The following is a 57,671-nucleotide window of genomic DNA, read 5'->3' as shown; positions in this document are numbered from 1 at the left end:
TGCCAGATCTGCTAACAAATTTGAATTCAAAACTACTTTCTGCTCAGGATATTCTGATATTTTTATTTTATAAATTGTAAGATCATTTTTTCCATTCTCCCGACTAGATGCAAAACAAGCATATTCACCATTCAGATCTGTCGCATAAAACAAATCGTTTGAGGTAGAATTAATAGGGAATCCCAAATTTTGTGGCTCTGTCCATGTATCTGTAATTTCATTATATACAGACTTAAATATGTCGAAGCCACCCATACTACTGTGACCCTGAGAACAAAAATATAATGTTCTGCCATCGCTGGACATATAAGGGTAGATCTCATCAAAGGTAGAATTCAATGCACTAAGAGGCTCCCATTCCCCCCAACCACCATTTCTTAGTCTTTTTGCACGATAAAGATCTCTGCCGTTCTTTTTATTTTTGCCATAGCTGGAGAAATAAATGTACTGACCTTTATTTGCCAGACAAGCAACATCTTTATCTCCGGTACCATCGTAGCGCGATTTTATTGATTTGGTTTTCTTGGACAATCTATCGTCAAATCCTTCTAAATCGTAATAACGAAAAAACTCATTTCTATCCACCACCTTTTTTTTCTTCAAATCTAGCACATAGTAAGAATTCACTATAGGAAGTCCATTTTGGCACATCTCAATCAAACGATCTATTCCAACAGATTTCTTCTTATAGAATTCCCGAAACTTCCTGTAATAACGAATCGCAGAATTAAATTGATAATTCATATGAAATGCTCGTCCTAAATAATAGGGAACCGAAGCATTTACATTTTTTGTAGAAGCAATTTTAAGGTGTTGAATCGCTTCCTTTACATTCTGGTTCAATTCTACTTCGCAAACACCCAGATAATAGTTGTATTCCGGATCCTGAGGATAAACATTAATTAGTTCCTGATATAAAGGCAATGCCTTCTGATAGCTTTCGGCATCAAAAAAAGCGAATGCTTCCTCTTCAATTTGCTGCTCTGTTTTTCCACCACTAAAAGTTTGGGCAATGGAAAACTGAGAAATTAATAAAATAATAAAAAGTGCAGCGTAACGTAATTTCATTGTATTATTCATAGAATCGATTTCTTGCATATGGAAATTGGAATTCCTCCTTCCTAATCAAAAACAAAAAATATAAGCCCTCGCACCATTCCCTATCAATCATTGATGAAACAGGATATGGAATGCGAATAATATAAAAAAGTTAATATAGTAAATATTTATAACAAAGATAATATATAAAGTGTAAGAACGAAATTACAAAACAGATGAATAAGATTAACAAAATATCTTCTTTAAATTTGAAAAAATAATTCTTGCTTTGATGTTTTAGATACATTTTTTTTTAACTTCATCTGTTCCTATTTTTAAGCAATAAAATTCGCACCTCTCTTCGGAGAAAGGTATATTTGCAAATCAAATTTCAGTAATGATGACACAATTACAAACTGGGGATAAAGCCCCTGAATTCAAGGGGATAAATCAAAGTGAAGAAAGCATCAGTCTTTCTGATTTTAGAGGAAAGAAAGTAATTCTTTACTTTTACCCCAAAGACAATACCCCAGGCTGTACGGCGGAATCCTGTAATTTGAATGAGAATTACGATCAGCTTACAAAGCTAGGCTTTGAAGTGATTGGTGTAAGTCCGGATGGTATAGCTTCACACAATAAATTTATTGCCAAATACAACCTGGCTTTTAACCTGATATCAGATCCTGACAAAGAAATACTGGAAAAATACGGTGCTTGGGGAGAGAAAAAACTATATGGGAAAATCTATATGGGAGTTCTGCGAACCACCTTTGTAATTTCCGAACAAGGAATCATTGAGAAAGTGTTCTCCAAAGTAAAAACAAAAGACCATACCAATCAGATTTTATCTGAAATGGGATTAAACTTGTAAATAAATAATTCAAATCATACTATGAGCGCAAAAGAAGTTGCTGAAATCAACAAAGAAAAGCTGAAAGCCCTTCAGCTAACCATGGATAAAATAGACAAAACCTATGGCAAAGGTGCAATAATGAGAATGGGAGATGAAGCCATTGAAGATATTGCCGCCATCTCCTCTGGTTCTCTATCCTTAAATCTGGCATTAGGTGTTGGAGGATACCCAAGAGGAAGAATTGTGGAAATTTATGGTCCTGAATCATCAGGAAAAACAACTTTGGCCATTCATGCTATCGCCGAAGCTCAAAAGGCAGGTGGTATCTGTGCTTTTATTGATGCGGAGCATGCTTTCGATAGATTTTACGCTGAAAAACTGGGCGTTGACATTGAAAATTTATTAGTATCGCAACCAGATAATGGGGAACAGGCATTGGAAATTGCTGATCAATTAATACGTTCATCTGCCATCGATATGGTTGTAATTGACTCTGTAGCTGCCTTAACACCAAAAGCAGAGATTGAAGGCGAAATGGGTGATTCCAGAATGGGATTGCAGGCTCGTCTGATGTCTCAGGCATTGCGTAAATTAACCGCCAACATCAACAAAACAAACACAACTTGTGTCTTTATCAACCAGTTGCGCGAAAAGATTGGTGTGATGTTCGGAAACCCGGAAACCACTACTGGTGGTAATGCCTTGAAATTTTACGCTTCGGTACGTTTGGATATCCGAAGAATTGGACAGATTAAAGATGGCGATGAAGTAAACGGAAACCATACTCGTGTAAAAGTGGTAAAAAATAAAGTTGCACCTCCATTCCGCAAAGCTGAATTTGATATCATGTACGGAGAAGGTATTTCTAAAACCGGTGAAATCATCGACTTGGGAGTAGAATACAATATCATCAAAAAAAGCGGTTCCTGGTTTTCATACGGAGACACAAAATTAGGACAAGGTCGCGAAGCTGTTAAAAGACTAATAGCTGACAATCTAGAGCTTGCCGAAGAATTAGAAACTAAAATTGTGGATGCGATTAACACTCCTGTTGAATAATTAAAGTCTACATATAATCTAAAAAGGTTCTCCTATGGGGAACCTTTTTTTAATGTCCTGCTTCAAACTCAGATTACTTCTGACAAACTAGCGTAATCTAAAAATTGTAATGCGTTCTGATTATTGCGAATCGCTTTAAATCATTACTTTTACCAGACTGAATTTTATTATTCCAACAAACCTATACTTATATGAAAAACAAACAAATTCTGTTAGGATTGGCGATCGTAACTGGCTTGTGTTCCTGCGAAAAAGCGGACAACAATTCTATGAGCGACAAATCTTATCAGACCCCAAAAACAAAACTGGAATCGGATGTTATGACCCCTGAAGTTCTGTGGTCATTCGGACGATTGGGCGGAGAAAACCTTTCTCCCGACCAAAAAACAATTCTTTACGGAGTAACCTATTTCAATAAAGAAGAAAACAGATCTTATCGTGATTTATACACCCTTTCGGTAGATGGAGGAACACCTGTTCAACTTACCAATACCAGCAAAAATAAGTACAATGAAATTTGGCGTCCGGATGGAAAAAAAATTGCGTATTTAAGTGCTGCCAGCGGTAGTATGCAAATGTGGGAAATGAATCCAGATGGCAGCAATCCTGTTCAAGTGTCAGATATCGATGGTGGAATTGGTGGCTTCAATTACGCTCCTGATGGAAGCAAAATTGCTTATATCAAAGAGGTGCATGAAGAGAAAACCGTTCCTGATTTATATCCCGATCTACCAAAAGCGAATGCAAGAGTGATCAATGATATGAACTATCGTCATTGGGACAATTGGGTGGATACTTACACCCATATATTTGTTGCCGATTACAGCAATAAAATCACCACTGGTAAAGATATTATGCCGGGTGAGAAGTGGTCTTCCCCTGTAAAACCTTTTGGAGGAATGGAACAGGTAGTCTGGACTCCCGATTCCAAGGTATTAGCCTATGTTTCTCGCAAACTACAAGGAGTAGAATACGCAAAATCTACCAATTCTGACATCTATTTTTATGATATTGCTACTGGCAAGACCATGAATAGAACAGAAGGTATGATGGGATATGATATGAACCCGGTATTTTCTCCTGACGGAAGCAAGATGGCATGGGAAAGCATGGAACGCGATGGTTACGAATCGGACAAGAACCGCCTGTTCGTAATGGATTTAGCAACTGGTGAAAAAACTTATTACACCAAGGATTTTGATCAGAATATCGCACATCTTACCTGGAGTAATAATGGAAAAGCCATCTTCTTTATCTCGGATTGGCATGCAACCGATGAGATTTATAAATTGAATCTTTCCGATGGTAAAATTACCAAGCTTACCGATGGCATTCACAACTACAGAAGCGTACATGTTGCAGGCGATGCACTTGTTGCCACCATGGTATCGATGTCAAAGCCATCAGAAATCTATAAAGTAAACCCAACTACAGGCGAAGCTCAGGAAATTTCTTTGATCAACAAAGATATATTAAGCCAGCTGGAAATGGGTAAAGTGGAAAAACGATGGGTAAAAACTACCGACAACAAACAAATGTTGGTATGGGTGATTTATCCACCACATTTCGATGCCAACAAAAAATACCCAACCTTGCTTTACTGCCAGGGCGGACCACAAGGAACTGTTTCTCAGTTTTGGAGTTATCGTTGGAATTTCCAGATGATGGCTGCAGATGGTTACATAGTAGTGGCACCAAACCGCAGGGGTTTACCTGGATTTGGACAAGCCTGGAATGAACAAATATCTGGCGACTACGGCGGACAAAACATGAAAGATTACTTGAGCGCTATTGATGCAGTAAAACAAGAAAAATATGTAGATGAAGATCATTTGGGTTGCGTGGGTGCTTCCTATGGTGGATTCTCCGTTTACTGGCTTGCCGGTCATCACAACAAGCGATTTAAAGCATTTATTGCTCACGACGGAATGTTCAATTTAGAAGCACAATATCTGGAAACAGAAGAGATGTGGTTCGTGAATTGGGATTTAGGCGGTCCTTTCTGGGATAAATCGAATAAGATTGCACAGCGTTCTTATGCCAATTCTCCACATAAATTTGTTCAGAACTGGGATACTCCAATCTTGATAATTCACGGTGGTAAAGATTATCGTATCGTGGAAACACAGGGAATGCAAGCATTTAATGCTGCCCGTTTACGCGGAATTCCTGCTCAGTTACTTAGCTTACCCGAAGAAAATCACTGGGTATTGGGTGTTCAGAACGGAATACTTTGGCAACGTACTTTCGCCAGTTGGTTAGACAAGTGGTTGAAAGAAGATAAAAAATAATATCAAAGTAATTGATAATTCAATCCCCGTCAGATGCAGATTTGGCGGGGATTTTTTATGCTTCCTTTTCTCCTGTATCACACTCCTTTGCCCTTGCCTGTTCTTCCTCCTCATGGTTTTTTCCTTCTGCATCAAAAGGATAAGCATCAACTTCAAGAAACAAGCCTTCAACTTCACAAATTTGACTTTCAACTTCAAAAGGTGAGCCTTCAACTTCATTGATTTGGCCTTCAACTTCAAGAGGTGAGCCTTCAACTTCACAGATTTGACCTTCAACTTCATAGTGAAGAGTTTCCGGCTGACACGGAGCAAGAGACCTGTGACGCAGAAAAACAAAAGTTTGATGTGGAAATACAACTCGTTGATGCAGAACAAAAAAAATCTGTCGCGGATAAGCTTTTGCCTGTCGCGGAAGCATCTTTTCGTGAGGAGAAACAGTTGATAGGTGAAGTTAGCGCACTCCTCTCCCCCTTAAATGAGAGAATACTTTGAATCTGCCAGTAAGCAATTTGAAATATTGATTACTTTTCAAAAAACGAAACAATTAAAAATCAGCCTCTATATCCCTACAATAAAATGCCTAAGTTTGCAGAAACTATTTTCCAAATAATGAAGAAATTTTTTCTGTCAACCACCGTATTGGCAATTATTGCCTGTTTGCTATGGGCCACACCATTTACAGCAATCAAAATCGGATTAAAATATACCACCCCGCTTCAATTTGCAGGTCTTCGCTTTTTCCTTTCGGGATTAATTATACTTCCTTTTATAAAAGACTTTCGTGTGAAGGTAAAGGAAGCCAGCAAGCGATGGAGATTCGTACTTTGGGTTGCCCTTTTGCAAACCACTTTTCTTTACGGATTATTTTACACCGGAATTAGCTATGTGCCCGGAGCATTAGGAGCAATGCTAATTGGTGCACAACCATTATTTGCGGCAATAATGGCTCACATCATGCTTCGCAACGATAAAATGAGCTGGCAAAAGGTATTCGCTATTCTACTTGGTTTAAGCGGAGTTTGCATTATTAGTTTGGGCAGAGCAGATTTTGTTTTCACCACTACCATTCCCATTGGGGTTGGTATTTTACTGCTCAATAATATCGTAGGAAGCACGGGCAATGTAATTGTGTCGCGTGATGCAAAAAATATGCCTCCACGGGTGCTTGCTTCCTTCTCTATGATTATTGGAGGAGCCATGCTATTACTCTTTTCTATTCCCATCGAGCATCCCAACTGGACTGCCGTACATCCCGGCGAATACTATATTTCTTTAGGCTGGCTGGCAATGGTATCTGCTTTAGCTATTACCATTTGGTTTGGTTTATTGGGTCGCGAGGGTGTTAAGGTATCCAATTTAAATACCTGGAAATTTATTATACCGATATTTGGAGCTTGCTTAAGCTGGTTGGTATTGCCCAACGAGAATCCGGATACTATTTCCCTTATCGGGATGTTTGTAATTGCCTGCAGTTTGCTTTTAGTAAATTTTTTAAATCGAAGAGCACAAAAAGCACAGGTACGCCTCAGCTCTATGGCATCACATTAAGTATTCACCATCTAACTGTATTCATTCGGGGCATCCTGTGTTATCATTATTTCCGTTTCTTTTCACGACGCACTAACTTCACACTTTCGAAATAATTCATCATTTTTCGAAGGACATCCGCCCAAAGGGTAAAGAACAAAAATAGACTTCCCAACCAAATTACGGCAAGATTAAACCAATAGGTGTCGATATAAAAGTTTCCCAATCGTTTTACGGGAGCGTAGAAATGAGCTCTACCTATTTTGGAATCCGGATTCATAAATATGGGATCCTTCTTTTGAATCAGATGGTTGTTTACCTCTATCATTTTATTCACTTCGGTACGATTTAATACCAAATCTGCCAATCCCTGATTATGGTAGGCTTGTTTAAAATCATAAACCCCGTCTTTTCCAAGCGAATCCACCAGGCGAGAATATTCAAAGTCCTTTTTGTAACCAGACTCGCTGGTAATACCCAGATAATAGAGTTTTACCTGATCTAAAAAATTACGTGTTTGTTCAACTACATTTAAGTCAAAGTGCTGCCAATTCAGATTTTTTAATTCAGGATAGATCTCCTCCCCCGACTCCTGAGCCAGCTTTCTGATTTCTTTCTGAAGCATGGTGAAATGAGCATTGGTTTCCTTCTGTTCCTTATCAAAATCGATATTTCTCTCACAGTTCAACAGGATCGATTCTATTTTAGGAATTAAAAATGAACTTTTAAAGGAAGCATCGCTAGCAGCTTGTTCGTAATCATAAAAATGCTTTTCAAAATCATTATTCTTAAACTGTGTAACCGCTAATGCTTCATAAGCCCAACGGGTTGCCATTAAATCACCAACGATAGGAACGTACACCTTATTGGTAATTCCATAATGCAAATCATCAAAATGAATCATCGCACCACCCAATAATAATTGCGGAACCAATATTAAAGGTATCAGGATATAAATGGTAATCACGGAATTTAATCCTGATGAAATATTTAATCCGACCAAATTAGAAAAGCAGGAAATGGAAAACAAAACAAGCCAATAGGCCAAAGTCATGCCATGAACATCTAGAATGAAATTGCCCAGTAACACAAATAAGATAGTTTGAATGGCGGATAGAATAAACAGAAAAGAGATTTTTGAAGTGAGATAACTTATTCTACACAAATTCAGAAACTTCTCTCTTTGCAGGATTTTTTTATCCCGAATAATTTCTTCAGCACTCACCGTCAAGCCTAAAAACATCGATACCACTACAGCCATAAAAAGGTAGACCGGAAAATTTTTGTTCTCGCCAAAAATATAGGTGCCATTGATAGTGTACTTTGTAAAATATCCCAGAATAACAGCAAGTAAAGGAGCTTCGAAAAGGTTGATAATTAAATATTGCCGATTGGTTAATTTAGACAATACATTCCGAATCCAGAATATAGAAAACTGTCTGACTCTGCCAGGAATTTTAAAGTCGCTTTGCGGTAATTTTTTATCAGGACGCAATATTGTATGCTTAGATTCTATGTTCTCCTGATATTTTCGATACCACGCTTCGGGCTTCACCCTTCTTTCGCGCGTAGGTTTCCCTTGCTCATCAATCAATTTTGTTTCAACAATCTGAAGGATTTGATCGGGGTTTACATTACCACAAGTAATGCACTCACTTTCGAGTGCATTCACCTGCGAGTTTTGGGTCTTAAAATACACAATGGCATCTATTGGATTACCATTATAGATGGGATAACCGCCACGATCGAGAATCCAAAGCTTATCAAACATCTTAAAAATATCCGACGAAGGTTGGTGAATATTAGCAATCACGAGCTTTCCTTTTAGCGTCTGCTTCTTAAGGAGTTTCATTACCATCTCCGAATCTGTTGAGGACAAACCCGAAGTAGGTTCATCTACCAATAGAATTGCCGGCTCGCGCATTAGCTCCAGACCAATATTTAGTCTTTTTCTCTGCCCCCCACTTATAAATTTATTTAAAGGATTACCCACTCTCAGGTCTCGGGCTTCATACAGATCCAAATCCTGAAGCATTTTCAGAACTGTCTTTAATATTTGCAACTCGCTAAAATCGCGAAAGCATAATTTTGCATTATAGTACAGGTTTCGAAAAACGGTAAGTTCCTCTATCAATAAATCATCCTGAGGTACAAAACCAATCAGTCCTTTCTCAGAAAGTTTATTTCTATGAATATCGTAATCGTTGATTCGTATTTCGCCATCCAGCAAATGCAGGTTCCCATTCAAAACATTAAGCAAGGTAGATTTACCTACCCCACTACCTCCCATTATACCGATTAATTGTCCACTTTCTTCGGATATAGTGAACTTGTGAATCCCATTGGTAGAGTTGCGAAATTTAAACTCAATATCTTTAGCCGTGAAAACAATTTTTTCCTGCGCCTCATCCTTTAAGAATTTTCCGGCGATATCAGAATAATAAATGGATTTAATATTGGGGCCTTTAATGATAGACCCATTATTCATCTGATAGGTTTTTTCGGCTATAATTTTATTTCCTTCCAGATATAAGTTCAGCTCCCCCTCGTATTTAAAGAACAGAACATTAACACTGGCTGCGTACATCACATAGATTCGTCCATAAAGATTCTCGCAGTACAAATGCTTATAATCGTTCTCCTTCTTTCTGGTTTCCTTTTTCATAAACCAGGAAAGGTTTTCCGACCACTCTCTTACCTTATTATCGATGATCAAAAATTTACTCTTATCGAAATTATCCAGTGTATCTCCCCAAATAAACGCCAGACAGTTAATGAATTCGGGACGTGAAATCTTGAAGCTTTCCGCCACAATATTGATAAATTCAAATTCGTTCTCACTAACTAATTTATCCTCATAAACGAATTCGAGTAAGCGCAACAATACAATTAATCTTTCCTCCTGCACCAATTCTGTTTTGATCTTAGAACAAACTTTCGAAGCTTCGGCAAGAGATAAAATAGTAATTTGCTTTGAATGCACCATCGATTGGTATTCCACCTCACGACGATAAAATTCGAAATAGTTCTCAAAGAGTCTTAAATACTCCTCCTGAAGTTCAGAATGAACATATCGATTAAGAAAACTTTGTACAATAACTCTTCCTTTTCTCGAAACCTCCTCCTCTTTAGCATTGGCTACCAAAGCAAAAAGATGCATGAGTGCATTTAAAATGGATTCCCCCATGAATTCTGATTTAAGAGACTAATTACCTGTATTGAAACTAAAAATACAACTATTTTCCCAACATGTCAGGAGTAACACAAGATGTAGTACAAAAAAATGCCTCCCAAAATGAGAGGCATATATTTTTTGAGGTGAAAGAAATTATTGTACCAAGCGATCTCTTAAAGTTCCAACACTAGTGATAATTTCGTTTAACTGATCTTCTGTCATGCTACCATCTACTATTTTATCATAGCTAGCTTTTAAGCCACTCAACTGCGTAATCATCTCAGCAATATTAGGATCTTTATTTTCAGGTTGTAGAACCACTAATAATTTTTCCAATGAAGTTTTCTGATCAAAAATTACTTTTACAATCTCAGGGTTTGCATAAGTATTTTGAGAGATATGAGTAGCAATATACAATCCTTCAACAAAGCTACCACTTACCACAAGTAAAGATAGGTTTGCTTTACCATTCTTATTCAAAAATTCATAAGTGTCGTAAAACGAATTTGTAACCACTTTTACCAATTGGTCTTTATTATCCAGGTTTTTTTCAACCTCATCAACCAGTGTTTCATTATAAGTACTGGTAATTTCTAAATTATCGATTAAGGTTTTTGATGCTTTTAGGAACAACATTGTTTCCTGCTTACGGTTATAAGTACTTGCATAACTTAAATCGGCACTGTACACACCAAGATTTAAAGCTCTGGCTTTTTCTGTAAAATACTTATCTGCATTCTCCGTAGAATTAGACAGACCTAAGATATAATCCGCTCCTATTCTATTCAACATGGAAGTTAGTTCAAAAGTTGTAGGCAATGGATACACAACATCCTTCACTTGTTTTTCAATAGATTTTTTCAATAATGGTTTCACTGTTTGCTTCGCACCTTTTTTGTTATCTACAGGCTTACAAGCTACCACGGCTAAAGCTAACGCAAACAGAATGAACGTATAACGGGAAATAGCATGTCTCTTCATAGGTTTATTATTTTAGTTAAGATTTAAAATCAAGTTTTCAAGCCTAAATTTAACAAATAAGCAGTTAATTTCAAGCATGATTCCTTCAATATATTCCACATCTCTTCCGTAATTCCATTCCTTGCCAAATCTCTTCAATCCACAGTTTGGAAATTATGCTTAATTTATCTCTCTTTTTGCATACCCAAAGGCAATGGAGACATGACATCCCTCTTCTTTTTATCGGCAAATAATTAATAACTTCGACAAAATTCATTCTTTCACATATCCACTCTTGAGGTGGAATTATGGAATTAGTGCACTAAATTCTTAAACACTTATAAAAATGAAACACTTAATCTTAGTAAGCTTTCTGGTACTAGGAAGCATGATTAGCTCTACTCAGGCATATTCGACGGTGCCAGAGCAAGTAATCGGAAAAAAGAACTTACAACTTACTTCCGATAAAATGACCCCGGAAGTATTGTGGTCGTTTGGTAGATTAGGAGATGTACAAGTATCCCCTGACGGCAAAACACTTCTGTATGGAGTTAGCTATTTTTCTAAAGAGGAAGACAAAGGCAACCGAGATCTTTACACCATTTCAATGGATGGAAGCTCTAAAAAACAATTAACTAAAACTCCGGAATCGGAATATGGAGCTATTTGGCAAACAGATGGTAAAAAGATCTTGTATTTGTCCTCCAAAAGTGGAAAATCACAAATTTGGAGCAGCAATCCAGATGGATCAGAAGCCAAGCAAATATCCTATGAAGATGGAAACATCACCAACATTTCTTTCTCTCCTAAAGGAGATAAGTTATTTTTCACCATGGATGTGAAGGTTACTAAAAACGTACACGACCTCTATTCAGATCTTCCTAAAGCAAATGCATTACTTCTTGATGACTTATTGTATCGCCATTGGGATAATTGGGAAGACACTTATTTCAGTCATATTTTTGTTGCCAATTATGCAGAAGGAATAGTATCTGACTCGAAAGATATCATGCCAAATGAACCTTACGACACTCCTCTAATGCCATTTGGTGGAATAGAAGAAATCACCTGGAGTCCATCGGGAAATCAAATTGCCTATACTTGTAAAAAACAATTCGGTAAAGAATATGCCCTTAGCACCAATTCTGATATTTATATCTACGATTTGGAAACAGGCGCAACCCGGAATTTAACCAAAGGTATGATGGGTTACGATCGTTCTCCTCTATACTCTCCTGATGGAAAGAAACTAGCATGGCTTAGTATGGAACGGGCTGGTTTTGAAGCAGACAAAGATCGTTTATTCATTTACGATTTCGAGACCAAAAGCATGGAGGATTACTCTAAAGAATTCGACTACTCTCCTAGTAGCATGAATTGGACTCCGAACGGAAAAGAAATCATTTTTGTATGTGGTATAAATGCAACCTTTCAGGTTTATAGATTGACTTTAAAAAATAAGAAATTTGAAGCTATCACAAAAGGCGACCACGACTATCATAGTGTTGCACTAGCTGGAGATTATCTAGTTGGAACCAAAGTTTCCATGTCAAAACCTGCTGAGATTTACAAAATAGATCCTAAAACGGGTAAGGAAACAGAAATCTCCTTTGAGAATAAAGAAATATTGAGCCAGTTGGAAATGGGAAAAGTTGAAAAAAGATGGATTACCACTACCGACAATAAAAAAATGCTGACATGGATAATCTACCCTCCACATTTTGATGCCAGTAAAAAATATCCAACCATCTTATATTGCGAAGGCGGACCACAATCTCCACTATCTCAATTTTGGAGCTACCGATGGAATTTCCAAATGATGGCTGCCAATGACTATATTATCGTTGCTCCCAACCGAAGAGGTGTTTTGACATTTGGACAAGATTGGACGGATGCTGTTAGTAAAGATAATGGTGGTCAGTGTATGGACGATTATTTATCAGCAATTGATGAGTTAAAGAAGGAACCGTACATTGATGGTGATCGCCTTGGTGCAGTTGGTGCTTCCTTTGGTGGATTTTCTGTGTATTGGTTGGCAGGACATCACCAACATAGATTTAAAGCATTCATTGCGCATTGCGGTGTTTTTAATTCAGAAATGGAATATGCTACTACTGATGAAATGTTTTTCGATAATTGGGAAAAAGGAGGTGCTTTTTGGGATTTAGACAATAAAGTAGCTCAAAAATCCTTCGCTAGTTCCCCACATAAATTTGTTCAAAATTGGGATACTCCAATATTAGTAATTCACGGTGGAAAAGATTTTAGAATTCCCTACACTCAAGGAATGGCTGCATTTAATAGTGCACAGCTCCAAGGTATTCCTAGTAGATTTCTTTATTTCCCAGAGGAGAGTCATTGGGTACTACATCCTCAAAATGGAATTTTATGGCAAAGGGTATTTTTCGGCTGGCTGGATAAATATTTAAAATAGAAAACAAAAGAACCGATGCTTGATGCATCGGTTCTTTTGTAAATTATAGAATTACTCTATACGGGATAAATTCTCTGAAAGAATCCCTGTTTATAGTTATTTCCAATTGGTATTGTTTCGTTTTCCATATGAACCATATTCCCTTCAATAGACTTAATCTTAGATAAGGAAACGATATAAGATTTATGAATCCGGTAAAACTTTTGAACAGGCAATAAACGCTCAATCCCTTTTAGCGATTGGTAGGTGACAATATGTTTCTGTCCAATAAAAATTTTCACATAATCACCTAAAGCTTCAATGTAATGAATGGATTCTAAATTTATATTGACGGTTCTTTTGTTGGCTTTCACAAATATAAAATCTCTTTCTTCTGTATCTTTATCCATAGGGTCGTCAGAAACTTTAAGCCTTTCTTCAGCTTTTTGTACAGCCAGAAGAAATCGTTCAAATGAAAATGGTTTCTTCAGATAATCCAATACATTCAACTCATAACTCTCGAGTGCATACTCTGTATAAGCTGTTGTAATAATTACCAATGGTGGATTTTTATATGTCTTTAAAAAATTGATTCCACTCAAGCGAGGCATGTTAATATCCAGAAAAATCAAATCAACATCTTTCTCTTGCAACACTTCCATTGCTTCAATTGCATCGCTACATTTACCTTTCAACTCCAAACCCGGAAGTTCATCAATATATTTTTCTAAAACACGCTGAGCTAAAGGCTCATCATCAATAATCAAACATTTTAATTTCATACAAATTTCCTTTATTCAATTAGATGCAAATGAACATTTCACGACATATCTATCTTTAAATTTACTCGAAACAAATCACCTTCTTTATTTATTTCAATATCGTGTTTATTTGGATAGATGAGTTCCAATCTCCTCATCACATTTTTAATTCCAATCCCATTATCCGAATCCTTAGATTGCCAATCGTCATGGAATCTATTTTCAATGAACAAGGACAATTGGTCCTTCTGCTCAAAATTAAAGAGAATATTTACAAACCCATGATTGTTCTTACCATATGCTCCATGCTTAAATGCATTTTCGATTAATGGTTCAAATAGCAAAGGAGCAACCTTATGCTCTCCTGTATTACCCCTCACTTCCAAGTTAACAGGGATTGTTTCATCGAGCCTTATTTTTTGCAGATCCAGATAGTTCTTCACAAAACCGAGTTCCTTTTCCAAAAGTACAAAACGTTCATTACACTCATATAATATATATCTCATCATATCTGATAATTGCAACACCATACCTGGAGCTTTATCCGATTTATCTAAAGTTAAAGAATATAGATTATTTAATGTATTAAATAAAAAATGCGGATTAATCTGAGACTTTAAAGCTTTTAATTCAGCCTCTAATTTTTCTCTCTCGATATCTTTAAATTGATCAGAAACCTTTTGAAAAACAAACCATTCCCTCATCAGTGATAAAAAGCTGGTAATTCCCACATAAATCATGGTGAAAAAGGCAAAATTGAACCATACAACAAAGGTAATCTCCTCAAAAAATCTCTCTCCTTTCACAAAATTATTTAATGGATAAACCAAAAGAAAATTAATAATAAAAGCAGAAATGGAAACTACAGAAAGAAGAGAAATCACATAGCTAAAGAATCGCTGTCGTTTGAACAAATACGGTAATAGTACATATAAATTAGAATAAACAGCAAATGCAAAACATAGGTTGAACACAATTGTCATCAAGATGGGTTCTAACCTTAGAACATTTTTAAAATTGCTTGCCACAAACATGGTGAACAACCAAAAAACAAAGGCAAAAATCCAGAAAATAATATGATAGACGATCCTACTCCGGGATATTGTTTTTATGTTTGTCATGAACAGAAAATTCAATATTTACAGCAATCAAAGTAGAAAACATTTTTTGAGGAACGAAAATTATTCGTTCTCGCATGCAATTTCCCTGATAAAATAGGTAATTCATCCGATTAATAGTTGCCCGATTCCAGATTTGATTTTGAATTGTTTTACGAGGATTGTATTATTGCAGGAACCAATGATTAAAAAATATGTTTGCAAAAAATATACTTTTCTGGAACGTTGACACCCAAAAGGATTTCATAAACCCAAATGGGAAGCTTTATGCTCCCGGAGCAGAAGAAATACAAAATGTTCTCCTTAAAATCACGAGAACTGCAAAAAATCACAATATTCAGGTAGTTAATACTGCTGATCACCACTACTCCAACTCCCCAGAACTATCTGCCACCCCTGATTTCATTACAACTTTTCCGGAACACTGCATGGCAAATACTCCCGGTGCCAGCTATGTGACCGCAACTCAGCCTACCGAAGATATTTTTGAAGTATTATGGAACAAAACGTATTCCAACAAGGAATTAGAAAATTGTATCCGTCACAGAAATATCATAATCCGAAAAGATGCATTTGACGTTTTTGAAGGAAATGCAAATACAGATCCTATTCTAAAAAAAATTTCTCCTCAAAAAATTTTTATTTATGGAGTTACTACTAATGTCTGTGTGAATTATGCAGCAATTGGTCTAGCCAAAAGAAATATCGAGGTTTTTGTAATTGAAGATGCCATAAAAGAATTACCAAACATTCCTTTGCCTTTTAAAGAATGGTCGAATTTAGGAATTCAAAGAATTAGCTACTCCGATTTAGAAAAATATTGCTTCTAGAAATTAATCCATTCTTTTACCTGAGCCATTTTTTCTTCCAAAGGCATATATCCATCTAACCAATGAATATTGGTGCCATTTCGTTCCATCCTTCGAAACCATGTCATTTGTCGTTTGGCAAATTGGTGTATTGCGATTTCCAAACCAGAAAACATTTCCTGATAGCTAATTTGCCCAACTACGTATTGAGTTAAGAATTTATATTCCAATCCGTAATAAATTAAATCTTCAGCACTCACTCCTGATTTCAGCAAATCCTCTACCTCTTCAATCATTCCAGATTTAAGTCTTTCTTTTAGTCGCAGGCTAATTCTGTTTCTTCTGGTTTCCCGGTCATATTTTATCCCCACAATTAAAGGATGCAATTCGGGGTAATCCATTTCAATTTGAGGGTTCGAGGCATAATATCGTTCTATTTCAATCGCCCGAATTGCTCTCTTTTTCGTTTCCACATCACTAGTATTGTGTAACTCTTTATAGGTTCTTAATACTTGTTCGAGTTCCTCCAAACTCTTCTCCTCCAGCTGGTCTCTAAACTCCTGATCTTTTGGAACAGCAATTAATTTATATCCCTTCAATACAGCCTCCAGATACATTCCTGTCCCGCCACATACCACGGGCATTTTTGACCTATTCGTTATATTTTCAAAAGCCTGAACAAAATCTCTTTGATACTCAAATACATTATACTTATATCCGGCCTCTGCAATATCTATTAAATGATAAGGAATGGGGGTGTCCCCGATGATATATTCATCCAAATCCTTGCCCGTACCTAAATCCATACCGCGATAAATTTGCCGCGAATCGGCGCTAATTATCTCTCCATTAAATTCCTTAGCCAGCCGAACTGCCAAACTTGTTTTTCCTGTTGCTGTAGGACCCAATACAACTAATAAATTGTTTTTCATTCTCGAATAATACCTAAAAACATATCACTTAGCAGTTTTTCTTTCTCTGTTTAATGTTTATCTTTCAATAATCATGAACCTGCATCTTAACTGCCAACAAAATTACTTTAAGTTTTTCTAATTCACCAATACTCCATTATCTATATGAACAGCTATCAAATTTATAGACATGCGTTTCGCCTTTTATTTGCTACTAATAGCGAGTGGGAATCTATCCACAATAAGGAAGTCGGCACCAAATCTCTTCTCTTTCATCTAATTCTTCCGATGGTGTTGTTACTGACTATCTGTAACTTTCTGGGATACCGATTTTTCGACACAAAAGTTTCGTTGCATTTACAAATGCATATTTTCACATCAGTTAGCACCTTTATTTTTTCTATTTTAACCATATTCTTATCGGCCTATTTACTCAGTTTTTTTGCTGTATGGCCAACTAAATCCAAAAGATTTCAAAAAGCATTTACCTTGACCGCCTTCTCCTTTTTCCCTGGATTGATTTTTAATTCGTTGGCATTTCTCCTACCTAATCTTAATTATTTAACCATTTTGGGTTTATTTAGTTTCTACATCCTATATCATGGCATTACACCTATTTTAAATATTCCTTCAGAAAAAAAATCTGGCTATTTTACTTTTATTTTGATTGGTCTATTATCCCTTTATGCAGCAATGGGAGCTTTTTTTATTGGTTTTACCAGTCTTTTTGGATTTTGATAGATAGGAACGAATTATTAATGGAAATTGTAATTAATACCAAAAAGCTTGTTTAATTTTGTTCTCATTGAAAAAACAAGTTCATAATCATGAAACAGACTTTAAGCAATCTTTTGAATACTATCATTCACTTGCAGAACCTACTTTTTACACCCCAAAAAGAATGGGAAAGGATAGCTGCTGAAAACTTAGGTATCAAACAAATATTTCTGAAATTTACTTTCCCTCTGATTACTATTTGTTCCTTAATTTCTTTTACTGGAGTACTGATTCGTCAACAAGGTATTGGGATTGGGGTTTCCATGTTTTTTGTTAGTCTATTCTCACTACTTGCCGGCATTTATACATCTGCAAAATTTATAGAATGGTTATTACCAAATTTCCAGCTTCAGATTCAATCTGAAATAATTTTTCAATTAGTTATTTACAGCGCATCCATTTTTTGCTTATTTCATGGTGCTTCGAAACTATTTGCTACTTATTCTTTTCTGCGACAAATATGCCTATTGACTGAATTATATTTCATAAGAGTTTTATGGATTGGAACTGGAAGTCTTTTATCCATACCTAATAATAAAAGGCCTGGCTTTACAATTATGTCGAGTATATTGGTGATTGTACTTCCTTTAATTTTTGAACGAATGTTTTCCATTCTTTTCAAGCTTCCAATCACAATTTAAATATTAAATTTGCGAATGTATTTACAGTACATTTATAGATCTGCTTTTCACTAAATATTTCTATTTAGTACACATTAACTCAAAATGATGTACTGGACGTACAGTAAAACAAGTATTGGTACTGGAAACCAACAAATATGAAGTAAAATAACATGCAAAGAATCAACATTAAAAATAAAAGAGCCAGTTTTGAATTTGAACTCATCGAGAAATTTGTCGCTGGTATTCAATTATTCGGAACCGAAATAAAGTCTATTCGAGAAGGAAAGGCTAGCCTGGTAGATTCCTTTTGTTATTTCTCGGGAAATGAGCTATATGTAAAAGAAATGCATATTTCTGAATATAAATTTGGCTCCTATTACAATCACGAAGAAAAACGAGAACGTAAACTTTTGCTTAATCGAAAAGAGCTCGATAAACTTGATAGAAAGACTAAAGAATCTGGCTTAACAATTGTTCCGCTTCGCTTATTCATCAACGACAGAGGCTTTGCAAAAATGGAAATAGCACTTTGTCGAGGCAAAAAGCACTACGACAAAAGAGAAAGTTTAAAGCAACGTGATCACAAAAGAGAAATAGATCGACTGATGAAGAGATAGTTAGAAATACTACTTGTTTTTTTCTAAAAAAGCTTTCAAAATCCTCATTAGTAATCCCCTTTTTATTCTATATTTGCAGCCCGTTAAAGTTTTAGGTAGAGCGTGTTCGAATTGAGGTATGTCAACCGCTTATCAACAAGTTATCAACACTGTTAATTCATTGTTAATAACTTATAGTACTCCTTATTTTATTGACTTGCAAATGTTCATATCTCCATCTTACCCAAATGGAAATCCATCACTATTAACAGGTCTGATAAATCCATTATCAACAAGCTAAAATTCACAAAGTATCAACATAAGAAAAACCCCGATAAAAATATCGAGGTTTAGTGTGTACTAAAATAGAATTTTGATTTTATTGCAGAAAATCAATTATTGATTGTGGATATTACATAGGGTGATTTACAATTCAATTGATTCATTCTCCTACTCATTAATTCCTTTTTTTTGCAAAAGGTAACCCTACGAAGTTGATTTTTTTTAAGATTTTTTTAAAATAGCTTCTTTCAACTGATTTAAAGCCTGTTCTAATATTGATCTGGGACAGGCGATATTCATTCGCATATAACCTTCACCCTCCATTCCAAAAGTTGTTCCTTTGTTTAATGCTAAATCAGCATCCTCAACCGCCAATTGATAAATTTCTTCGGAGGACATACCTAGTTTCCGACAATCCAGCCATACCAAATATGTTGCTTCCGGTTCAATCATACTAATTTGAGGTAAATTCTCCTGTAAATATTTTCGCAAGAAATTCACATTCCCTTCCAGATAAATCATTAACTGTTCCAACCATTCCTCTCCCTTTTCATAGCCCGCCTTCATTGCAATATGTCCAAATAAATTTCCCAGATTTAAATGCAATGCAGATAATAATTTCTCATATTTCATCTTCAATTCAGAGTTGGGAACAATAACTACTGAACTGGCAAGTCCGGCAACATTAAATGTTTTGGAGGGAGCAATACATGTTATTGTCCTTTGTGCTAATTCAGCAGAAAGCGAGCCTATAGGAATATGTTTATACCCATTAAATGTTAGATCCTGATGTATTTCGTCCGAAATTATTAAGAAATCGTGTTTTATTGCAAGTTCTCCCAATTTTAATAATTCATCTTTTCTCCAAACTCTTCCTACAGGATTATGAGGATTACTAAGCAATATAGCACGAATTCCATCCTGTGCAATTTTTTCTAATTGAAGGAAATCCATTTCATAACCATGGGCTGTTCTTCGTAAAGGATTGTGCCTGATTTTCCTTTTTGTATCTCGTACTACATGGTAGAATGGATGATAAACAGGAGGTTGAACCGCAATTACATCTCCTTCATTAGTGAGACTAAGCAGTAGTAAGGAAAGTGCCGTTACCACACCTGGACTTGAGGATATCCAATCTACATTCACTTGCCAGCCATGCCTTTTTTCTAACCAATTTTGAACACTTGTAATGCAAGCTTCCCCTCGAAACGAATATCCATATATCTCATGATTTGCTCTTTCAGCAATAGCATTAGAAATGCATGGAGGAACTTTAAAATCCATGTCGGCAACCCATAACGCAAGGAGATCTTTTTTTCCGAAGTACTCCAATAGTTTATCGTATTTAACCGAGTCGGTATTCTTCCTGTCGATTATCTCATCAAAATCAAATTTCATGTTGTTACCATTAAATTGAAAGGTGAAAATAGTCATTTTTGAACTGTCTGTAAAGCACATCAAATAATTTGCGTATTACTTTTGTTTAGACTTAATTCGTGTAAGCAAACAAATTATTTCAGTATTAATATTTGAAACTAAATTGAGAAATGGATATTCAAAAGAGTGGAGCCAGATATTCTGCAATTGTAGGCATTGGAGAAAAAATCAAACAAAAAAGTAAAGAAACCAATTCCGAATATCTGTTATTAAATCGTGGAGTAAACTCTGTTTGTAATATTGATTTAAATTCAATTGTTTCCGACATTGATTTTAACACTGTGGAAATGCAGGTTTATCCACCATCGCAAGGAAGACCAGAACTCCGAAATTCGATCAACGAACATTATTTTAACAAAGAAAGCAAAATTGAGAATATTTTAATTTGCGGAGGGGGTATGTCTGCACTCGATTTGGTTTTTCAAAGTATTAAAGTTAAACAGATTTTGTTACCAGAATATTATTGGGGTTCCTATGCTCAAATAATGACCATACGAGGAATTGAGTCTAACACCTATGCCAAGCTGGAAGATTTAGAAGAACGTACAGAATCTTTAAAAAACTCAGCTGTTATTATATGCGATCCCAATAACCCGCTTGGAAATAAACTCCCTGATGAAAAAATCCTTCAGCACATTCATCATTTAAATGACAATGGTACTATTGTAATTGTAGACTGTCCTTATCGTAGGATTTTTTGTGGAGAAGAAGATGATTTCTTCCAACAATTGGTAGATTGTGAAAATGTTATTATCGTTGAAAGTTTTAGTAAATCGCTTGGTTTAAGCGGTCAAAGATTGGGATTTATTCATACTCCTCACAAAGATCTAACAGAGGAACTTGGCATTCGATTAATGTATGCGACCAATGGAATAAATGCTTTCTCTCAAATCCTAGTGCATAGCTTATTAAGCACAGAAAAAGGAAAACAGGCTACGCTAGATTTTAAGACCAGTACCGTAGCAGGCATTCGAAAAAATATTGAATTTCTAAAAAGCAAACATCTATTGGCAGAAAAATTTTACCAGGATTCAGAACCTGTGGGGATTTTTGCAGTAGTTAATCAGTCGGAAGAAAAGTTGTTAGAACACCGAATCGGTAGTGTATCATTAAGCTATTTTACCAGAAACAAGAAGGAGTCAGCTCAAAAATTTGCCAGAATATGCGTTTCTGTTCCACACGATAAATTCAGAACTTATTTCAACCAATTCTAAAAGATAAATCTGCAAAAATAGTTAGGAGTCAGGGTAGTTTATCTCCCGACTCCCTTATCAATTCAACTATACCAGAACCAGAGACACTCAAATCCCAATAATGACGATGAATACATCCCGAAGGACAATCTCCCCAACCATAACTAAATACCAAATTGATTTGATCAGGACTGGAATCTATTAATTCTATCTGAGAACCATCCCCTATACATGCCTGTGCATTGGCACTTTTCACGAAAGGGAAGTCCCGGATTTTAGCTGCCAAGGCCTGATGATTTAATCCTACATCAGTGGAAATGAGATATTGCGCATTTCCTAAGGAGTCGATATCTAAATTATAGAATGCGATCAGTTCATCCAACTGACTATTTCCAGAAATACCATTGGCAAACCAATTAGAGAAAAAAGGCTGAAGCGTATCTTCTTTTACCATGGTTTGGTGCAACTGTTGACGGCACAAAGCATGAATATGGAGTTCTTTTATGGTATTTGCAGCTACTATTGTAGAATCAAGATATACCATTTGCAAAGCCGCCACGATAGGAGCAATATGCGTTTCTTCTATATCAATAGAATTAATTTCCTTCATTTCCTCAATAAGATACTGATCCAAACAGATTAGTTTGGAATCATCAAGAAGAATTTGAAAAACAGAATCGGAAACACCTGATAGTTGAATCACTTCAGTAGGAAAATCAATAGGCGCATTACCATCGCAGGACGAAAATAAAAGTCCACTAAATAAAAACAGAAAGACTACTAAATAGATTTTCATCAGATTAAACTTAGGTAAATGCACGCTTCTCTCTCAAATTATGATCATGATAGTGAACATCTTCAACAGCATTACAAAATAACAAGTGGTATTATTCCTTAACGAGAACCGTTCCAATTTGTTGCATTAAAACAGCTTATAAATTAACAAGAAATACATCATCATCAAAGTCCTCCTAACTATTGGGAATTAATCTTGATAAAGTCGAGCATTTTGGTGATGTAAAGAGCAGATAAAGTATAACTTTTTATCGGGATATAGAGTAGAATCATATACTTTTGGTAACCTTTAAACTTACAGAACCGTGACTATAAATAAATCCATTAAAAATTTACTCGTTTTAATTGTTTTCCTGAGCGGATTTTATCTTACCGCTCAATTGTTTAATTATTCAACAGCTGATGATCCGGCTGCAAAAACTACAAATAGCGAATATATGAGTCGCTACAATGTTTATGCATTACAAACACCGGATAAAATGCGGTTTGGAAGAGAAAAAGTTCCTTTAGACAGATGGGACGTAAAGGAAGCTCTAGATCGCGAATTACTTGTTAACACCTACTGGCAATCTCAAACCATGCTCTTTCTAAAACGAGCAAATCGTTATTTCCCAATCATCGAACCCATTTTAAAGGATCATGATATTCCCGAAGATTTTAAATATTTAGCTTTAATTGAAAGCGGATTTCTGCCAACCATTAAATCGCCTGTAGGAGCGGTTGGAATATGGCAATTTATGAGTGGTACGGCCAAAGATTACGGTCTGGAAATATCAACTGAAATAGATGAAAGATATAATATCGAGAAATCAACCATAGCAGCCTGTAAATATTTTAGAAAGTCATACGAAAAATATGGAAGCTGGACTTTAGTAGCAGCATCGTACAATGCAGGCCGGAGATTTTTGGATAAGCAACTAAAATTACAAAATGCAGGAAACTACTATGATTTACTTTTGGGAGAAGAAACAGGCAGATATGTATATCGAATTTTGGCGATAAAATTAATAATGGAAAGACCTGCTGATTTTGGATTTCGATTCAGGAAATCGGATCTCTATCCCAATATTCCTACGCAAAAAGTAAAAATAAACTCAGCCGTAAAGGATTTTGCCTTGTTTGCAAAGAAACATGGCGTTAACTATAAAATATTAAAGAATTTCAATCCCTGGTTGCGTAAACCCTACCTCACAAATAAATATAAAAAAGAGTACGAAATTACACTTCCTGCAAAAGGATATATTAATTTTGCATTTTCTGATTATAAAATCAGGGATGGTTCTGTTCCAAAGAAATAGATCTATTCCACTGTTAAAAAAGGAGATTGTAATTTGAGTTCTACAGCAACCAAAAATAAAGAGGAACATTTAGAAACCGAGAATATTGAAGTAATCGGGGCTCGTGTTCACAACCTCAAAAATATAGATATTAGTATCCCGCGTAATCAACTTTCTGTAATTACAGGACTGAGTGGTAGTGGAAAATCATCTCTTGCTTTTGACACTATTTACGCCGAAGGACAAAGACGTTATATTGAGACCTTTTCGGCGTATGCAAGACAGTTTTTGGGAGGAATGGAACGCCCTGACGTGGATAAAATTACAGGATTGAGTCCCGTAATTTCCATAGAACAGAAAACGACCAATAAAAATCCAAGATCTACTGTTGGTACGATAACCGAACTATATGATTTCCTTCGTCTATTATATGCCCGGGCAGGCATTGCATATTCCTACGAGACAGGCGAGAAAATGGTAAAATATACCGACGAGAAAATCATCGAGCTGATACATGAAAAGTTCAGTAGTCGGAGAATATATATTTTGGCACCTATTGTAAGAGGCAGAAAAGGACATTACAAGGAATTATTTGAGCAAATCCTAAAAAAAGGATTTCTCTACGCACGTGTAGATGGCGAAATCGTAGAACTCATGCATGGCTTTAAGGTCGATCGTTATAAAAATCACACCATTGAAATTCTCATCGACAAATTAGTGGTGGAAGAAGTTGGGGATAAACGATTAAAGGAATCGGTGCAAACCTCTATGAAACATGGAAAAGGCATTACCATGATTTTCGACAAAGATACAGAAGAAGTAAAGTATTACAGCCGGTTATTGATGTGCCCAAGTTCCGGAATATCATACAATACACCTGCTCCTCACAGTTTTTCTTTCAATTCTCCTCATGGTGCTTGTTCCAGATGTAAAGGTTTGGGAAGAGTGAACACCATCGATTTGGAAAAAATAATTCCGGATCAAACCTTAAGCATTCGCGAGGGAGGAATTGTTCCTTTAGGAAAACACAAAAACAGTTTAATATTTTGGCAAATAGAGGCGATTGGCAGAAAATATAATTTTGATATGAATACGCCAATCGAAGCCATTCCTGAAGAAGCTCTAAGCATAATTCTGGATGGTTCCAGTGAGACCTTTAAATTGGAAAATACTCCATTAGGCAATTCTTCTAATTATTTTTTAAGTTTTGATGGAGTACTCAAATACATCTCCAATCAGGAAAGTAACGGAACATCCAAAAGAGCCAAAAAATGGGCTGACCAATTCATCAAAACCTCTATTTGTCCTACCTGTAATGGACAAAGGTTGCAAAGAGAAGCATTACATTTTAAAATTCATGATAAAAACATTGCCGAATTAGCAGCAATGGATCTGAGCATGCTCAAGGAATGGTTTAACACTGTTGAAGATCATTTGAGTGATAAGCAGAAACAAATAGCCACTGAGGTATTAAAAGAAATACGAACACGTTTAGATTTTTTGCTTGATGTGGGATTAGAATATCTTTCGCTAAACAGAAGTTCGGTGAGTCTTTCGGGTGGAGAATCGCAGCGAATTCGTCTGGCTACCCAAATAGGTTCGCAATTGGTAAATGTATTGTACATACTCGACGAGCCAAGCATCGGTTTACATCAACGAGACAATCAACGCCTGATTCATTCCTTGCAACAGCTAAGGGATTCTGGTAATTCGGTGATTGTGGTAGAACATGATAAGGATATGATCTGCTCTGCTGATTATGTGGTGGATATGGGCCCATTTGCAGGCAAACACGGTGGCGAAGTTGTTGTGGCGGGTACTCCAAAAGATATATTAGCAGGGAACAGCTTAACGGCAAAATATTTAAACGGATATTTGGAGATTGCAATTCCTGAATCCCGGAGAAAAGGCAATGGTAAAAGTATTGATTTAAAAGGATGCACAGGAAATAATTTGAAAAATGTAGATGTCAATTTCCCATTAGGAAAATTTATTTGTGTTACCGGAGTGTCGGGTAGTGGCAAATCCAGCCTTATCAACAACACACTTCATCCTATTTTATCCCAAAAATTCTATAAATCAGTAAAAGATCCCTTGCCATTCAAAGAAATAAAAGGCATCAAAAACATCGATAAAGTAGTTGAAGTAAATCAATCTCCTCTTGGTCGCACACCACGATCCAACCCTGCTACCTACACCAATTTGTTTGGAGAGATTAGGAAATTATTCGAAAAACTACCCGAATCACAGATCCGGGGATATAAAGCAGGACGATTTTCTTTCAACGTAAAGGGAGGCAGATGTGAAACCTGCATGGGAGCTGGTATTCGATCTATCGAAATGAATTTTTTACCCGATGTTTATGTGCCTTGTGATGAATGCAATGGTAAACGATACAATCGGGAAACACTAGAAGTGCGATATAAAGGAAAATCAATTGGCGATGTGTTGGACATGACCATCAATCAATCCGTTCCATTTTTTGAAAATATACCTCCTATCTACAATAAATTAAAGGTATTGCAAGATGTTGGTTTAGGATATATTACACTAGGACAACCATCTACCACTTTATCAGGAGGAGAGTCGCAGCGGGTTAAGTTGGCTAGTGAATTGTCAAAACGAGATACCGGTAAAACTTTGTACATCCTGGACGAACCTACAACAGGCTTACATTTCGAAGATATTAGAGTATTACTAACTGTACTAAACCGATTGGTGGATAAAGGAAATACCGTGATTGTAATAGAACACAATATGGATGTAATTAAAGTAGCCGATCATATTATTGATATTGGAAAAGAAGGAGGCAGAAAGGGAGGCGAAATTCTTTTTACCGGAACTCCAGAAGAACTGGTAAATTGCAAAGACTCCTTCACTGCTCAATTTTTGAGAGACGAATTAAAATAATCTGCTAAGCATTAAAATTCCATTTTTTCCAAATATTCTGAATTAGTGCTGCCAATAATAATCGGCATTCGCCAGGCGAATAAAGTGATGCACATGTCTGCCTGTGCCTATAATCTGAAAAAACTACTGAAATTTGTTAGTAAAAACACGGAAACAATGGTAAATGAAGCCATTGTTTGTTTTTCTACTGCAATGAACTCATTTGGCTCATTTAATTCCTTTTTAAGCGTTCAATAATTTAAAATTTCGGGATTGTTAACCTAAAAAAGGAAGCTTTAAAAGCTCGCTAATTAGCAAACTTTTAAAGCTTCCTTCTTATTTATTAAAAATATTAATCGGTTGTGCAACGGTTACTTTTGTTATGGGCTTTTATTTATTTCCCCAGTATATCTTTTTTGAATTAAATAATTCATCTCCTTTATAAAATTCCACTTCAGCTTCTCCCTCGCCTTGAAATTGTATCTGTCTTATCCCTTTTTTATTTTCTCCGAGTATGAAAACTTGATGATTAGAGTCGAAGTCGTATGTTTCATTAATCCAACCATCACTTTGCCCTACGCTCAGTAACCAAATATTTTGCATACCATCAACCTTAGAGAGGTTTCTAATTTTTATTTTTAACGGAAACTGATTTGGAGTATGTGCTTCTAAACTATAATTTAAATTAGGTTCGAGCATAGTTATAGAATCATTCAAAATATTGTTTCCAAGCAGATTTGAGTTTGGAAAATCCGGCGAAAAAAGAGTATTTATTCGTTGTTTTACTTGTCGAACAAATGGTCCAATAGAAGCTGAAATATTTGGATGTTCTGCGTCATATGTACCTGGTGTAATTCCTAGCAGATCTGTTGGCAGATGAACGTCCTGATTACGTGGAATTAAATAGAACACCTTATCTCGTCCTAACTTACCCATAAACAATCCTAATTCAAATATCACATTGTCTCTAACTACAGGTTTTTCTGTATCTCTTATTTTAATGATATCATCTGGTGATAAAATAAAAATAGCAAAATCGCTCGACTGCAAAATGCTAAATAGACTTTCAATTGTTGTCATTGAAAGTTGAAAAATATCTTGCGTCCATATTTCAGGAAATGCTGTGTGTTCTAGGTTTGATTGCACAGCTTCTGCCAAATCTAAATTTTCTACTGAAGAACCTATAAATATTCTTGGTTTCATATTTTTTGTGTTTAATTGCCCATAACTTTTAGTGTATGATTTCGTAAGGGATTTCGGACTTCAAACCTGTCAAATTACAACCCAAAATTGATGCGGATGATACCGCTCGAAAACCTCTGAAACCCTTATGCACTATACACATTGTTGGCATTTCGTTGTTTATACTGTCTTTAATATATATTCAATTCTTTCTTTCCAATATGGAACTGGAACTTTATAATAAGTATCGTAATCAGGGTAAAGGACAATCAAATACATCTTTGAAATTTCAAGGTTATATTTGTTTTCTAAAATATACCGATATAAACTTTGTTGAAGACAATATCTATTATAGCTCGTGTCGGGAATATCTGATAATTTTCCAATGCCTGATTGCCATTGATTGTGAACAATTGGTTCACCTGTTGCCCTATTTATTACCTTTTTACTCCTTTTCCAATCATAGATTTCAAAGTCCTTACCATTCTTAGAAATCAAATCAATCGTTCCCGCTACCCCATAATCTTCGTCAAATATTCTCCATTCCGTTCTGTATGGGGTAATGTCTTTATTTGCTTCAACAAATTTTTCGAATAAATCGAATTCTGCGGTTCTTTCATATCCTTGGTTTAGATAGTAATTCTCAATTTGTTCATGTAAGAATGTTCCTTCCTGGGCTGCCTTTTCTCCTTTTGTTCTCCACATGTAAGCGACTTCAATGGGAGACATGCCAAGCTCAGGTGCTTTTCTATTAGACCAATATTCGGTATCGAATTCTGGAAAGAATTTACCAATTATCGTGCTTGCAGAAGGCAACGGCATATTATCAACTATGTAAACATGATTTTCTGGATAAAAAGAGATTCTCTTATCCCTTGGATGAGCATTTGTTTTATTAAATCCAACTTTTTTACCTTCGTCTGCAACACCAATTATGCTTGGTTTTACAAATTCCTCTTCGTTATTTTCTTGCTCATTAAAATCACGCTCGACTGTTTCTTTTTCTTCGAATACTTCACCAAATTCATGATGTAAGTATTTTTCTCTAAATTTTTCTTTTTCCCACTTTTGTGCCTGAACAACATTCCATACTTTTTCAGGCTTTAAATCTGATACAGATTCCAAATCAGTCGGAATAAAATAACTACAATCAACTTTCTTAATTACCTGTGCAGTGAACTTCAAACATTCTAACTCCTGAGTGTGAACTTGATATTCAGAGAAACGAATAACAATCCATCCTCTATCAATAAAGTAGGTGTCTCTCATTAAGTCGTCACCCTTACAATGCGTAGGTTGTCTTGTTAATCCTGCATATGGCTCGTCAATTTCTATGTCAATTCGCAGATTATAAGTATTTCCTTTTTCAATTATTGCAATGTCAGGTTCAAAAGGTCTTATATCTTTACCTGTATTTAATCTCACATTACCCGATATTTCAAATAGATTTCCAAAATATTTTTCAATTGAGTTCTGAAAAACTTCTTCTTTAAATCCTCTACGCTTTGTATTGCCATATCTATGAGTTCTAACTACACAGTCCATTTTAGGACACCTTAAAACAGCGAAAGAGTCTTTGCTTTCTGGTAAATCAAGTTTGTAATTAACAAATAAGGTTTTATCAACTTTTACTTTATCTTCCTTTTTTGCAGCAGGCAGCTTTTCTGTGGATTTTCTTTTAGATTCCGTCTTTACAACTTCAATCGTATTTTGAGTGATTTTGGGTTCTGATTTATACTTTATATCAGGTTCACTAATTTTTTCTGTTTTTTGCTTAGGTTGTTTGTATTCGGACTTACTTTTAACAGAAGTCTTGCTTTTTGATATAGTTTTCTTTTCTTCCTCAATTTTTCGTTTATAATTGGCTTCAATTTCCTCTTTAATTCTCTTATCTTTTACAAGTTTCTCAGCCTCATTTTTTTTTCTCTTAACTTCTTCTATCCGTTGCTGTTCAATTATTTTTCTCCTTCTTTTCCTACGTACCAACAAAAATATTACAACAATCAGGAGAATAGCAAAGAAAATCAACCCTGTCCAAATTTCCATTGGATGGGATTTAAGTAAAACGCTTATTTTTTCATATAGTTCTGTCATGTAGTAGGGTCTTTTTTTACAATGAATGCCAACGTTAAACTGTAAGAATCCGTCACCTGTTATGATTTTTACAGCCTGTTGGGATGAATTTTGCTGTTACAGGCTGTGGTTTTATCAAATTTATTTTCAATAGTCCATTAATAAATTTCTCATATTTATGATATTCAGTCAATAAAGTCTTTTTGTCCCAAATTATTTGGCTTGTCTGATATTTGATTTTTACTACATCATTTTCTGTCTGAATATTAAAAATTGAAATCTTTTGGTTTAATATCAATTCTCTAATTTCTTTATCTGCAAGAAATTCTTGAATATCCCTTGACCTGTTTGTTTTAAATCCAATTTTTTTATCAAAGTCTCTATATTCTGAATATTGCCCGTTAAGTCTAAAAAGTTTTTCAAATAGTCCTTTTTCCCAGTAGTAAAAATAAAATTCATTCTGATTTTCAAGGTCAGTTGTGATTCGTAAACTATTTAAATAGAATTCATCATTTATTGTTGGAGATTTCAAAAAAGTCGAATGAAGTTCTAATTTTATTTCTTGAAAATATTTTTCTATGCTCAGGTGATAATGGTCATAAACCATTACTCCGGCATTTTGCACCTGTTTCGAAAGTCTAAAAGTTCCTTCAATTTCATCAGCAGTTTCTTGCCAGAAATATTTTGGATTAATATTTACTAATACTGATTTTCTTTTCATTTTAGTTTCTTCTCACCATTGCCCATAACGGTTTTGCTAAAATTAGTGGGCGATTTCCAACCGCCGCCTTATCAAAACCGCCTGTGTTTATTGATTTTGTTACATTATCTAGTTGAGCGTCACCGCCCATTAATTTTAACTTTTGTTAGCGCACGTTTACTTTACACCAAAAAGAGATCGGAATTTATCTGCTAGGGATTCTCTTATTTTCAATAATTCTTCTTGTGATTCTTCTTCTAGCTTGAGCCATCGTCTAAATGCAGTTTCTCCTTGCTTTTCTTTTTCCAAATAAAACGCTCTATCTTCTTTCTCAAAATTAGATTGTCTTTTCACCCTTAACGATTCTAAAATGAATGATTTACTAACTTTTAAAGCGTTTTCTATTTCATCACATAACTGCTTCGTAAAATATATTTTATTCTTTTCAAATTTAGCTTTTGTTTGTTCGAGGAGTTCCTTTGCTTTATCTTCTCTTTCATGACTTTCTAACCATTCAGGTCCTTGCCATGTTGTAGTTACACTATTTATAAGCTTCTCTAATTCTGTGAAGTCTGAGAATAAATCTTTTATAAATTCCGCTCTGTCATTATGCAGCTTACTAAATTTAGTTTGATGTTCATAATTAGCTCGAACTAAATCATTTTTATAGGAGTCAATTTTTAAACTTAAATAATGCTCAAATATTTTCCTTCCTAAATATGCAATCAACCCAGTTATTGTAACTGCTGTGATACCAAATTCTGCAAGTGTTTTTAAAGTTGTTTCCATGTTTCCAAAATGTGCGCTAACGTAAAAGTGTTTTATCCTTTTGTTATTGCTTAAAATTACGTTTTGTGAACTCTTGATTATTGCAAGAGACTTATTACTTAGAGGAGTATAAACCTTAATCGTTTTTGAACTTCCCTACCCCAAGACTTCCTGTATATATCTTAAATCTATTCCTTACTCCCGCTAAGTTGTTAGTCTGTACGAAATCGCCTAGCCTAATCTCCCCTTTCGCATTTAGTATGTTTTCTAAAAGCCCCCTAAAATTAAATATATTATTTAATATTTAGCAGGGATTTCATAGGTTATGATCATAGAATCATTTTAAATAAGATTTATACCAACAAAATTGTAGAAGTAGTCCTGCCGGGATTTAGGTAATCCTGCTGCAAAAAACGCCGTCCTGCCGGTAATTTACGCGTCCTGCTACTAAATAACCTGTCCTGCCGATAATTTGGTCGTCCTGCTAAAAAATAAGTTGTCCTGCTAAAAAATAAGTCGTCCTGCCGGGCAGGGCGATAAATGATATAGCAGGGCGGGTAAACATGCAGCAGGGTAATACAAAATGCAGCAGGACGGGTAAATATCTGGCAGGAGAACTCAAAAGGCGGCAGGAAATACGGAAATACTAGCAGGACGATAAAAAAGGCAGCAGGAAACATCAAAATGTTGGCAGGATTACCTTTAGTAGTGGCAGGGCGACAAAAAAGACAGCAGGATAAGAAATATTTCGGCAGGGAATCAGGAATACCGGCAGGGCGTTTTTTTTAACAATACACCTAAATTAAGAGGAGAATAACATCAAGCTATGGCATTATTCTTATCTTTAGTGGGCAGTACTTAAGAACAAATACTGATTTTAAATGATGATAGTTTATGGGAAAATTAGTTGATATTTTTTTCGAAGACCTACAGGAGAAAAGGTCTTATCCTGTAGGAACTAACCTACAAAGCATACTTGAAGACACACTCCTCCAATTAGAAGGTCCAATTTTGGGAGCGATGGTCAACAACAAAATAAAAGAACTTACCTACGAAATTTACAAACCCAAAAATGTAAAATTCATCGATCTCACCAATCAGGATGGGCGCAGAATGTACGACCGATCGCTCTCTTTTGTATTATACAAAGCTATTCACGATCTGTATCCGGGAGCCAAATTCAGAATAGAACATTCCGTATCCAACGGCTTGTATTGTCGCTTAACCAATAAAAATATCATTCTTACTCCGGATGACATTGCCCAAATAAAAAAGCAAATGCTGGATATTATTCAGGCAGATATACCTTTTATCAGGGAAGAAATTGAAACCGAAAAAGCAATACAGTTATTCGAAAGTCATGGATTACACGAAAAAACCAGTTTGTTGCGAACCCGTGGAAATCTATATACTTCGGTATATCATTTAGAGGATTGTATCGACTATTTTTACGGATTTATTGCTCCATCTACCGGAGTACTAAAAGTATTCGATTTACTTCCCTTTTATCGCGGCATGCTATTAATGAGTCCGCAACGAGAAAATCCCGACAAGGTAGAAAGCTATTTAGAACAGGAAAAAATGCTAAAAGTATTTAGCGAATACAAACGTTGGGGTAAGGTATTAGACATATCAAACATTGGAGATTTAAACCGATATGTGGCCGACAAAAATATTTCGGAGCTGATTAAAATATCAGAAGCATTACACGAGAAGAAAATCTCGCAAATAGCTGATAAAATCAGAAAAAAAAGAAAACACACCAAGTTAATTCTGATATCGGGACCATCCTCATCGGGAAAAACCACCTTCGGAAAACGACTTGCCATACAGTTGAAAGTAGCAGGATTGAATCCTGTAAATCTATCGCTGGATAATTATTTTGTAGATCGGGAACATACGCCTCGCGACGAAAATGGAGAATATGATTTTGAAGCTTTAGAAGCTTTGGACATTGAATTGTTCAATCAAAATTTGGTGGATTTATTACACGGAAAAGAAGTGGAACTCCCCAAATTTTCTTTCGAGAAAGGAACTCGATACTACGATGGGGAGAAACTAAAAATTAATGGAAAACAGATTTTGGTAGTAGAAGGTATTCACGCTTTGAATCCCAATCTAACACCCCTAATTGATCTGGAAGCTAAATTCCGCATTTATATTTCAGCGCTTACCTCCATTTCTATTGATGGACACAATCGTATTCCCTCAACTGATAATCGTTTAATTCGAAGAATTGTTCGCGATTATAAATACAGAAATTATAGTGCCCTGGATACGATCAGCCGATGGGGAAGCGTTCGTCGGGGCGAACAAAAAAACATCTTTCCTTACCAGGAGGAAGCCGACGCAATGTTTAACTCAGCCTTACCCTATGAATTGGGCGTTTTAAAACGATATGCAGAACCAATCCTAAAAGAAATCCAGCCAAATAAAGCCGAATATTCCGAAGCGAACAGGCTGTTAAAATTCTTCAGTTATTTTCTGCCTATTTGCGACGACGAAATTCCACCCACATCGCTCATGCGTGAATTTTTAGGAGGAAGTACTTTCGAATATTAAAAGAGGATACAATAGGAGACTTGAAAAAAAATCAAGTCTCTTTTTTAATATTATCTAAAGCGAATTTTTAAGACAATCTCCCAATATAAACCTAACCCCTTGTTGTTTAAACTTTCTGTTCTGTTCAAATATGCCTTCAGAGCAAACAATACTTAACTTTTATTTGCGATTTTGAAAAACAAAATTGAAATCAAAATTTTGATCCATATTCTAAGAAAGTAAAACAATTGGTTCTCAGCATTAAAACCCTTACTTTCGGGTGCTTAAAACACAATAACATGCACTGGAAAAAACCTTGGTTTCAATTTGCCATACTAATGCTACTTGCCTTTATCTGGGGTAGTTCCTTTATATTAATGAAAATAGGATTAAAGAGCTTTAACAGCGAACAAGCAGCAGGAATTCGTATGCTTTTGGCCTCGCTGGTGCTACTTCCCTACTCCATCAAAAATTTGAAACACCTGAAAAAAAAAGATCTCAAAAGTCTTTTGATTGCTGGATTTATAGGAAGTTTTATTCCTGCCTTTTTATTTACCAAAGCACAAACACAAATCGATAGTGCTTTAGCTGGCATGCTCAATTCCTTAACCCCGGTATTCACACTAATTGTAGGAATGCTCTTTCACAAAACCAAGTTTAAATGGTTACAAGTTTTAGGATTGATAATGGGTTTGGTTGGCGCATTAGGCCTAATCACCTCGGGGGAAGATTTAAGTCTGGGCAAGGTAAACAGCTATGCCTTGCTTATTGTATTGGCTACGATCTTTTATGCTATTAATATCAACACCATAAAATCTAAATTATCCCACCTTACGGGAGTTCAGATTACCTCATTGGCATTCTTTTTTACGGGTCCGGCTGCGCTTATCTATTTGCTGACAACCGATTTTCAACCCGTATTCGAAACACCCAACTGGCCAATACATTTTCTGGCATTGGCAACCCTGGGAATCGTAGGAACCGCCATTGCCATGCTACTCATGAACAGCCTAATTCGTCATGCATCGGCAATTTATGCCTCCTCTGTAACCTATATTATTCCTGTTTTTGCTATAGGATGGGGAATTTTAGATGGAGAGAAAATCACCATTATCCATTTACTCTTTATGGGATTTATACTACTTGGCGTTTATTTAATCAACAAAAAGAAACAGACAGCCGCAAAGTAATCGTTCCTACGCACAATAATTAATACATTTGCAGCATTAAAATTTCAATACCATTCAAGCTATGTTCTTAAAAAAGTGATCGTAAACTCATCTCTTGCCACAGAATGCGAAAGGCATAAATAGCTTAAAACTCAAGAGATTTACCATTATTCTCCCAATTAATTTGGTTGCGTAACTTTTTTTTCTTCTTATTCTTCGACTGAAAATTATAGGCAAAAGAAAACATTAGCACTCTGGTGTCGAAATCTCGTTTTTGAAATGATTTATACTGATCTGTCTTCTGATTCACCTTAATTTGATAGGGAAGAATTGGATTCTCCCAATTTAGATATAGGTTTACCTTACGCTTGAATAGTTTTTTAGCTAATCCAAAACGCAAATTGCTGTAAGGCGTATAAGTTCCATCTGAAATTATTTGCTTTCCCTTACTGCTGACCCCCAACATTACACTAAAATCTGCTGGCAAATAAAATTTTGTATATAATAAGGTATTTGTTGATAGTAAGTCATGAGAATCACCAACACTTTCAAATTGTTGATAATAGGCATTAAAATTCCCAATAATCAACACCCGCTTAGTAAGCCAAATGCTATAATTCAATTTTAATCCGGTTTCTTTTTCCGTTCCAATATTTTCAAATGAACTTGTTAGAACTCCAGTATCTGATATATCGGTAAATAAATTAATGCCATCCTTCGTGATATTATAATAACCCGTAAACTTAAGGTAACTACGTCCAAACTGGTATCTATAATTAATATCCATCCAATGACTTACATAATCATCCAAATCTGGATTTCCTTGGCTTAAGTTTAAGGAATCGGTGGTATATACAAAGGGATCCAATTGATATATATCGGGCTGATTAATGGACTTTTGGTAGGAAGCACCTATCCTAGTCTTAGAGCTAAGGGAATAATTCATACCTATATTTGGATAAAAATGCCAGTACTCTTTATCCTTATCTGCTATTTTCCGTTGGTTTAGTTCTCCTGCCAAGCCAAACCAAAAATCCAACTTATTTATATTTCCCGAATAATCGATATATGCAATTTGCCTATCTAAATCAAAATTAACCCTATGCTTAAAATCACCTTCCTGCATTTTATTATCCGAATGTGATCCATTATATTTTACACCCATATTTAAAGATGAATGCTTTGATAGCTTACATTCATACTTTACATCTATCTTCACAGCTTTTTTAGCCACATTACTTGTATCATTTCTGAATGTTAAATTCTGATCAAGATATTGGTCTACAAAATTCAGTTTTTCCTCTTGATCAAATCTGCTAAATAAAAAGTCTGAAACAATGGAGCTCTTTCCTGATTTTAGCTTGTATTTATAGAATGCTGAAACCTGCCAATCCTGATTATCTAATCTTCGTGTTCCATCACTTGAATAAAACGCTATTGTAGAACCGGAATCAAAACTTTCAATTACAGAAGCCATATCATTATCTTGAAACCTAAAATTAGTAGCAAGACTAAACTGGTGTCTTTCATTTATAAAGTAATCTATTCCTCCAAAAGCATTTTGAGTAGAATTAGGATTAAACTTTACTTTTCCAATTTGCTGAATACTTTTATTTGAACTCAAATTAGATCTTGTACTCTCTAAATCGTAATTGTATTTATGGTTGTACAAATTATATCCCCCAAAAACCCGAAATTTTCCCGAATAATAATTTAATGCCAAATTCACATTCTTAAAGTTCTTATTGGGAAGGATCACATTCATATTTCCATTAAAACTCTGCTCCTGATTTTTTTTCAGAATAATATTTACAACGGCCTTATATCCATTGTCGGCATATTCAACAGATGGATTATTATTGATTTCCACCCTATCAATCTGATCTTTTGAAATGAGTCGCAAGCCATTAATACTATAATATTTCCTGCCATCCACCAAGACTAATACATTTCCTTCCCCCTCAACACTTAAATTGTAATCCCGACTTACTTGTATCGTTGGGATTTGATCCAGTAAATCTCTCACGTCACCCGATCGATCACTCATTGCAGAAGAAATTTGAAAAACATCATTTCTTTTACTTCTACGATATAATTTCTTTTCTGCTTTTACACTTATTTCCTCCAAATGAAGCGCTCTCTTTTTCATCACAATCGACCCTAAACTTAAGTCTGATTTTTCTATAATTAGCTTCTTATCATACTCATCGTAATTAATATGCGTAATTACAATATCAAAAGCTCCTTCCGGGATTTTATTTAATAGGAAATCACCATTTACATCAGATACACATCCTCCAAGTAAAATTGAATCTTGAATTACTCTTATCGTCGCAAATTCTATCGGCCATTCATCTTCATTTATTAATTTTCCTTTAATAGCATGGGAATTTTCTTCGGCTTGTGTTGTGATGGAACATATGGTCATCAATATTATTAAAACTAATACTCTTTGCATTTGGGAAAGATTTGGTTAGTATTTCAATGGCAACAACATTATCTCTTAAAAATTAATTTACTGTCTTTAAACTTAAAAATTATTTTACTCTAAAACATGAATTCTGTTATGTTTTAAAAAATATTCATCTAAGGGTTACCTTTCACAAAAACAGGAACTAATATATTAATAGGGGTACTTAAGAGACAAAGTCTTCTAAACACAACAATACCATAAAAATGAATTAACAATAGCAAAGTAATCGTTCCTAAGCACAATAATTAATACATTTGCAGCATTCAAATTTCAATACCATTTAAGCTATGTTCTTAAAAAAGCTAGATCAACACCTATTAGAAGCCATTGCAGAAAATGCCTGGGAAACACCAACAAAAGTGCAGAAAACCTGTATCTCCAAAATTAAAAGTGGTGTAGATCTGCTGGTTCGTGCCGATAAGAATACTGGCAGAACCTCTACGATTGTGATTAGTGTTATTCAGCAATTAAAATCGGAATATGAAGATGTACCCAGAGCCTTAATACTTACCGCCGACAAGGAAAGTGCTCTTCTGATGAAGGAACAATTTGATATATTGGGAAAGCACACCAATCTTCGTGTATTTTGTGCCGTTGAAGGTGGAAGATTAGACGATTTGCGAGACACAATCTATGCCGGATCGGATGTGGTAATTGGCACTGCAAAACGCTTGAATGAATTGTACACCTACAGCGGAATCAACTTAAACAGTCTGAAAATGTTTATCGTTGATGATGCAGAACTCATCCTTAAAGATCAAATTCTATCCGAAATAAACCGCTTGGCACCTTACATTCCAAAATCGCAAAGGATAGTATTTTGCGAAAGATTCACTGTACAGATGAGTAATTTTGCAGAAGAATACATGAATTTCCCCATGCAGCTTGATATAAAAAGCGAAAAAACCTCCGAATAATCTCGGAGGCAGTAATTTCGAGAAAGCATGCTTAGCGCAAAAAGGCCTTAAACATCCAGTTTAGTTTTTCTAAATTTGAAACATAGGCTGGTAAAATATCCAGCGTACCTTCGTCTTCGCTTATTGTTGCTTCCACCAAAACATCTTTTACTTTACGGATTAATATTTCGTGCGATGCGATAATTTCCGCTACCATTTCGGCGCCAGAGCAGTTCGAATTGGCTTCTTGTATAGTTGAAATAGCAAGGTAATCCGAAAAATTACCAAGAGGATGTCCGTTCAAGGTCAAAATTCTTTCTGCAATTTCATCTACCTTATCGCTGGCATCGTTATACAATTCCTCGAACTTAGCATGCAACTCAAAAAAGGAGTTCCCGCCCACATTCCAATGAAAATTTCGTAGATTCTGGTAATAAAGCTGATAATTAGCCAATAAAATTTGCAATTGTTCCATTTCTCTTTCCTTAGCAGATAATTCTAATGTTGCCTGATCTTTCTTTACACTTGTCATGATTTTTATTTTTTAATGAATGATTTGTTTTATTTTCTACTACAAAGATCGATAAGCAAGTATTACTATTTTTTATATGCGAATAAGTTCATCTTATCACCAGACTATTCAAAAATAATCTTCAGAAAAATTATTTCAACTTTTTGAAAGGAAAATTGAATTTTGGCAAGGCTTTTGCTTTTGGTCAGAAATATTATTAAAACTTAGCATATCATTTTAAAATATATACTTATTTATTAATTAAAAATTGAATTTAATATGAAGAAGATTGTTCTATTACTAATTATTGCCTGTGGTTTCTTTATTGATGCAAATGCCCAATCATACGAGTACAAAGTAATCACAACAGTAGAGTCTATCGTTCCTATGGGAATTGGTCGTTCCAGAATTATTGAGGAAAAATCGCCTATTAATGCAGCAGATTTTACAACCGAAAGAACCAACGGCAAAAAGAGCAAGCAAAAAGAAGTGAAGAGAAGCAATGCAAAAGTTAATTTATTTGCAGAAACAAAACTGTTAAACTTTTATAGTATTGCAGGTATCAACTTCCAAAACATCGCATCAAACGATGCCTTAATTGCTTCTAAAATCAACACATTAACGAATCAAGGTTATGAGTTGGCTTTTGTAACCAGTGGTGTAGAAAGTGATAGTGGAAAAGGCGACGGGAAAGGTATTTTCATTACAAGATTTGTATTTAAACGTCCAAAGCAATAAATAATTCTTTAATACCAAAAAGAGACTCCGGATCGATTGATTCGGAGTTTTTTTATTTATGTTTTTAATCTCAAGTAGGGTAAAGGTGACATATTATCGGTTATTAAGTAAATCACAACACGTTACACTAATACCTGAAAAAATGATACACAATAAACTAGACAAATTTTTCGGAAAAGCCGGGGCGATATTAGGTTGGTTGATCATGCTTATGGCCTTACTAATTCCTTATCTGCTTACTGCTACTATATTTTTTATTCTTGGTGCTCTAATGGCCTTTTCTTATTCTGGAATTATAGTGGATGAAGCGGAGCACAAGTACATGCTCTATTATGCAATATTCGGCATATTTAAAACAGGGAAATGGCAAAATCTGGACGAGTTAACTGCTGTTGCCGGCATCTCTCCCATTATAAACAGAAGTTCCTATTTACCAATGGAGAAAGACTTGCATTTGCTAACCGAAGATTGTTTTGTGGTATTGTTTGGCAGAAGTCCCAAAAAGAGAATTCCTTTAAAAAGATGTAAAAATCTGTTGGAAGCCAAGCTTGAAGCAGAAAAAATTGCTCATATCTTAGGATTACAAATCATACACTAAATAGATAATTGCCTATGGTGAAAATATACACAAAACAGAAAAGGGGCTGTTGAATGAAATCAACAGCCCCTTTTACTTTCCTATCTTAATAGCTTAGAACATATAATCCCAAACTGGCAATAAAATAGGTTTCGATTGCAAAGCCTTTATTGCTTTTTCATTCAAATATTTTTTGTTGATCACAATACGAAACATGTATTCATTAAACCAAGCATCGGTAAAAGTAAGATAACCTTTGTCTCCTGCACTGCTTCCCCATGAATTCTCGAACTCCCATTTCACGGGAACATCATTTTCATCAACATCCACACCTATCAAAGCCATGGCATGCGACGAACCCGATTGACGAGTTAATATTCTTGCTTTTTTATCCATATCGAAATCTACTCCGAACAAAGAAGCATAATCATAGGTATTTACATCCATTACACCAGCCTTACGATTGTGTTGCTTACCCACATCGCAGGATGCATACATTGGCTCATTATTTTTTATTGAAGCCAAAGCAAAGCTTTTGATATCCTTATTAGGCAAATTCAAATAAGTCCAGTTGATGCCTTCCTTCACATTCCTGTAATTCTTAATTTCATAAACCTTATAATATGCTCTGGTAGGATCATTCATAATCATGATCTGCTCTGTTTTAGCAAAATCTGGAGCAACTACCTCCAAAAACTCAATAGGAGTATATTTCTTCAATTCACTAATCTTGCCATCAGCATCCTTATATCTCCAGGTAAATTCGGTTGGAGGAACACCCAGACTTAAAGCCAACATCCTATAAACTGATTTCAATGCATTAACTTTTGCCTGCTGAATATCTTTATTAGCATCTTTTGCAGCAATCATCATACGAATCTTATAAGCTTCTCCTCTTAGTTTCTCATTGATTAAACGAGTTAATTCGTAGGTTTTATTACTCATCTTAGTCTCAGGCATTACAGAAGCTGGAACAAGACCATATTTTTTAGCTACATTAAAAAATGAATTCCAAACGCCACCATCATCCACCGGGCTTTTAAAATAATTTACTACCTCACGATCCTGAATATCCTGATCAGCTGTTGCAATAATATTGTCAAGGAATAGGTTTGATTTTTCGAAAAGATCCCAGAAATAATTATAGTTGTGAGAAAAGTCGAAAGAAGTTAGATTGAATTTTTTTATAGCCTGAGGGCGAATGGTATTCATGGAAGTAAACATCCAGCATCTGCCCGAGCTTTTCTGATCGGTAATTCCTTTTACCTCTACTCTATACTTAAAATAGTGATCTATTTTACCAATTTTTTCCCGATTTAAGGAAAGATCTCTTAAACTTTCGGCATTGGTAATCGCATTTTGTGCTGCTTTAGCTGATGCATCCAGAGTAAAACCAGAACGAATTTCGTTCAGCATTTTTGCATCAATAGTTCCGTTGTTTTGTGCCTTGGTTATTCCACAGAATGCGAAAACCAAAACAGAAAAGAATACAATTTTCTTCATTAGGTTTTAAATTAAGTTTGTGTTTGTCCAATAATGTTCACAAACTTAAAAATTATCTACAGAAATCTGGATGAAATCCACAAGAAAAGCCATCCCCGAAAGAATGGCTTTGTGTATTTATTAGAGATCTGATTTTAAATATGAATCACTTCATCGTAAGCTGCAGCGGCTGCTTCCATAATTGCTTCTGACATGGTTGGATGTGGATGAATTGCTTTAATCAATTCGTGTCCGGTAGTTTCCAACTTACGGGCAGTAACCAATTCAGCAATCATTTCGGTAACATTGGCTCCTACCATATGAGCACCCAAAAGCTCGCCATATTTAGCATCGAATATTAATTTCACAAAACCTTCATTTGCTCCCGAAGCACTTGCTTTACCCGATGCCGAGAATGGAAATTTACCAATTTTCAACTCGTAACCGGCCTCCTTTGCAGCTTTCTCGGTCATTCCCATCGAAGCTACTTCCGGAACGGTGTAGGTACATCCCGGAATGGTAGTATAATCGATTGGTTCCACTTTCATTCCTGCGATTTTCTCTACACAGCAAATACCTTCGGCTGAAGCTACGTGAGCTAAGGCCGGGCCTTTTACAATATCCCCAATAGCATAAACACCTTCGATGTTGGTTTGATAATAATCATCCACTACAACTCTTCCGTTCTCAGTTGCAACACCAATTTCTTCGAGTCCAATTCCTTCTGTATTTGGGGCAATACCAACGGCAGAAAGTACAATTTCACATTCGTGAACTTCCATTTCTCCCTTTTTATTCTTGATATTTACCTTGAGATCACCTTCAACTCCCTCAACCGATTCAACGGTAGAGTGAGTCATCACCTTAATTTTATTCTTTTTGAAAGATCTACCCATTTGCTTAGAAACCTCTTCATCTTCGATAGGCAGAATGGTTGGCATAAACTCCACTAAAGTAACCTTAGTACCCATTGTGGAATAAAAATATGCAAACTCTGAACCAATAGCTCCGGAACCTACTACAATCATAGATTTAGGAAGTTTTTCCAGTGTTAAAGCCTTGCGGTAGCCAATTATTTTCTTGCCATCCTGAGGCAGGTTTGACAATTCGCGAGAACGAGCACCTGTTGCCAGAATTATATGCTTAGCTTCGTAAGTAGATTTGCTACCATCCTGTGCAGTTACTTCAATAGTTTTATTTCCTGCAAGTTTTCCAAATCCATTGATTACATCAATTTTATTCTTTTTAAAAAGATATTGAATTCCACCACTCATTTTTTCTGCAACTCCACGACTTCGGGCGACTACTTTTTCAAAATCAGGTTTTATTTCTCCTTCAACTGCCAATCCATAATCACCGGCATGTTTCATATATTCATATACCTGTGCCGATTTCAACAACGACTTGGTAGGAATACATCCCCAATTCAAGCAAATTCCGCCTAATTCCGCACGTTCTACAACGCCAACCTTCAATCCTAATTGTGAAGCACGAATGGCAGCAACATAACCGCCCGGACCGCTTCCTACTACTATTAAATCGTAATTCATTTCTATTTTGTTGTTTATGTTATTACAAATCTTGTACTGTCAATTCATACAAATCAAAAATATTTATTTTATATGCAAGAATCTCTCCCTTAAATAAAGGATGTTTCTAAAATAGAATATTAAATTCTTGTGCTACGTTTTACTGCTAAAATACTCATTTGTATAATTTTGGCAAGAACAAACAGTATTACAAACGAAAATATGATGGTTGCTCCCGATGGAGCATTAATTCTATATGAAATTAAAAGTCCCATAAAAGAACCTAAAAATCCAAATCCGATGGCTCCGAATATCATCTTTTTAAAATCCTGTGTAAACATATTGGCTATTGTTTGTGGAATCGTTAAAAATGAAATCACCAAAATAATTCCTACCATACGAATATTTAGTACTATGGTTAAAGCAACCAGAGAAATCATAAAGTAGTTTAAAAATTGCATTGGCACTTTCTGTGTTTTCGCATATTCCTCATCAAAAGCCACAAATAAAATTAGTCTCATAAGCAGACTAAAAACCAAAATAATAATGGCGCAAAGCCCTGTTAGTAAATATAAATCAAGACTTCCAACAGTAAGAATATTTCCAAAAAGAAAGCTCATTAAATTAGGAGCATAACCAGGTGTCAAGTAAATAAAGATAATTCCCACAGCCATTCCAAATGCCCAAAGAATACCTATCACCGAATCTTCCCGCACTTCTGTTTTTTTCGAAATCCACTCTATTCCTAAAGCAGAAAACACTCCAAAAACTGCAGCGCCAAGTATTGGGTTCAGTCCCAAAAACCATGCGATACCAATTCCGCCAAAAGAAGCATGTGTAATCCCGCCACTAATAAAAACAATCCGGCGAGCTACAATATAGGAGCCTATTATTCCACAGGAAATACTTGCCAGTAAAGCTGCTCCCATGGCATTCAGAAAAAATTTATATTGAAATAATTCGAATATTGCGTTCATAATTAGTGATGATGTTTTAATACCCGATGAGGAACTTCTCCGTGAGTAATTAAATCGATAGGACAATTATATGCCTTTAATTGTTCTGAGGAGATAATATTAGAATCGTGATAGCAAAGGGTTTTATTAACACAAGCAATTGTTTTTACATGAGAAAAAATTGTACCAACATCATGAGAAACGATGATAATAGCCATCTGTTTATTTAATTGATCCAATATCTCATACAATTCTCCTTCGAAATTTTGATCCACGTAGGTATCTGGCTCATCCAAAATCAAAAGATGAGGATCAGTAACAATAGCTCTACACAAAAATACACGTTGCAGTTGTCCTCCCGAAAGTTCACCTATATTTTTATTCTTCAAATGCTCAATGCCAATACGAGACATTAAAGCCTCTGCTTTTTCACGATTTTGCAATGTATATCGGCCAAATAATTTCTTGTGTGACATTAAACCAGAAAGAACAACGTCCAAAACCGAAATAGGAAATTTTTTATCAATTTGGTTGATTTGAGGCAAATAACCAATTCGGCTATTATCTCCATCTCTTGCAATGATCTCTCCGCTCATCGGTTTAAGCAATCCAACTACAATTTTTAATAAGGTTGTTTTTCCGCCACCATTAGGTCCAATGATTCCTAAAAAATCATTCTCTCTGATTTTTAGATTCACATCTCTGAGTACGATTTTATGATCGTAGGCATAATTTACAGATTTTAATTCCAATAATGTATTCATCTGTTTCCTATTACAATTCAGAATTTTTCACATTCCCATTCCCGTTTAATTGACGAATAATGTTTTCCATCTCCATCAACCAATTTTCCGACAAGGGATCAATCGCAACAACCTTAGCTCCTATTTCCCTTGCCAATGTTTCGGCATTCTCTTTATTAAATTGCTTTTGAATAAATATAGTCTTGATATTATATTCTCGTGCTTCCATCACCAAATGCTGCATATAGGCAGGTGATGGCTCTTTTCCTTCCATCTCAATAGGAATTTGTTTCAAGCCATAATCTCTGGCAAGATAAGATAGAGCAGGATGAAAAATCATAAATGCTTTCATGTTCTCACCATTAAACTCCTTGGTTGCCAATATATCTAAGTCTCGAATCTTACCCAAAAATATATTTAAATTTGCTTCATATTTTTTCTGATTATTTGGCTTTAATTGGACCAAATCCAGATATAATCGTTGCACAATCTTCTCAACGGTTTTAGGTGAAGACCATATATGTGGATCAATTCCTTCCTCGTGAAAATGATCACCATGATGATGGCCTTGATTTTTAATCAGCTTTACATCTCCCGATAGATCGAACACTTTTATATCACCTGCGGATTCAATAATTTTATCACACCATGCTTCTTCAAAAGGGATGTGACCTATTCTAAAATATGCCATGGAATGGCTAATCTTAGTCATCTGTAGTGGTGTAGGCTCATAAGTTGCGGGACTAGCTCCAGGTGGTATTAAAACATTAACATGGAAATCGTCGCCTGCAATTTGCTCAATAAAAAATTTTTGAGGTAGTATACTCACTGTAAGTACATTTTCCTTCTTCTCCATTTTCTTTTGTTGACATGAAAAAGCGCTACAAAGCAAAATCAGAAAGAATATATTCAGTAATCGCATTCGTTATTTTGTGTTGTTTATTTAGATTTAATTCAAATAACAAAAATAGATGTTTTTTTGATTTCTCAAAGATATTAACGGAATTTAATAAAAATCAAATTACTTAACAAAAAATGTCCGATAGATAAAAGATTTCAGCTTCATTCTACCGGACAAATAACCTACATCTAGCAAAAATTTATTGCACCAATTTTTCAATAGCAGTTTTTAATTCTTCACCAAAAATCTTCTTTGCAACAATAACTCCATTCTGATCAATCAAAACTGTTGCAGGAATACCGTTAATTCCATACATTTTTGCTGCAGCTGAATTCCAATATTTAAGATCCGATACATGATCCCAAACTAATCCATCGTCTGAAATAGCTTTTAACCAAGCATCTTTATTTTTATCCAAAGAAACCCCTAAAAATTCAACCCCTTTTTCATGTAACTTATTATACGTCTCTACCATATGCGGATTTTCTCTTCTGCAAGGACCGCACCATGAAGCCCAAAAATCAATCACAACCACTTTCCCTTTTAGAGAAGATAGGCTTAATGGAGTTCCTTCCGGAGTATTTAAAGTAAAATCCGGAGCAACTTGTCCAACAGCCACCTTCTTTAATAACTCCATTTTCTCCTTTATTTTTAAAGCATACTTAGAACTTCTCACACTTTCATCTAAAAGATTATAGACCTTCTCCATTTCAGATGCTTCCATACCCATAGACAATCTATAAGCAATAAAACCAGTCACAATTGAAGTCGAGTTTGCTTTTATGAATTCTTTACTAGCAGTATTTTTACTTGATTCAATTTTATCAAATGCATTTCGTATAGAATCCATTTGTACTTGATCTTTATTCTGATTTGCTTTTTGATATTGCTGTATCAATCCCTGTTGCTTTTCCTGAAAAGACTTCTGAGAATCTCTAAACAAATTATAAACATCTTGATTTGCAGATCCCACTACTGTTGCTGCTCTTAAATTTTCAAGATTAGCATCAATCGTAATTTTAGAATTTTCAAGAAAGAATTGAATTGGAGTTCTCTCTCCTTGTAATTCAATAAAATACAAATCTGGCTGATCTACTTTCCCTTCAAGATGGAAAGCGCCATCTGTATAATCTACCGAATCGATCTTCACCAATTCATTATCCTGTAATTTAGACAAATACACTTTACCATTCTGCATGCCTTCCACATGTCCTGTTAATTTGTATTGATCCACTTGATTACAAGAAGCAAACAAAAGGCCAAGAGCACTAATTGCTACAAATATTCTTTTCATTTTACAAGTATTTTGGGTGTATTAAATTTTACAAAGAATTAAAACTACCAAATTATCCCGATAATCGAAAAAAAATCAGTTAAACTGTAAAATTTATTATTTCTTTTTAATTTCATCAAAATAAGTATTCAACAATTTAAATGCGGCAACGAAAGAGCTCATCTCATCATTCAAAACTTTTTCTTCAAAATCAGCAACCTGTTTTTTTACAGCATCCTGATGATAAAAACCATCTCTTAACTGTTCATTGATAGTCTCATACATCCAATACTTAGCTTGTTCACTTCTTCGTTGATCGAAGTAACCATTCTGTTGCGTGTGACTACAATAATCCATAATTGTATTCCAAATTATATCAATTCCAGTTTTTTCTACAGAGGAACATGTAAGCACCTTTGGTGTCCAACCAGAAGGAGACGGCGGAAATAAATGCAAAGCATTTTGAAATTGAACTCTGGCAAGCTGAGCTTTATGGATATTATTTCCATCTGCTTTATTAATAGAAATAGCATCTGCCATTTCCATTATTCCTCTCTTAATTCCCTGCAGTTCATCGCCCGCTCCAGCAATCTTAATCAACAAAAAGAAATCAACCATAGAGTGAACTGCTGTTTCCGATTGACCAACACCTACTGTCTCAATTAAAATTGTATCAAAGCCGGCTGCTTCACATAGAATTAAACTCTCTCTTGTTTTACGTGCAACTCCACCCAAGGATCCTGCAGATGGCGAAGGTCGGATATACGCATGAGCATCCACCGACAATTCCTCCATCCGCGTTTTATCTCCTAAAATACTCCCCTTACTTCTTTCACTACTTGGATCAATGGCAAGAACTGCTAAATGATTTCCCTGACTGGTAACATGTTTTCCAAAGGCTTCAATAAACGTACTCTTCCCAGCTCCCGGCACTCCTGTTATACCTATCCGAACTGATTTACCAGAATAAGGCAAACACCTTTCAATAATATCTTGTGCTACTTTTTGATGTTCAAATTTTGAACTTTCGATCAGCGTAATTGCTTGACTCAAAATTGCACGATCTCCATTCAATATTCCTTTTACGTAATCATCAACAGAATATTTCTTTCGCTTTGCCTTTTTTAATCTTTCCAATATTTTTGGATTAATAGATGGAGGCTGACTTATTCCAGAATTTACCTGCAATCCTTTATAGGTCGGATCATTCTCTATATGTGAATTTTTATTTTTGAGTTTATCAGACATGATTCAAATTTTCAAATAGATTTTGATTGCGAAGTTATAAATTTCACAAGTATGGTTTTACCATAGATCAACAAAAATACATATGTTTGTCAGCAATAAAAAAGGGCATCCAATTTTGGACACCCTTTTCAATATCTTTTTAGATTAATTTTTAATTTATTTTTGGCATAATCACATTTCCTGTAACTCTCAAACGAACTGCTGACTCAGCAGGATCATTAGTTATTACGGTAATTAATTTATTTTGCCTTCCTCTTTTTCCTCTTGAATTAAAAACAACCTTTAATTCTGTCTCTTCACCGGCTTTAATAATTTTAGTAGCAGGAGCAATAGCAGTACATCCACAAGAAGCTTTTGTTTTTCTAATAATCAAATCTGATTTTCCGGAATTTTTTAAAATAAAAGTGTGATTTGCTTTTTCTCCCTGTGTTAATTGACCAAAATCGAATACTTTTTCAGGAAATTCAATTTTAGGTGCAACTGCTTTTTCAGCATCACTTAACGCAGCAAAATCTTCAACGATATTTGCACTTACGGTGAGTCTTTGTCCTGGTTTATATTGTCCATTAATTAATACATCCAAATAATCAATCACAAATCCCCAATCATTTTTCTTGCTTGCATTGTATGTAGCTACAATTTTTCCTTTTTGTTTTGCTTTTAATTCAGCAGGAACCATTTTAATATTTAAATGTGCCGGCATTCGTTTAAATCCAAGAGTAATTGCACCGTCACTTTCATTATATACTTCTAGTGATGCTTCTTTTATTTCTGTGTTCTTAACCTTTGTAAAGGACAAATGATTATTGGTTAATCGCAAACCAGCCATTTCTCTTGGATAAAGATCTTTAATCGTTTTTACCCTTGCAATAACACTTCCTTTAATTCTTAATATAGTAATTGCTGGATTCGTATTTGCGGTTACCGTTATTGATTTATTAAATGGTCCCGGACGATTTTTGGGATCGAAGGTTGCTTTAACATACCCTTTTTGACCTGGAGCAACAGGCTGTTTACTCCAATCAGGCGTTGTACACCCACAGGAGGAACGCACCTGATTTATAATAATTGGTTGGTTACCCGTATTAATAAATTCGAAAGAATAGGACACTTTCCCCTGCTCTTCCTTAAAAGTTCCAAAGTCAAAATCCTTAGAATCAAATTTCATTACTGGTTTTGTATTTTGAGCAGTTGCAAGAAGAGAACCTCCCCAAATAGCAGCTACCAACAAAAAAATCATCCGTTTATTCATAACAATTTTCAATTTTTATTATCAACTTTTGTTTCTTACGACAAAGTAATTAAAGAGTTTACAATTTCAGCTTAAGATTTTTGCAAAATTCCCAAAATTAAACATTTTTAACAAAAAAACTTACCGAATCATTTGAAATTATCCTTCCACCCCATTTCCCTCTATCTTATCTTTAGCATTTTATTTTTGTAAATTTATCATTACACACAACTCTGTATAGAATACATAGCACTTTTTATATTTTAACGACAATATTAATTGAATGTAAACTATTGCTAGATTTGTATAGAAATCACTTATTTTTATAACAATGCAGGAATTTTTACTTTTATTGGCTATGGGGTTAATAGCAGGTATAGTTGGTGGTACACTTGGAGTTGGTGGTGGAATTGTTATTGTACCAGCCCTTATTTTCATTTTAGGATTCAATCAACATCAGGCACAAGGAACAAGTATTGCTTTTATGCTACCTCCTATAGGAATCCTGGCAGCATACAACTATTATAAAAGTGGGTATGTTGACATAAAAGTTGCTTTAATCCTAACCATTGCTTTTGTCATTGGCGCTTATTTTGGTTCTATGATTTCGGTAAGTCTTCCGGATAAAATATTAAAAAAAATATTTGGAGCATTTATGTTATTTGTAGCTTTAAAAATGATTTTTGAAAAATAAACTCAGATTATTATCATTAAGATATGCAAGAATTAAAAACCAAGATAAAGGAATTTGCTGCCTCTATCAATTCTGAAATAAAAGAAATTAGAGCACACCTTCATGCTAATCCGGAATTATCTTTCCAGGAATTTGAAACATCTAAATTCATACAAACCCTGTTAGACAAATATGGTATTCCTTATCAAACTGGTTTTGTAAAGACTGGAATTATTGGTACAATTAAGGGTGAAAATCCCGAAAAAAGAGTAATTGCCTTACGATCTGATATGGACGCACTACCAATCGATGAAAATCCAGAAAATAAGTTTCGCTCTAAAAATTCAGGAATAATGCATGCTTGTGGTCACGACATGCATATGGCAAGTTTATTAGGTACTGCAAAAATTCTGAATCAGTTCAAGGAAAAATGGGAAGGTACCATTTTACTGATTTTTCAACCAGGAGAAGAGTTACTACCCGGAGGAGCACGTTTAATGATGGAAGAAGGAGCCTTGCAACCTGAGCCAGAATGGGTTTTAGGCCAACATGTTTTACCAGATATGCCATGTGGAAAGGTTGGTTTTCGTTCCGGAATGTATATGGCTTCCGGAGACGAAATATACCTGACTGTAAAAGGTAAAGGAGGGCATGCCGCCATGCCTCACAAATGTACAGATAATGTCCTTATTGCTTCCCATATTATTGTTGCCTTGCAACAAATTGTTAGCAGGCATTGTGATGCTAGAATTCCAACAGTTCTATCTTTTGGAAAAGTGATCGCAAACGGCGCTACTAATATTATCCCTTCAGAGGTTAGTATTGAAGGAACCTTTCGTACAATGGATGAAGAGTGGAGAGCCAAAGCGAAGGAATTGATTACCAATATTGCTCAATCAACAGCAAAAGGCATGGGAGCAGAATGCGAAGTAACAATTAAACATGGTTATCCTTTTTTGGTTAATAATGATCAATTCACAGATTTAGCTAAGCAAAATGCCATAGAACTCTTGGGCGAAGATAAAGTTGTAAACATGGATATTAGAATGACAACCGAAGATTTTGGGTTTTATTCTCAGAAATATCCAGCTACCTTTTATAGGTTTGGTGTTAAATCAGAAAAAGATGGATCTTTACATACTGCCAATTTTGAAGCTAATGAAGAAGCTTTGGAAACATCTATGAGTGTAATGGCTTGGCTGGCGATCTCATTTCTAAATAATTAGATGCTTTTTTATTATTCAAAAAGCTAACAATATAGATATAACAATTTCTTATACTGACAATTAAGAAAAATTACTCAAAAATAAATTCTTATCGTTCATTATTTAATCTGTTTTAAAATAATAAAATTCTACCACAATTTATTTCACCATTTAAAATATGATATTACATTTGTCCTAGTATTAACACTAAAAATTTAAAAAAATGGCTTACGTAATTAACGATGACTGCATTTCATGCGGTTCTTGTGAAGGAGAATGTCCTGTTGAAGCTATCTCTATGGGTGATGAGCATTATATGATTAACGCTGATCTTTGTACTGATTGTGGTACTTGCGCTGATGCTTGTCCAGTAGAAGCTATTCACGCAGAATAATCGTAAATTTCACGATATTAAAAAGCCAGTGTATAATGCACTGGCTTTTTTTATTGATATAAAACACAATCCATTCTAATATCGTGCTCATCAACTGGGATATGATCCAAAACCTGAAACTGAAAACAAACACCAACTTTATAAGCACTAAGTGAATTCAATAATCTATCGTAATATGCTTTTCCTCTTCCCATACGATTGTTATCCTTATCAAACGCAACACCGGGAATTATAATTAAATCTATTTCATCTTCTTCCATAAAAATAGAACCTTCTGGCTCAGGAATTCCATAATTTTCCCCTTCAATTAGATTATCAAGACCTTGAAAAACCTTTAAATCCAAAGTATTCCCTTTCACCGAAGGAAGTATCACTTTTTTCTTTTGAGCCCATTTGCTCACAAACTCATGGGTATATACCTCATCTTTCATAGACCAGTAAAGCATTATCGTTTTTGCTTGAATAAACTCAGGTAACTGTTCAAGCATATCCAATATCGGTTGTGACATTTCTTTTTTTTGAGGATAAGAATAAGTCTCCTTAATTGATTTAATCTCTTTTCTAACCTTCTTCTTAGCTACCTCTATGGATTGATTCATTTTATTCATATATATCAGTTCTTCTATCTTCAAATGCATCATTTAAAGGAGTTATTTTTTTATTTCGTGCTTCAAGAGGATTTATATCAGCAATTAAAATACTTTCAGATTGTGATGCACGAGACAGAATCTCTCCCCTTGTATTAACGATGACCGATTGTCCTGTAAATTTTAATTCTTTTTCGAGTCCAATTCGATTTGCTGTTGCAATAAAAATACGATTTAATAAAGCATAAGATGGAATAACAGTCTGGGCATAAGGCAATACTAAATTAGATGGATGTAATATTAAATCAACACCTTTCAGCGCCATTTTTCGCCAAACCTCTGGAAACATCCAATCAAAACACACCAACATACCTATTTTAACACCATTCAACTCAAAAATTGGAAGGCCTAAATTTCCAGCTTTAAAAATCAGCTTTTCCTTCATAAAAAGATGAAGCTTTCTATATTTCCCAATGATGCCATTTGTATCAATTATAATGGCTGAATTATACAAATCCACGGCTTCTCGTTCAAGAAATCCTGAAGCAATCACGAAATTATACTCCTTACATTGCTTCTGTAAAAATTCTAAATAAATACTTTCCTCGGCGGTTTCAGAAAATTCCATTGCCTGCAATTTCGACTCAAAATTGTAACCGGAATTAGCCAGCTCAGGTAAAACAATCAAATCCGCTCCTTTTGCCTGCAGAAATAATACTTTCAGCTTTTCTATGGTAGCATTCAAATTACCAAAAGCAGGTGCAAATTGAATAACCGCTATTTTCATGTGTTTAAATAAAAATTTAGACTAATGTAAATTTAAGATCCGTCTATAATTATTCTCGATATAGGAATAAAACTATGCACAATAGAAGTTCTAGCCTATCAGGGTTGAAAGCTGGATTCCCGTAAGATCTTTTCGTAATCATTTTCCGCCATCAAATCTCTAAGCGTATATTCCGGGTGCTTATTCATAAATTTTTTCACAATTTGCCATCCAATCCAAATCCCAGTTCTTGATGGTGATTCCTGTGGCATTCCTGGTGTAAAAGGACCATCGTTGATATATTTAATGATTGTTCGATAATCGGTAGAAAACAAATGCTTTTGTTCTATAATATATCCCCACATTAAGGACTCGTTTTCTTTGCACCATGCTAAATCTTCATCTGAATATTTCATCACGTTGGCTTCTGATTTATCCGGCATTAAGTGCTGTACAAAAAACCTTACTTTCCCCTGATAAATCATATTGCTGATTAAGTCATCTTTTGTTGGTTGAAAGGGGAATTCGGTTAAAGCATAAGCCAATATAATATCTTGTCCAATACGTTTTGGGATCATATTTTTCCTTGCATACATTGGAGTTCGTAAGTACTTATAAAATTCACACTCGGCTCCTAAATATTTATCCAAACTTATCCCAATCAGATTTGGTGCTACAACAATAGACTGATTAAAACCTGATATTTGCGTATAAATTTGAGGTATTGATTTTTTCGGAAAATAATATTTCAACAATTTAAAGGATTCATCTAATTCATTTTGAACTCCATCTAAATTAGGAAATGATTTCGCAACCTGTTCCGATACTGCGGTCATAATAGAATCGTACAGGAATTTGTTTAAATAATCCATGTAATCTGAAGAGTTCGTATTTCCTAAACCGATAACTTTGTTGCTATATAAGGAAAGAAAATCGGAATATTTTTCTTTAAAAGCTCCTAAATCCGGGTTTTGTTTTAATCGGAAAAGATCTAAATCGAAACGATGGATTTTAATATCAACTGAAATATTCGAAACATCTGGTCTCTTAGTTTTTGAAGAACAAGAAAAGATAAAAAGGAATAATAGAAATACTAAAATGATCTTACTGATCTTTTTCAATTGAGTTCTCATTGCCATTTTATTTTTTGAGGAAAGTTTAATATAGATTAAAAACATGTACTAAAAAGGAAATATTTTCACCTCTTTTTATATCAATATCTCAAAAGTATTAAAAAATACTACAGGCAATCTTTATTTTAATTCACACTTTCGAAAATCAGCTAATTTTATCGAATGTATATCGCATTTAAACTTAGGATTCTCTCCATTCCCTATTTTATAACTAAATTTGCATCGATTAAATATCTACCATCTCATTTCTGATATTTTATATTTACTGGAACATGAAAATAGCATTAGCACAATTAAACTATCACATTGGCAATTTCAAAAGTAATACTGCAAAAATCATTTCAGCAATTGAAAAATTTAAAAGCCAAAAAGCAGACCTTGTGGTATTCTCTGAATTAGCCATTTGCGGTTATCCTCCAAAAGATTTATTAGAACGAAAAGATTTTATTGAACAAACACAAATAGCTTTAGAAAAAATTGCTGAAAAGTGTGTCGATATTGCTATTGTGGTAGGTGGCCCTTCTATCAATCCAAATCCTAAAGGAAAGAATCTTTATAATTCTGCCTATTTTATGTCCAATGGTGAAATTGCAAGTGTTCATAACAAAACCCTATTACCCAATTATGATATTTTTGATGAATATCGTTATTTTGAGCCAAACACTGAGTTTTCACTGATTAATTTTAAAGGCAAAAAAATAGCACTTACCATATGTGAAGATTTATGGGAAAAACAACCGGTTGACAATAATTTTGCTAAATCTGAACTCTACACAATTTCACCTATGGAAGAGTTGAGTAAGTTAAATCCTGATTTTGTAATCAACATTGCGGCTTCCCCCTTTTCTTATAATCAGCAAGACTATCGAACCAATATTTTAAAATCGACCTGTAAACATTACCATCTTCCTATTTTTTACGTGAATCAAATCGGTGCACATGCTGAATTAATTTTCGATGGAGATTCCATGGTACTTAATTCAAAAGGAGAAATAGCCTGTAGATTAGATTACTTTAAAGAGGACTTTCAAATTATAGATTTACATAATATTGAAGATCAGAAATATGAAAGTAAAAATGTAGATTATATTGAAAAAATCCACGATGCTTTAGTATTAGGCCTGAAAGATTACTTTGTGAAAACCGGATTTACCCAGGCTATACTTGGTTTATCAGGAGGAATAGATTCAGCAGTTACTCTTGTGTTGGCCGTACGTGCATTAGGAAAAGAAAATGTAAGGGTATTGTTACTTCCTTCAGAATTTTCTTCAGACCACTCTATTAAAGATGCCGTTGAATTAGCTGAAAATCTGGGAATCCAATATGAGATTGTACCAATTCAGAACATCTTTCAAGAGATGCAGAACTCCCTTAGTCCTATATTTAAAGATCTTCCATTTAATGTAGCTGAAGAAAATATTCAAGCAAGAATTAGAGGGACTTTACTTATGGGTTTATCAAATAAATTCGGACATATTCTATTAAACACCTCAAATAAGAGTGAAGCTGCTGTAGGATATGGAACGCTGTATGGAGATATGAATGGAGGATTGTCAGTATTAGGAGATGTTTATAAAAGTGATGTCTTTAAAATGGCATGGTTCATGAATAAAGAAGTGGAAATTATTCCTGTAAATACAATTGTAAAACCACCATCCGCAGAACTCCGTCCCGATCAAAAAGATTCTGATTCTTTGCCCGATTATGACATATTAGATGCTATTTTGTTCCGATATATAGAAAAAAATATGTCTTCGGACGAAATTATTGCAGATGGATTTGCAAAAGAAACTGTATTAAAAACCATAAGTATGGTGAACCGAAATGAATATAAAAGATTCCAAACTCCACCTATACTAAGGGTTTCTTCTAAGGCTTTCGGCTTTGGCCGTAAAATTCCCTTAGTAGCGAAACATTAGCAACTGGGTATTAACACCTATAAAATGGCATGTTTTCGAACACCGTATAAATAATGATATTTTTCTGTATTCATTTTTGGATTTCATTTCATTTGTATACTTTTGAAGTGTTTTAAAACATGAAAATTTTTATTTTAATCCATATTCAGTTTTGTTTATGATTGAGAATGATAAGAAGTCAAGAGATACTATTTGTGGGGAGGTAATAAACAATTCAAACTCCGTATTTAATGTTCTTACTCCACAAGAGAAAGAAGAGTTAAAGTCAAATATAACCTGTTCGTTTTTCAAGAAGGGAGAATATATCTATAAGGAGGGAGAAAGACCGATTGGATTAATTTGTTTATCTGACGGAAAGGTTAAAATATTTAAAGAAGGTGTTGGTGGTCGTGAACAGATTGTTCGGATGGCAAAACCTATTGGTTTTATAGGATACAGAGCTCTTTTTGCCGAAGAAAACAATATAGCCTCGGCAGTAGCAATCGAAGATTCCATTACTTGTACGGTAAGCTATGATTTAATTCTAAGACTGATACATTCTAATCCGGATTTAGCTTTATGCATTATTCGCTCTCTTTCTACAGAATTAGGCTTTTCCAATAATAGAACCATTACTCTTACTCAAAAACATATTAGGGGAAGATTAGCGGAATCATTGCTTTTCTTACGCGACACTTATGGTTTTGAAGAAGATGAAGCAACAATTAAAGTATATCTATCGCGAGAAGACATAGCCAATTTATCGAATATGACTACCTCTAATGCTATTCGCACTCTTTCTACATTTGCAAGCGAAGGTGTGATTTCCATTGACGGCAGGAAAATTAAAATTCTGGATAAAATTCGATTAGACAGAATTAGTAAATTAGGTTAATACAACTATCAAAATATTTGAAAAGCCATCCTTGCTAAGGGTGGCTTTCGTATTTTATTTAACCAGCAAATAATTATCTATTTTTCAACTACCAGATAAACCTATTTTATTCCTGATAATAAATGCGTTTGACACGACGAGAAATGGTAGTAAGAACTTCGTACGAAATGGTATCCAATTGTTTAGAAATTATAGTTACAGGATAATCATCACCAAAAATAATGACTTCATCTCCCTCATTTGCTGACACATCAGACAAATCAACCATACTCATATCCATACAAATATTTCCGATTATTGGACAAAGTTTGCCATTTATCATCACCTTTCCCACTCCATTGCTTA

The 57,671-nt window shown here is 34.9% G+C and carries 49 protein-coding genes (2 of these 49 cut by a window edge); 22 read left to right on the top strand and 27 right to left on the bottom strand.

Features of this window, described 5'->3' with window-relative positions; genetic code table 11:
* Positions 1-1,080: the beginning of a PD40 domain-containing protein gene (locus DLK05_RS08005; RefSeq protein WP_209319787.1), read on the bottom strand. 1,116 nt of this gene lie to the left of the window's left edge; the window shows 1,080 of its 2,196 coding nt (coding positions 1-1,080); it begins with the start codon at positions 1,078-1,080; its stop codon lies off the left edge, out of view.
* 358 nt (positions 1,081-1,438) lie between these two features.
* On the opposite strand from DLK05_RS08005, the gene bcp reads away from it, so the two are divergent.
* The 3 genes from bcp to dpp5 (DLK05_RS07990) all read left to right on the top strand — a co-directional run bounded on the left by bcp (position 1,439) and on the right by dpp5 (DLK05_RS07990) (position 5,241).
* Positions 1,439-1,909 (top strand): thioredoxin-dependent thiol peroxidase, encoded by a 471-nt coding sequence (bcp, locus tag DLK05_RS08000; protein ID WP_127343487.1) that lies wholly within the window; start codon positions 1,439-1,441, stop codon positions 1,907-1,909.
* Positions 1,910-1,930: 21 nt separating this feature from the next.
* Complete coding sequence (gene recA, locus DLK05_RS07995) at positions 1,931-2,950, top strand: recombinase RecA (protein WP_127343486.1); 1,020 nt, start codon at positions 1,931-1,933, stop codon at positions 2,948-2,950.
* A gap of 191 nt (positions 2,951-3,141) precedes the next feature.
* Positions 3,142-5,241, top strand: a complete 2,100-nt coding sequence (dpp5, locus tag DLK05_RS07990) for a dipeptidyl-peptidase Dpp5 (RefSeq protein WP_127343485.1) — start codon at positions 3,142-3,144, stop codon at positions 5,239-5,241.
* A 55-nt stretch (positions 5,242-5,296) separates the two neighbouring features.
* Here the strand turns inward: dpp5 (DLK05_RS07990) and DLK05_RS07985 are convergent, their stop codons facing one another.
* Positions 5,297-5,659 (bottom strand): hypothetical protein, encoded by a 363-nt coding sequence (locus DLK05_RS07985; RefSeq protein ID WP_127343484.1) that lies wholly within the window; start codon positions 5,657-5,659, stop codon positions 5,297-5,299.
* A 191-nt stretch (positions 5,660-5,850) separates the two neighbouring features.
* On the opposite strand from DLK05_RS07985, the gene DLK05_RS07980 reads away from it, so the two are divergent.
* Positions 5,851-6,789, top strand: a complete 939-nt coding sequence (locus DLK05_RS07980) for a DMT family transporter (protein ID WP_209319786.1) — start codon at positions 5,851-5,853, stop codon at positions 6,787-6,789.
* Positions 6,790-6,835: 46 nt separating this feature from the next.
* Here DLK05_RS07980 and DLK05_RS07975 read toward each other — a convergent pair whose 3' ends face one another.
* Both DLK05_RS07975 and DLK05_RS07970 read right to left on the bottom strand, forming a co-directional pair.
* A complete protein-coding gene (locus tag DLK05_RS07975) occupies positions 6,836-9,955 on the bottom strand; it encodes an ATP-binding cassette domain-containing protein (protein ID WP_127343482.1) in 3,120 nt (1,039 codons plus the stop codon).
* A gap of 141 nt (positions 9,956-10,096) precedes the next feature.
* Positions 10,097-10,924 (bottom strand): hypothetical protein, encoded by an 828-nt coding sequence (locus DLK05_RS07970; protein ID WP_127343481.1) that lies wholly within the window; start codon positions 10,922-10,924, stop codon positions 10,097-10,099.
* Between the two features lie 325 nt (positions 10,925-11,249).
* Between DLK05_RS07970 and dpp5 (DLK05_RS07965) the strand changes: the two genes are divergently transcribed.
* Positions 11,250-13,337, top strand: a complete 2,088-nt coding sequence (gene dpp5, locus DLK05_RS07965) for a dipeptidyl-peptidase Dpp5 (RefSeq protein WP_127343480.1) — start codon at positions 11,250-11,252, stop codon at positions 13,335-13,337.
* Between the two features lie 56 nt (positions 13,338-13,393).
* On the opposite strand, the gene DLK05_RS07960 is transcribed toward dpp5 (DLK05_RS07965), so the two are convergent.
* Entirely contained in the window at positions 13,394-14,098 is a 705-nt protein-coding gene (locus DLK05_RS07960) for a LytR/AlgR family response regulator transcription factor (RefSeq protein WP_127343479.1), read from the bottom strand.
* A 38-nt stretch (positions 14,099-14,136) separates the two neighbouring features.
* Positions 14,137-15,198: a sensor histidine kinase gene (locus tag DLK05_RS07955; protein WP_127343478.1), complete on the bottom strand. Its 1,062-nt coding sequence runs from the start codon at positions 15,196-15,198 to the stop codon at positions 14,137-14,139.
* A 191-nt stretch (positions 15,199-15,389) separates the two neighbouring features.
* On the opposite strand from DLK05_RS07955, the gene DLK05_RS07950 reads away from it, so the two are divergent.
* Positions 15,390-16,025 (top strand): cysteine hydrolase family protein, encoded by a 636-nt coding sequence (locus DLK05_RS07950; protein ID WP_127343477.1) that lies wholly within the window; start codon positions 15,390-15,392, stop codon positions 16,023-16,025.
* Here DLK05_RS07950 and miaA read toward each other — a convergent pair.
* Positions 16,022-16,936, bottom strand: coding sequence for a tRNA (adenosine(37)-N6)-dimethylallyltransferase MiaA (miaA, locus tag DLK05_RS07945; protein WP_127343476.1), 915 nt, complete (start codon positions 16,934-16,936; stop codon positions 16,022-16,024). The two genes, DLK05_RS07950 and miaA, sit on opposite strands and share 4 nt — an antisense overlap.
* Positions 16,937-17,080: 144 nt before the next feature.
* Here miaA and DLK05_RS18025 point away from each other — a divergent pair, with 144 nt between their 5' ends.
* The 3 genes from DLK05_RS18025 to smpB all read left to right on the top strand — a co-directional run bounded on the left by DLK05_RS18025 (position 17,081) and on the right by smpB (position 18,932).
* A complete protein-coding gene (locus DLK05_RS18025) occupies positions 17,081-17,653 on the top strand; it encodes a Yip1 family protein (RefSeq protein WP_127343475.1) in 573 nt (190 codons plus the stop codon).
* An 89-nt stretch (positions 17,654-17,742) separates the two neighbouring features.
* A complete protein-coding gene (locus tag DLK05_RS07935; RefSeq protein WP_127343474.1) occupies positions 17,743-18,333 on the top strand; it encodes a hypothetical protein in 591 nt (196 codons plus the stop codon).
* A gap of 152 nt (positions 18,334-18,485) precedes the next feature.
* Positions 18,486-18,932, top strand: coding sequence for an SsrA-binding protein (gene smpB / locus DLK05_RS07930; RefSeq protein ID WP_127343473.1), 447 nt, complete (start codon positions 18,486-18,488; stop codon positions 18,930-18,932).
* A 483-nt stretch (positions 18,933-19,415) separates the two neighbouring features.
* Here the strand turns inward: smpB and DLK05_RS07925 are convergent, their stop codons facing one another.
* A complete protein-coding gene (locus tag DLK05_RS07925; protein ID WP_127343472.1) occupies positions 19,416-20,591 on the bottom strand; it encodes a MalY/PatB family protein in 1,176 nt (391 codons plus the stop codon).
* A 149-nt stretch (positions 20,592-20,740) separates the two neighbouring features.
* Between DLK05_RS07925 and DLK05_RS07920 the strand changes: the two genes are divergently transcribed.
* Positions 20,741-21,844 carry a pyridoxal phosphate-dependent aminotransferase gene (locus DLK05_RS07920; protein ID WP_127343471.1) on the top strand — a complete coding sequence of 368 codons (1,104 nt, stop codon included), beginning with the start codon at positions 20,741-20,743 and terminating at the stop codon, positions 21,842-21,844.
* A gap of 28 nt (positions 21,845-21,872) precedes the next feature.
* Here DLK05_RS07920 and DLK05_RS07915 read toward each other — a convergent pair whose 3' ends face one another.
* Complete coding sequence (locus DLK05_RS07915; protein WP_127343470.1) at positions 21,873-22,619, bottom strand: hypothetical protein; 747 nt, start codon at positions 22,617-22,619, stop codon at positions 21,873-21,875.
* Between the two features lie 304 nt (positions 22,620-22,923).
* Between DLK05_RS07915 and DLK05_RS07910 the strand changes: the two genes are divergently transcribed.
* The gene (locus DLK05_RS07910) at positions 22,924-23,916 is read left to right on the top strand and encodes a lytic transglycosylase domain-containing protein (protein ID WP_209319785.1); all 993 of its coding nucleotides are present in this window, start codon (positions 22,924-22,926) and stop codon (positions 23,914-23,916) included.
* 33 nt (positions 23,917-23,949) lie between these two features.
* Positions 23,950-26,805 carry an excinuclease ABC subunit UvrA gene (gene uvrA, locus DLK05_RS07905; protein ID WP_209319784.1) on the top strand — a complete coding sequence of 952 codons (2,856 nt, stop codon included), beginning with the start codon at positions 23,950-23,952 and terminating at the stop codon, positions 26,803-26,805.
* Between the two features lie 369 nt (positions 26,806-27,174).
* Here the strand turns inward: uvrA and DLK05_RS07900 are convergent, their stop codons facing one another.
* The 4 genes from DLK05_RS07900 to DLK05_RS07885 form a co-directional block, all read right to left on the bottom strand.
* Positions 27,175-27,987 carry a TIR domain-containing protein gene (locus DLK05_RS07900; protein WP_127343469.1) on the bottom strand — a complete coding sequence of 271 codons (813 nt, stop codon included), beginning with the start codon at positions 27,985-27,987 and terminating at the stop codon, positions 27,175-27,177.
* Between the two features lie 159 nt (positions 27,988-28,146).
* Positions 28,147-30,060, bottom strand: a complete 1,914-nt coding sequence (locus DLK05_RS07895) for a putative endonuclease domain-containing protein (RefSeq protein WP_127343468.1) — start codon at positions 30,058-30,060, stop codon at positions 28,147-28,149.
* A gap of 52 nt (positions 30,061-30,112) precedes the next feature.
* Positions 30,113-30,760, bottom strand: coding sequence for a hypothetical protein (locus DLK05_RS07890; RefSeq protein ID WP_127343467.1), 648 nt, complete (start codon positions 30,758-30,760; stop codon positions 30,113-30,115).
* A gap of 156 nt (positions 30,761-30,916) precedes the next feature.
* Positions 30,917-31,528, bottom strand: a complete 612-nt coding sequence (locus DLK05_RS07885) for a hypothetical protein (RefSeq protein WP_127343466.1) — start codon at positions 31,526-31,528, stop codon at positions 30,917-30,919.
* An 873-nt stretch (positions 31,529-32,401) separates the two neighbouring features.
* Here DLK05_RS07885 and DLK05_RS07880 point away from each other — a divergent pair.
* The gene (locus tag DLK05_RS07880; protein ID WP_127343465.1) at positions 32,402-34,069 is read left to right on the top strand and encodes a nucleoside kinase; all 1,668 of its coding nucleotides are present in this window, start codon (positions 32,402-32,404) and stop codon (positions 34,067-34,069) included.
* 278 nt (positions 34,070-34,347) lie between these two features.
* Positions 34,348-35,238: a DMT family transporter gene (locus DLK05_RS07875; protein WP_127343464.1), complete on the top strand. Its 891-nt coding sequence runs from the start codon at positions 34,348-34,350 to the stop codon at positions 35,236-35,238.
* Positions 35,239-35,362: 124 nt separating this feature from the next.
* On the opposite strand, the gene DLK05_RS07870 is transcribed toward DLK05_RS07875, so the two are convergent.
* Positions 35,363-37,675: an outer membrane beta-barrel family protein gene (locus DLK05_RS07870; RefSeq protein WP_127343463.1), complete on the bottom strand. Its 2,313-nt coding sequence runs from the start codon at positions 37,673-37,675 to the stop codon at positions 35,363-35,365.
* Positions 37,676-37,977: 302 nt separating this feature from the next.
* On the opposite strand from DLK05_RS07870, the gene DLK05_RS07865 reads away from it, so the two are divergent.
* Positions 37,978-38,607 carry a DEAD/DEAH box helicase gene (locus DLK05_RS07865; protein WP_127343462.1) on the top strand — a complete coding sequence of 210 codons (630 nt, stop codon included), beginning with the start codon at positions 37,978-37,980 and terminating at the stop codon, positions 38,605-38,607.
* Positions 38,608-38,638: 31 nt separating this feature from the next.
* Here DLK05_RS07865 and DLK05_RS07860 read toward each other — a convergent pair whose 3' ends face one another.
* The gene (locus DLK05_RS07860; protein ID WP_209319783.1) at positions 38,639-39,118 is read right to left on the bottom strand and encodes a Dps family protein; all 480 of its coding nucleotides are present in this window, start codon (positions 39,116-39,118) and stop codon (positions 38,639-38,641) included.
* 258 nt (positions 39,119-39,376) lie between these two features.
* Between DLK05_RS07860 and DLK05_RS07855 the strand changes: the two genes are divergently transcribed.
* Both DLK05_RS07855 and DLK05_RS07850 read left to right on the top strand, forming a co-directional pair.
* Complete coding sequence (locus DLK05_RS07855) at positions 39,377-39,835, top strand: hypothetical protein (RefSeq protein ID WP_127343461.1); 459 nt, start codon at positions 39,377-39,379, stop codon at positions 39,833-39,835.
* Between the two features lie 142 nt (positions 39,836-39,977).
* On the top strand, positions 39,978-40,433 hold the full coding sequence (locus DLK05_RS07850; protein WP_127343460.1) for a hypothetical protein: 456 nt from the start codon (positions 39,978-39,980) through the stop codon (positions 40,431-40,433).
* Between the two features lie 93 nt (positions 40,434-40,526).
* Here DLK05_RS07850 and DLK05_RS07845 read toward each other — a convergent pair whose 3' ends face one another.
* From DLK05_RS07845 to DLK05_RS07810, 8 genes are all read right to left on the bottom strand, one after another.
* Positions 40,527-41,915, bottom strand: a complete 1,389-nt coding sequence (locus DLK05_RS07845) for a C1 family peptidase (protein ID WP_127343459.1) — start codon at positions 41,913-41,915, stop codon at positions 40,527-40,529.
* Positions 41,916-42,049: 134 nt separating this feature from the next.
* Positions 42,050-43,444 (bottom strand): dihydrolipoyl dehydrogenase, encoded by a 1,395-nt coding sequence (gene lpdA, locus DLK05_RS07840; protein WP_127343458.1) that lies wholly within the window; start codon positions 43,442-43,444, stop codon positions 42,050-42,052.
* 119 nt (positions 43,445-43,563) lie between these two features.
* Complete coding sequence (locus tag DLK05_RS07835) at positions 43,564-44,400, bottom strand: metal ABC transporter permease (protein WP_127343457.1); 837 nt, start codon at positions 44,398-44,400, stop codon at positions 43,564-43,566.
* Positions 44,401-44,402: 2 nt separating this feature from the next.
* Positions 44,403-45,143 (bottom strand): metal ABC transporter ATP-binding protein, encoded by a 741-nt coding sequence (locus DLK05_RS07830; protein ID WP_127343456.1) that lies wholly within the window; start codon positions 45,141-45,143, stop codon positions 44,403-44,405.
* A 10-nt stretch (positions 45,144-45,153) separates the two neighbouring features.
* On the bottom strand, positions 45,154-45,978 hold the full coding sequence (locus tag DLK05_RS07825; RefSeq protein WP_209319782.1) for a metal ABC transporter solute-binding protein, Zn/Mn family: 825 nt from the start codon (positions 45,976-45,978) through the stop codon (positions 45,154-45,156).
* 244 nt (positions 45,979-46,222) lie between these two features.
* Positions 46,223-47,317, bottom strand: a complete 1,095-nt coding sequence (locus DLK05_RS07820) for a TlpA disulfide reductase family protein (protein ID WP_127343454.1) — start codon at positions 47,315-47,317, stop codon at positions 46,223-46,225.
* Between the two features lie 96 nt (positions 47,318-47,413).
* Positions 47,414-48,544 (bottom strand): methylmalonyl Co-A mutase-associated GTPase MeaB, encoded by a 1,131-nt coding sequence (gene meaB / locus DLK05_RS07815; protein ID WP_127343453.1) that lies wholly within the window; start codon positions 48,542-48,544, stop codon positions 47,414-47,416.
* A 151-nt stretch (positions 48,545-48,695) separates the two neighbouring features.
* Positions 48,696-49,796, bottom strand: coding sequence for a DUF1573 domain-containing protein (locus DLK05_RS07810; RefSeq protein WP_235831973.1), 1,101 nt, complete (start codon positions 49,794-49,796; stop codon positions 48,696-48,698).
* Positions 49,797-50,106: 310 nt separating this feature from the next.
* On the opposite strand from DLK05_RS07810, the gene DLK05_RS07805 reads away from it, so the two are divergent.
* The 3 genes from DLK05_RS07805 (at position 50,107) to fdxA (ending at position 52,047) form a co-directional block, all read left to right on the top strand.
* A complete protein-coding gene (locus DLK05_RS07805) occupies positions 50,107-50,469 on the top strand; it encodes a sulfite exporter TauE/SafE family protein (RefSeq protein WP_127343452.1) in 363 nt (120 codons plus the stop codon).
* Positions 50,470-50,492: 23 nt separating this feature from the next.
* Complete coding sequence (locus tag DLK05_RS07800) at positions 50,493-51,674, top strand: M20 metallopeptidase family protein (protein WP_127343451.1); 1,182 nt, start codon at positions 50,493-50,495, stop codon at positions 51,672-51,674.
* Between the two features lie 202 nt (positions 51,675-51,876).
* Entirely contained in the window at positions 51,877-52,047 is a 171-nt protein-coding gene (fdxA, locus tag DLK05_RS07795; RefSeq protein WP_127343450.1) for a 4Fe-4S ferredoxin, read from the top strand.
* 50 nt (positions 52,048-52,097) lie between these two features.
* Here the strand turns inward: fdxA and DLK05_RS07790 are convergent, their stop codons facing one another.
* The 3 genes from DLK05_RS07790 to gldB all read right to left on the bottom strand — a co-directional run bounded on the left by DLK05_RS07790 (position 52,098) and on the right by gldB (position 54,533).
* On the bottom strand, positions 52,098-52,655 hold the full coding sequence (locus DLK05_RS07790) for a 5-formyltetrahydrofolate cyclo-ligase (RefSeq protein WP_209319781.1): 558 nt from the start codon (positions 52,653-52,655) through the stop codon (positions 52,098-52,100).
* Positions 52,648-53,421, bottom strand: coding sequence for a nitrilase-related carbon-nitrogen hydrolase (locus tag DLK05_RS07785; RefSeq protein ID WP_127343449.1), 774 nt, complete (start codon positions 53,419-53,421; stop codon positions 52,648-52,650). Before DLK05_RS07785 ends, DLK05_RS07790 begins: the two co-directional genes overlap by 8 nt.
* A 98-nt stretch (positions 53,422-53,519) precedes the next feature.
* Entirely contained in the window at positions 53,520-54,533 is a 1,014-nt protein-coding gene (gene gldB, locus DLK05_RS07780; protein WP_209319780.1) for a gliding motility lipoprotein GldB, read from the bottom strand.
* A 272-nt stretch (positions 54,534-54,805) separates the two neighbouring features.
* Between gldB and DLK05_RS07775 the strand changes: the two genes are divergently transcribed.
* Together DLK05_RS07775 and DLK05_RS07770 are read left to right on the top strand one after the other, a co-directional pair.
* Positions 54,806-56,452: an NAD+ synthase gene (locus DLK05_RS07775; protein ID WP_127343447.1), complete on the top strand. Its 1,647-nt coding sequence runs from the start codon at positions 54,806-54,808 to the stop codon at positions 56,450-56,452.
* 157 nt (positions 56,453-56,609) lie between these two features.
* Positions 56,610-57,326 (top strand): Crp/Fnr family transcriptional regulator, encoded by a 717-nt coding sequence (locus DLK05_RS07770; RefSeq protein WP_127343446.1) that lies wholly within the window; start codon positions 56,610-56,612, stop codon positions 57,324-57,326.
* A gap of 106 nt (positions 57,327-57,432) precedes the next feature.
* Here DLK05_RS07770 and DLK05_RS07765 read toward each other — a convergent pair whose 3' ends face one another.
* Positions 57,433-57,671: the end of a bifunctional UDP-N-acetylmuramoyl-tripeptide:D-alanyl-D-alanine ligase/alanine racemase gene (locus DLK05_RS07765; protein WP_127343445.1), read on the bottom strand. The gene runs 2,242 nt beyond the window's last position; the window shows 239 of its 2,481 coding nt (coding positions 2,243-2,481); the start codon falls outside the window, past its right edge — the gene reads right to left on this strand; the stop codon is at positions 57,433-57,435.

Origin of the sequence: Ancylomarina longa (assembly GCF_003996985.1) — a bacterium.
In the GTDB taxonomy this organism is placed as follows: Bacteria; Bacteroidota; Bacteroidia; order Bacteroidales; family Marinifilaceae; genus Ancylomarina_A; species Ancylomarina_A longa.
Note: the sequence above shows the minus strand (reverse complement) of the source record. Positions and strands in the feature narration are given on the sequence as shown.

Coding starts and splice junctions, on each gene's coding strand:
- DLK05_RS07895 (WP_127343468.1), bottom strand. CDS start 30,060: ATGACAGAACTATATGAAAAAATAAGCGTTTTACTTAAATCCCATCCA.
- DLK05_RS07820 (WP_127343454.1), bottom strand. CDS start 47,317: ATGAAAAGAATATTTGTAGCAATTAGTGCTCTTGGCCTTTTGTTTGCT.
- DLK05_RS07960 (WP_127343479.1), bottom strand. CDS start 14,098: ATGAAATTAAAATGTTTGATTATTGATGATGAGCCTTTAGCTCAGCGT.
- DLK05_RS07975 (WP_127343482.1), bottom strand. CDS start 9,955: ATGGGGGAATCCATTTTAAATGCACTCATGCATCTTTTTGCTTTGGTA.
- DLK05_RS07785 (WP_127343449.1), bottom strand. CDS start 53,421: ATGAAAATAGCGGTTATTCAATTTGCACCTGCTTTTGGTAATTTGAAT.
- fdxA (WP_127343450.1), top strand. CDS start 51,877: ATGGCTTACGTAATTAACGATGACTGCATTTCATGCGGTTCTTGTGAA.
- DLK05_RS07800 (WP_127343451.1), top strand. CDS start 50,493: ATGCAAGAATTAAAAACCAAGATAAAGGAATTTGCTGCCTCTATCAAT.
- miaA (WP_127343476.1), bottom strand. CDS start 16,936: ATGAAAAACAATTTATTAGTTGTATTGGGTCCTACAGCAACAGGAAAA.
- DLK05_RS07850 (WP_127343460.1), top strand. CDS start 39,978: ATGATACACAATAAACTAGACAAATTTTTCGGAAAAGCCGGGGCGATA.
- DLK05_RS07790 (WP_209319781.1), bottom strand. CDS start 52,655: ATGAATAAAATGAATCAATCCATAGAGGTAGCTAAGAAGAAGGTTAGA.
- recA (WP_127343486.1), top strand. CDS start 1,931: ATGAGCGCAAAAGAAGTTGCTGAAATCAACAAAGAAAAGCTGAAAGCC.
- DLK05_RS07775 (WP_127343447.1), top strand. CDS start 54,806: ATGAAAATAGCATTAGCACAATTAAACTATCACATTGGCAATTTCAAA.
- DLK05_RS07980 (WP_209319786.1), top strand. CDS start 5,851: ATGAAGAAATTTTTTCTGTCAACCACCGTATTGGCAATTATTGCCTGT.
- bcp (WP_127343487.1), top strand. CDS start 1,439: ATGACACAATTACAAACTGGGGATAAAGCCCCTGAATTCAAGGGGATA.
- DLK05_RS07770 (WP_127343446.1), top strand. CDS start 56,610: ATGATTGAGAATGATAAGAAGTCAAGAGATACTATTTGTGGGGAGGTA.
- DLK05_RS07900 (WP_127343469.1), bottom strand. CDS start 27,987: ATGAAACCAAGAATATTTATAGGTTCTTCAGTAGAAAATTTAGATTTG.
- DLK05_RS07920 (WP_127343471.1), top strand. CDS start 20,741: ATGGATATTCAAAAGAGTGGAGCCAGATATTCTGCAATTGTAGGCATT.
- DLK05_RS07835 (WP_127343457.1), bottom strand. CDS start 44,400: ATGAACGCAATATTCGAATTATTTCAATATAAATTTTTTCTGAATGCC.
- DLK05_RS07950 (WP_127343477.1), top strand. CDS start 15,390: ATGTTTGCAAAAAATATACTTTTCTGGAACGTTGACACCCAAAAGGAT.
- DLK05_RS07985 (WP_127343484.1), bottom strand. CDS start 5,659: ATGCTTCCGCGACAGGCAAAAGCTTATCCGCGACAGATTTTTTTTGTT.
- lpdA (WP_127343458.1), bottom strand. CDS start 43,444: ATGAATTACGATTTAATAGTAGTAGGAAGCGGTCCGGGCGGTTATGTT.
- DLK05_RS07870 (WP_127343463.1), bottom strand. CDS start 37,675: ATGCAAAGAGTATTAGTTTTAATAATATTGATGACCATATGTTCCATC.
- DLK05_RS07860 (WP_209319783.1), bottom strand. CDS start 39,118: ATGACAAGTGTAAAGAAAGATCAGGCAACATTAGAATTATCTGCTAAG.
- gldB (WP_209319780.1), bottom strand. CDS start 54,533: ATGAGAACTCAATTGAAAAAGATCAGTAAGATCATTTTAGTATTTCTA.
- smpB (WP_127343473.1), top strand. CDS start 18,486: ATGCAAAGAATCAACATTAAAAATAAAAGAGCCAGTTTTGAATTTGAA.
- DLK05_RS18025 (WP_127343475.1), top strand. CDS start 17,081: ATGAACAGCTATCAAATTTATAGACATGCGTTTCGCCTTTTATTTGCT.
- dpp5 (WP_127343485.1), top strand. CDS start 3,142: ATGAAAAACAAACAAATTCTGTTAGGATTGGCGATCGTAACTGGCTTG.
- DLK05_RS07865 (WP_127343462.1), top strand. CDS start 37,978: ATGTTCTTAAAAAAGCTAGATCAACACCTATTAGAAGCCATTGCAGAA.
- DLK05_RS07805 (WP_127343452.1), top strand. CDS start 50,107: ATGCAGGAATTTTTACTTTTATTGGCTATGGGGTTAATAGCAGGTATA.
- DLK05_RS07830 (WP_127343456.1), bottom strand. CDS start 45,143: ATGAATACATTATTGGAATTAAAATCTGTAAATTATGCCTACGATCAT.
- DLK05_RS07845 (WP_127343459.1), bottom strand. CDS start 41,915: ATGAAGAAAATTGTATTCTTTTCTGTTTTGGTTTTCGCATTCTGTGGA.
- DLK05_RS07855 (WP_127343461.1), top strand. CDS start 39,377: ATGAAGAAGATTGTTCTATTACTAATTATTGCCTGTGGTTTCTTTATT.
- DLK05_RS07810 (WP_235831973.1), bottom strand. CDS start 49,796: ATGAATAAACGGATGATTTTTTTGTTGGTAGCTGCTATTTGGGGAGGT.
- DLK05_RS07875 (WP_127343464.1), top strand. CDS start 34,348: ATGCACTGGAAAAAACCTTGGTTTCAATTTGCCATACTAATGCTACTT.
- DLK05_RS07880 (WP_127343465.1), top strand. CDS start 32,402: ATGGGAAAATTAGTTGATATTTTTTTCGAAGACCTACAGGAGAAAAGG.
- DLK05_RS07970 (WP_127343481.1), bottom strand. CDS start 10,924: ATGAAGAGACATGCTATTTCCCGTTATACGTTCATTCTGTTTGCGTTA.
- DLK05_RS07915 (WP_127343470.1), bottom strand. CDS start 22,619: ATGAAAATCTATTTAGTAGTCTTTCTGTTTTTATTTAGTGGACTTTTA.
- DLK05_RS07955 (WP_127343478.1), bottom strand. CDS start 15,198: ATGACAAACATAAAAACAATATCCCGGAGTAGGATCGTCTATCATATT.
- dpp5 (WP_127343480.1), top strand. CDS start 11,250: ATGAAACACTTAATCTTAGTAAGCTTTCTGGTACTAGGAAGCATGATT.
- DLK05_RS07935 (WP_127343474.1), top strand. CDS start 17,743: ATGAAACAGACTTTAAGCAATCTTTTGAATACTATCATTCACTTGCAG.
- DLK05_RS07925 (WP_127343472.1), bottom strand. CDS start 20,591: ATGAAATTTGATTTTGATGAGATAATCGACAGGAAGAATACCGACTCG.
- DLK05_RS07825 (WP_209319782.1), bottom strand. CDS start 45,978: ATGGAGAAGAAGGAAAATGTACTTACAGTGAGTATACTACCTCAAAAA.
- meaB (WP_127343453.1), bottom strand. CDS start 48,544: ATGTCTGATAAACTCAAAAATAAAAATTCACATATAGAGAATGATCCG.
- DLK05_RS07890 (WP_127343467.1), bottom strand. CDS start 30,760: ATGAAAAGAAAATCAGTATTAGTAAATATTAATCCAAAATATTTCTGG.
- DLK05_RS07885 (WP_127343466.1), bottom strand. CDS start 31,528: ATGGAAACAACTTTAAAAACACTTGCAGAATTTGGTATCACAGCAGTT.